This is a genomic window from Mesorhizobium sp. M0478, assembly GCF_040321305.1.
Taxonomy (GTDB): domain Bacteria; phylum Pseudomonadota; class Alphaproteobacteria; order Rhizobiales; family Rhizobiaceae; genus Mesorhizobium.
On sequence record NZ_JAMYRH010000012.1, the window covers coordinates 168,513 to 209,724 of the forward strand.

General features: G+C 59.1%; 40 protein-coding genes and 1 tRNA gene (1 of these 41 running past the window's edge). 20 read left to right on the forward strand and 21 right to left on the reverse strand.

What is annotated here, in order from left to right; translation table 11 throughout:
- The 5 genes from NKI64_RS25145 to NKI64_RS25165 all read right to left on the reverse strand — a co-directional run.
- Positions 1 to 97, reverse strand: partial view of a TerC family protein gene (locus NKI64_RS25145; RefSeq protein ID WP_023668959.1) — the 5' end (the start) only. Its footprint begins 563 nt before the window's first position; the window shows 97 of its 660 coding nt (coding positions 1-97); the start codon lies at positions 95 to 97; the stop codon falls past the left edge of the window.
- Positions 98 to 359: 262 nt separating this feature from the next.
- The gene (locus NKI64_RS25150) at positions 360 to 767 is read right to left on the reverse strand and encodes a DUF930 domain-containing protein (RefSeq protein WP_032889884.1); all 408 of its coding nucleotides are present in this window, start codon (positions 765 to 767) and stop codon (positions 360 to 362) included.
- Between the two features lie 119 nt (positions 768 to 886).
- Positions 887 to 1,813 (reverse strand): glycosyltransferase family 2 protein, encoded by a 927-nt coding sequence (locus NKI64_RS25155; protein WP_023691313.1) that lies wholly within the window; start codon positions 1,811 to 1,813, stop codon positions 887 to 889.
- Positions 1,814 to 3,034 (reverse strand): FAD-dependent oxidoreductase, encoded by a 1,221-nt coding sequence (locus tag NKI64_RS25160; RefSeq protein WP_352670679.1) that lies wholly within the window; start codon positions 3,032 to 3,034, stop codon positions 1,814 to 1,816.
- Positions 3,035 to 3,077: 43 nt separating this feature from the next.
- A complete protein-coding gene (locus NKI64_RS25165; RefSeq protein ID WP_023832183.1) occupies positions 3,078 to 3,467 on the reverse strand; it encodes a sugar 3,4-ketoisomerase in 390 nt (129 codons plus the stop codon).
- A 431-nt stretch (positions 3,468 to 3,898) separates the two neighbouring features.
- On the opposite strand from NKI64_RS25165, the gene NKI64_RS25170 reads away from it, so the two are divergent.
- The gene (locus NKI64_RS25170; protein WP_352670681.1) at positions 3,899 to 4,621 is read left to right on the forward strand and encodes a hypothetical protein; all 723 of its coding nucleotides are present in this window, start codon (positions 3,899 to 3,901) and stop codon (positions 4,619 to 4,621) included.
- 347 nt (positions 4,622 to 4,968) lie between these two features.
- On the opposite strand, the gene NKI64_RS25175 is transcribed toward NKI64_RS25170, so the two are convergent.
- Complete coding sequence (locus NKI64_RS25175; RefSeq protein ID WP_352670684.1) at positions 4,969 to 5,160, reverse strand: DUF3606 domain-containing protein; 192 nt, start codon at positions 5,158 to 5,160, stop codon at positions 4,969 to 4,971.
- 186 nt (positions 5,161 to 5,346) lie between these two features.
- On the opposite strand from NKI64_RS25175, the gene NKI64_RS25180 reads away from it, so the two are divergent.
- Positions 5,347 to 5,508, forward strand: a complete 162-nt coding sequence (locus NKI64_RS25180) for a hypothetical protein (protein WP_023691300.1) — start codon at positions 5,347 to 5,349, stop codon at positions 5,506 to 5,508.
- Between the two features lie 147 nt (positions 5,509 to 5,655).
- Here the strand turns inward: NKI64_RS25180 and NKI64_RS25185 are convergent.
- From NKI64_RS25185 to NKI64_RS25195, 3 genes are all read right to left on the reverse strand, one after another.
- Positions 5,656 to 5,745, reverse strand: a tRNA-Ser gene (locus NKI64_RS25185).
- Positions 5,746 to 5,818: 73 nt separating this feature from the next.
- Positions 5,819 to 7,024 carry a tyrosine-type recombinase/integrase gene (locus tag NKI64_RS25190; protein WP_352670686.1) on the reverse strand — a complete coding sequence of 402 codons (1,206 nt, stop codon included), beginning with the start codon at positions 7,022 to 7,024 and terminating at the stop codon, positions 5,819 to 5,821.
- Positions 7,021 to 7,566 (reverse strand): hypothetical protein, encoded by a 546-nt coding sequence (locus tag NKI64_RS25195; protein WP_352670689.1) that lies wholly within the window; start codon positions 7,564 to 7,566, stop codon positions 7,021 to 7,023. The genes NKI64_RS25190 and NKI64_RS25195 overlap by 4 nt, the downstream gene beginning before the upstream one ends.
- Before the next feature lie 105 nt (positions 7,567 to 7,671).
- Here NKI64_RS25195 and NKI64_RS25200 point away from each other — a divergent pair, with 105 nt between their 5' ends.
- From NKI64_RS25200 to NKI64_RS25215, 4 genes are all read left to right on the forward strand, one after another.
- Positions 7,672 to 7,881: a hypothetical protein gene (locus NKI64_RS25200; protein WP_032996233.1), complete on the forward strand. Its 210-nt coding sequence runs from the start codon at positions 7,672 to 7,674 to the stop codon at positions 7,879 to 7,881.
- 337 nt (positions 7,882 to 8,218) lie between these two features.
- On the forward strand, positions 8,219 to 9,301 hold the full coding sequence (locus NKI64_RS25205) for an AAA family ATPase (RefSeq protein WP_023726562.1): 1,083 nt from the start codon (positions 8,219 to 8,221) through the stop codon (positions 9,299 to 9,301).
- 592 nt (positions 9,302 to 9,893) lie between these two features.
- The gene (locus tag NKI64_RS25210) at positions 9,894 to 10,103 is read left to right on the forward strand and encodes a hypothetical protein (protein WP_352670693.1); all 210 of its coding nucleotides are present in this window, start codon (positions 9,894 to 9,896) and stop codon (positions 10,101 to 10,103) included.
- A complete protein-coding gene (locus NKI64_RS25215) occupies positions 10,100 to 10,588 on the forward strand; it encodes a terminase small subunit (protein ID WP_352670696.1) in 489 nt (162 codons plus the stop codon). Before NKI64_RS25210 ends, NKI64_RS25215 begins: the two co-directional genes overlap by 4 nt.
- Positions 10,589 to 10,732: 144 nt before the next feature.
- Here NKI64_RS25215 and NKI64_RS25220 read toward each other — a convergent pair whose 3' ends face one another.
- The 4 genes from NKI64_RS25220 to NKI64_RS25235 all read right to left on the reverse strand — a co-directional run bounded on the left by NKI64_RS25220 (position 10,733) and on the right by NKI64_RS25235 (position 15,202).
- Positions 10,733 to 11,338 (reverse strand): hypothetical protein, encoded by a 606-nt coding sequence (locus NKI64_RS25220; RefSeq protein ID WP_352670699.1) that lies wholly within the window; start codon positions 11,336 to 11,338, stop codon positions 10,733 to 10,735.
- Positions 11,339 to 11,482: 144 nt separating this feature from the next.
- On the reverse strand, positions 11,483 to 11,998 hold the full coding sequence (locus NKI64_RS25225; RefSeq protein WP_352670702.1) for a hypothetical protein: 516 nt from the start codon (positions 11,996 to 11,998) through the stop codon (positions 11,483 to 11,485).
- Complete coding sequence (locus tag NKI64_RS25230) at positions 11,982 to 12,164, reverse strand: hypothetical protein (protein WP_352670705.1); 183 nt, start codon at positions 12,162 to 12,164, stop codon at positions 11,982 to 11,984. The genes NKI64_RS25225 and NKI64_RS25230 overlap by 17 nt, the downstream gene beginning before the upstream one ends.
- A gap of 902 nt (positions 12,165 to 13,066) precedes the next feature.
- On the reverse strand, positions 13,067 to 15,202 hold the full coding sequence (locus NKI64_RS25235) for an ATP-binding protein (RefSeq protein WP_352670708.1): 2,136 nt from the start codon (positions 15,200 to 15,202) through the stop codon (positions 13,067 to 13,069).
- Positions 15,203 to 15,414: 212 nt separating this feature from the next.
- On the opposite strand from NKI64_RS25235, the gene NKI64_RS25240 reads away from it, so the two are divergent.
- A complete protein-coding gene (locus NKI64_RS25240) occupies positions 15,415 to 15,981 on the forward strand; it encodes a recombinase family protein (protein WP_352670711.1) in 567 nt (188 codons plus the stop codon).
- Between the two features lie 43 nt (positions 15,982 to 16,024).
- On the opposite strand, the gene NKI64_RS25245 is transcribed toward NKI64_RS25240, so the two are convergent.
- A complete protein-coding gene (locus NKI64_RS25245) occupies positions 16,025 to 16,273 on the reverse strand; it encodes a helix-turn-helix domain-containing protein (RefSeq protein WP_352670715.1) in 249 nt (82 codons plus the stop codon).
- 24 nt (positions 16,274 to 16,297) lie between these two features.
- On the opposite strand from NKI64_RS25245, the gene NKI64_RS25250 reads away from it, so the two are divergent.
- From NKI64_RS25250 to NKI64_RS25280, 6 genes are all read left to right on the forward strand, one after another.
- Positions 16,298 to 16,633 carry a hypothetical protein gene (locus tag NKI64_RS25250; protein ID WP_352670718.1) on the forward strand — a complete coding sequence of 112 codons (336 nt, stop codon included), beginning with the start codon at positions 16,298 to 16,300 and terminating at the stop codon, positions 16,631 to 16,633.
- Positions 16,634 to 16,774: 141 nt separating this feature from the next.
- Entirely contained in the window at positions 16,775 to 17,224 is a 450-nt protein-coding gene (locus NKI64_RS25255) for a hypothetical protein (protein ID WP_352670721.1), read from the forward strand.
- A 1,738-nt stretch (positions 17,225 to 18,962) separates the two neighbouring features.
- Entirely contained in the window at positions 18,963 to 19,658 is a 696-nt protein-coding gene (locus NKI64_RS32190) for a methyltransferase domain-containing protein (RefSeq protein WP_502897689.1), read from the forward strand.
- A 251-nt stretch (positions 19,659 to 19,909) separates the two neighbouring features.
- Positions 19,910 to 20,119, forward strand: coding sequence for a hypothetical protein (locus NKI64_RS25270; protein ID WP_023713668.1), 210 nt, complete (start codon positions 19,910 to 19,912; stop codon positions 20,117 to 20,119).
- Between the two features lie 978 nt (positions 20,120 to 21,097).
- Positions 21,098 to 21,343: a hypothetical protein gene (locus tag NKI64_RS25275; protein WP_352670724.1), complete on the forward strand. Its 246-nt coding sequence runs from the start codon at positions 21,098 to 21,100 to the stop codon at positions 21,341 to 21,343.
- Between the two features lie 468 nt (positions 21,344 to 21,811).
- Positions 21,812 to 22,201 carry a M20/M25/M40 family metallo-hydrolase gene (locus tag NKI64_RS25280; RefSeq protein WP_352670727.1) on the forward strand — a complete coding sequence of 130 codons (390 nt, stop codon included), beginning with the start codon at positions 21,812 to 21,814 and terminating at the stop codon, positions 22,199 to 22,201.
- A 427-nt stretch (positions 22,202 to 22,628) separates the two neighbouring features.
- Here the strand turns inward: NKI64_RS25280 and NKI64_RS25285 are convergent, their stop codons facing one another.
- Together NKI64_RS25285 and NKI64_RS25290 are read right to left on the reverse strand one after the other, a co-directional pair.
- Positions 22,629 to 23,405 (reverse strand): OmpA family protein, encoded by a 777-nt coding sequence (locus NKI64_RS25285; RefSeq protein ID WP_352670730.1) that lies wholly within the window; start codon positions 23,403 to 23,405, stop codon positions 22,629 to 22,631.
- Positions 23,406 to 23,490: 85 nt separating this feature from the next.
- On the reverse strand, positions 23,491 to 26,793 hold the full coding sequence (locus NKI64_RS25290) for a DUF6212 domain-containing protein (protein WP_352670733.1): 3,303 nt from the start codon (positions 26,791 to 26,793) through the stop codon (positions 23,491 to 23,493).
- Between the two features lie 128 nt (positions 26,794 to 26,921).
- Here NKI64_RS25290 and NKI64_RS25295 point away from each other — a divergent pair, with 128 nt between their 5' ends.
- Positions 26,922 to 27,935: a glycosyltransferase family 2 protein gene (locus NKI64_RS25295; protein WP_027049390.1), complete on the forward strand. Its 1,014-nt coding sequence runs from the start codon at positions 26,922 to 26,924 to the stop codon at positions 27,933 to 27,935.
- Between the two features lie 36 nt (positions 27,936 to 27,971).
- On the opposite strand, the gene NKI64_RS25300 is transcribed toward NKI64_RS25295, so the two are convergent.
- Positions 27,972 to 28,211, reverse strand: a complete 240-nt coding sequence (locus tag NKI64_RS25300) for a hypothetical protein (RefSeq protein WP_023670631.1) — start codon at positions 28,209 to 28,211, stop codon at positions 27,972 to 27,974.
- Between the two features lie 201 nt (positions 28,212 to 28,412).
- Positions 28,413 to 30,596: a glycosyltransferase family 2 protein gene (locus NKI64_RS25305; RefSeq protein ID WP_502901398.1), complete on the reverse strand. Its 2,184-nt coding sequence runs from the start codon at positions 30,594 to 30,596 to the stop codon at positions 28,413 to 28,415.
- A 717-nt stretch (positions 30,597 to 31,313) separates the two neighbouring features.
- Between NKI64_RS25305 and NKI64_RS25310 the strand changes: the two genes are divergently transcribed.
- The 3 genes from NKI64_RS25310 (at position 31,314) to NKI64_RS25320 (ending at position 35,392) form a co-directional block, all read left to right on the forward strand.
- Positions 31,314 to 31,832 carry a hypothetical protein gene (locus NKI64_RS25310; RefSeq protein ID WP_023746383.1) on the forward strand — a complete coding sequence of 173 codons (519 nt, stop codon included), beginning with the start codon at positions 31,314 to 31,316 and terminating at the stop codon, positions 31,830 to 31,832.
- 274 nt (positions 31,833 to 32,106) lie between these two features.
- Entirely contained in the window at positions 32,107 to 34,593 is a 2,487-nt protein-coding gene (locus NKI64_RS25315; protein WP_352670740.1) for a sulfatase-like hydrolase/transferase, read from the forward strand.
- A 229-nt stretch (positions 34,594 to 34,822) separates the two neighbouring features.
- A complete protein-coding gene (locus NKI64_RS25320; RefSeq protein WP_023699168.1) occupies positions 34,823 to 35,392 on the forward strand; it encodes a DUF995 domain-containing protein in 570 nt (189 codons plus the stop codon).
- Between the two features lie 64 nt (positions 35,393 to 35,456).
- On the opposite strand, the gene galE is transcribed toward NKI64_RS25320, so the two are convergent.
- The 3 genes from galE to NKI64_RS25335 form a co-directional block, all read right to left on the reverse strand.
- Entirely contained in the window at positions 35,457 to 36,536 is a 1,080-nt protein-coding gene (gene galE, locus NKI64_RS25325) for a UDP-glucose 4-epimerase GalE (protein WP_023713087.1), read from the reverse strand.
- Positions 36,536 to 37,573: a UDP-glucuronic acid decarboxylase family protein gene (locus NKI64_RS25330; RefSeq protein WP_027049395.1), complete on the reverse strand. Its 1,038-nt coding sequence runs from the start codon at positions 37,571 to 37,573 to the stop codon at positions 36,536 to 36,538. Before NKI64_RS25330 ends, galE begins: the two co-directional genes overlap by 1 nt.
- Positions 37,574 to 38,342: 769 nt before the next feature.
- Positions 38,343 to 38,783, reverse strand: coding sequence for a hypothetical protein (locus tag NKI64_RS25335; protein ID WP_352670745.1), 441 nt, complete (start codon positions 38,781 to 38,783; stop codon positions 38,343 to 38,345).
- A gap of 241 nt (positions 38,784 to 39,024) precedes the next feature.
- Between NKI64_RS25335 and NKI64_RS25340 the strand changes: the two genes are divergently transcribed.
- From NKI64_RS25340 to NKI64_RS25350, 3 genes are read left to right on the forward strand one after another with little or no spacing between them, the layout of a single operon-like run.
- A complete protein-coding gene (locus NKI64_RS25340; protein ID WP_245260344.1) occupies positions 39,025 to 39,582 on the forward strand; it encodes a hypothetical protein in 558 nt (185 codons plus the stop codon).
- 17 nt (positions 39,583 to 39,599) lie between these two features.
- The gene (locus NKI64_RS25345; protein WP_352670748.1) at positions 39,600 to 40,010 is read left to right on the forward strand and encodes a phage holin family protein; all 411 of its coding nucleotides are present in this window, start codon (positions 39,600 to 39,602) and stop codon (positions 40,008 to 40,010) included.
- Positions 39,994 to 40,650: a hypothetical protein gene (locus tag NKI64_RS25350; protein WP_352670751.1), complete on the forward strand. Its 657-nt coding sequence runs from the start codon at positions 39,994 to 39,996 to the stop codon at positions 40,648 to 40,650. Before NKI64_RS25345 ends, NKI64_RS25350 begins: the two co-directional genes overlap by 17 nt.
- Positions 40,651 to 41,212 lie beyond the last annotated feature (562 nt).

Genomic DNA, 41,212 nt, shown 5'->3' on the forward strand with positions numbered 1-41,212 from the left:
CAAGGCCGATGACGATGGCATTGTCGCCGGCAAGCACCAGATCGATGGCGATGACCTGGAGGAGGGCCGTCATGCTTGCAGCGCTGAAAATGTCCATCGACCGGAGCCCCTTGCTGTATCGGCGTGTTCGTCGTCGGATATGCCGACGCCCTAACGTGTATGGTTCCCGCGCGTCAAGAGACTGCCGGCGCAATTCCAGGAAAAGTGCGTAGCGGTTTTCCGTCCGGAATCATGCAAAAACAAAGAGTTAGAGTGGGTCAGCTGCTCTGTAAAAAGCTGAACCGCTCTAACGGCCGACGCTGAAAGCCACGGGAATAGGGAAGGTCGTTCTGCCAGAGAGAATTCTGGTCGCAGCGAATTCAGTCGTAGAGATTGTACTTCGCCCAGTCGGCTTCCGGAATCTCGTCGCCGATGCGGTAACGGAACTGCAGGACCTCCATATGGTCAGGCGCCGTCTCGCATTTGAACTTCAGCCGGTACCACTGCCCCTTGCTGCGGAAGGCAGCGCCCGGGCTGCGGATGGCATCGGCCTTCATTTCCGGCGTCGCGAAGGCGTAGGCGACGACGCGGTCTGCCTTGTACTTGTGGTCGTCATGGCTGATGCGGTCGAGCACTTCGGCGTCGCATCTCTGCTCCAGCCGGGTCTCCGGGTCGAGTTTCAGCAGGCCGGCGCGCAGGGCGGCGTCCATCGCGTGGGCGGGCCAGGCCAGCGTCACCGAGGCCAGCGCCGCAAGGAATAGTTTTTTCATGGGCGGGAGAACGACCATAACTCGCGTGAAAAATCAACCGGAGTGCCATTTTGGGGCAGCCGGATATGCGCGGAAATCGCCGTTGGCCGGGCAGGGTGTTTTGACGCAGCCGCTTTGATACGTCGCCGGCGCCATTCTTATTTGTCCGGGCTGCCATGCACCGATTGCCTGTTTCGCCGTCTTTGCGCTTCTCGCGATCGCGGCACCCACCGCCACGGCCGCAAGGCGATATAGACAGCGAGGAAGGCTCTTTGTGCAAGGCCGGCCTCGCTGTGCCAGACCTCCCTTATCCCCGCCGCCCGCAAGGCCCTTCGTTGGGTGCTGTTGCGGTCCCAGCGCCGGCTGATGCTGCCCGCCCGGTAGTATTTGTGGCAGAGCACTTGCGGCACGCGGACAAAGCCGCCGAGCAGCGACAGATGCAGAAGCCAGGTCCAGTCGGCGCTGAATTCGCCTTGGCTGTTGGGCTTGATCCCGCCGCTACGGTGGAACGCCCAGGCCCTGAATATCCCACGATTGGGAACCCACCATCCATGCGGCTGGCGCGCCATCGCCCGGCCACGCGCAAAACCGTCCTGCAAGCCCTCCAGCAGGTCGAACTTCCACGTGGCACTTTCGCCGCTGACTTCGATCACTTCGACGTCGCTGAACGACAGTACGGCCGCGGGATTGGCATCGAGCGCCCGCACCAGCGCCTCGATATAGGTTGGATCGATGACGTCGTCATGGAAGGCAAAGAACATCAATTCGCCGCTGGCATTGGCCATCAGATCGTTGGAGTTCTTCAGCCATCCCAGGTTTTTGTCCCGGCGGAGGATACGGACATCGTCGCGGCCGCCGGCGAAGGCTGAAACGATCTCGAATGTCGCGTCGGTCGAATTGTCCTCCCCGACCAGGATCTCGATATTGTCCCAGGTCTGCGCGGCGAGGCTGTCCAGCGTACGCGAAATGAATGCCGCCGAATTGTAGCATGGCACCAGCGCCGTGACCTTCGGCCGCCAGCCGGATCGAAGCTGGACTTGTTTCTGCGCTACCTGCTTCGCGCCGCCCTGTTCTGTCTCACCCATTCACTCGATCCCGCAGATTTGCCGCGCCAGCCTGTCGGCAAGCCACGGCGCCGTCGAATATTTACCTGTGTCGACCGAGATGTAGTTGCCCAGGCGGTTGACCCCGAATTGGTCGCGGCGATGGATTGTGGCTTTCGGGTCGCTGAGCGAACCACGCCCTTGCGCAAACACGAAGCCGCCGCGTACCTCAAGCTCCTCGGCATCGTCGAACATGCTGGAAACACTGGGCACCAACCGGGCGAGCGTGGCGCGAACGTCGCCGATGAACCGCTGTCGTGCGTCGGCATCGAGCGCTTGCGGCGTTTCGATCGACAATTCGCCACTCTCCGCAAGCAACCCGCTCGGGTACCAGGAGAGATAGAAGTTGCGCCCGTCATAGTTTTTTATGTCGCCGAACGGGCCAAGGGCGACGACCGCGCATGGCACATTGACAGGCTGCCTGGTGCGGCCGAACAGGCAAAGCCTGTAGCGGTGCGACCATCCGGGAACCGGCTCGATGCCGGCCGTGCGGTCGACAGCCAGCCGCCCCTCCCAAAGGCAATTGACGACGATGTCGAACGCCTCACTTTTCTTGCCTGCGACCGCCACGCGCCATTTCCCGTCAATTCCGTCCACCGGCTGTGCCGACAGGACTTTGGACGCCATCCGCAAGCTGATATTGGGTTCACCCCGAAGCGCCGCGCAAAGCCGGTCGGCAACCCATCGCGTGTTGACGGATCGCTCCGGCACCTGGAAGCCGCCGACGATCTGGTCCGAGTTGGTGACATCGGCCAATTCAGTTCTGGAAAGCCGTTTCGACCGCGCCGCCGATACGTCGGCAAGGTAGCTCGTGGCGTCAGCGTGGCTGCGCACCAATACATCCACACGTTCAAAGATCGCCCCCAGCGCCTCGGCAGCGACGATCGAGTTGCGATGGATCAGATAAAGGTCTTCCGAAAGGGTCATGTGCGCTTCCAGATTGCTTCCGATCAGCTCGGAAACAAGCCTGCCGAAACACAGCCCTCCCGAAAGCAGATGCCGGGCGGTCAGCAGCGAGGGATCGTTCCCGTAGAGATAGCCGAGATGAATCTTGCCCTCGTTCCAACGGCTGGCGCAGGCCATCGGCTCGCTCTCCTTGTCGAAGAGGGACACCGCGTAGCCTCTGCGGGCCATCATGAGAGCGAGGCTGGCGCCCATGATGCCGGCGCCGAGAATAGCCATTCTGCCGCGAGGCGCTGTCATGTCCTGGCGCGCATCGCGGCCTCTCCTTTCCCGATGAGTGTCATCAGGGGTTCGATACGTAGTTTTCAGGGTCGTATTCGGTATCGCAGAAAACCAGCAAAGACGGGTTCTCGCCTTCATAGGTCTGCAGCGCCCACACCGGGGCATCGACCAGCACCGCGCGGTTCGATGCGGTGAGCGTCAGCCGTTCGATCTGTTCCTGATAGCGAAATTCGATGCCGATCTGGCCCGACAGCTGCATCATCAATTGCCGGCCCGAGCCGTGTGCATGTCCGCCCCGCGACGTGCCGCGCGGCGCGGTGACGACGAACGCCCGCACGGCTTGGAAATTGTAACCGCTGAACTCGATAGCGGTCAGCATTCCCCTGGGATCGCAATGTAACGAAGTGGGGATCTCGGTGACCTTGCCGCCAAAGAACGTTCGATGCTGCATAACGTAAGCCCGCCAGATGCCGGTCGAAATTTACCTCAGACTAGCGCTTATATCAAAAGACAGAGAATACAACCACTTAGGCGGTGTTTTGGGACACAGCAGCGGATCGATGTCGAGCTCGGCCTCAGGCCGATACGGTGCCGACTACCGAAGGTCGCCGCGCCGTCACGACTTCTGAGTCGCGGCCGAAACCACGGCTTAAGACCTTGGTCCGAGCGGTCTAGGACCTTTGAGTTCGGAAGGCCGGCCGGTCCCAACGAGGGTGATCTACTTCAGCAATTTCAAAGAGTTATGCTGGTTGGCGTTTCGCCGGCCGGCCGCTTCGTTCTCGCAATGAAAGCACAGCTATATCCAAGTTTACCCTTTGTGTTAGCGATTCCTCATGTTGCCCGCTATAGCGGTTAGTGGCGGTGGCAATCTCGGAGGTAGTTATGACATCCCGAAAGACCCTTTTTGCTGCATTTGCGGTGTTCTCGCTTCTGGTGTCGCCGGCCCTGGCTGCTGCTGGTGGCAACGGCCATGGTAACGGCCATGGCAACGGTAACGGTAACGGTAACGGCAATGGCAATAGCGGAGGAAACGGTAATGCTGGCGGCAATGGCGGAGGCGGCGGTTCGCTCGGCAAGTCGGCATCCGCCAAGGGCCAGGTCGCCAAGGCCGCTACCGGTTCAGTGTCTAAGGAAAAGAATATCCATGCCAAGCTGGGCCGATTGAACTCACTGCAGCGCAACGCCAACGCCTTTATGCACTCCAAGGGCAAGAACTTCGCTGGCGTGCAGGCTTTTGTGACACAGTCGGCAATAGCCAAGAACGCTCAATCGGCGCTCGATGCCGCTAATCAGGCGGTTGCCGACGCCAAAGCGGCGCTCGACGCGCTGAATGCGAAAGCGGCTGACCCGAATACCCCGCCCGAAGATGTCCCGACGCAGGCCGACCTCGATGCAGCACAGGCAGCGCTCGATGACGCCACCCAGGATGCGGCCGCTGCTCAGACCGCCGCCACAGCTGCCGCTGCCAACGTCCCATCGATCGATGCAGCCCTTGCCCAAATGGCCAACAAGCCCGTTGACCCTGAGGTGACAGATTGGGCCAATAGCGTACTTGCCGACAAGATCGACCAAGTAGCCGCCAAGCTGGCGCCGGCCGCGCCTTAAGGCCCCATGCGGCGGCAGCGATCCAATCGACGATAAGCCGTCGGGTCCGCCCGGCGGCTGCACCTTTCTCGCCTATCTGCAGCGTTGGTCCCAATGCAGGTCCGAGATTCTGGTCATGGCTATTTTGCGAAATCTCCAGCCGGGCCGCCGTCCTCAAGGCTGAATTCATGCGTGCTTCGCGCATCTTCATCGACCACACGAAACCAATGCTCCTGAAGCGCTCTAGGCGACACCCTTTGGCCCGTGACCTTCTCTACCGCAGATAACGGATCATCGGCGCTCGTGGCCTGAGTTGAGACACACTCCTCTCCATGCCACTCTTCCACCTGGTACTCTGGCATGCCGGCCTACCTACCGCTCCCCAGAGCCTTCGCTTCCCGCTCCAGCGTCTCGCGTCGGTTGCCGTGCTTCGCGATCAATCCCTTGACCTGCTGCGGGGTGATGCCGGCCTTGGTGGCGAAATACTCGACTTCATAATCCTCATCGGCAGAGACGCGGTCCCGATCGCGGAAGTCCGTCTTCGTTTTGTCGTCGGCCATTTGCTTTGCTCCTGGTTGAATGATCAACCGCAACGTGCAGCCGCAGCCTTTTGTTGCAGCGGAGCCCGGATTTCCGAAACGGTCACATGGGAAAACGGCCCTCAGTCGCAGGAGGTGCTGGTGTTGCTGTAACTTTGAACGGAACGGTTCTTCTCCTTGACGGTTGTGACGTGAAGGAGATGCCTCATGTTTGAAAGTGTGATGTGGTTGATCGTCGTTGCTGGTGGGCCACTGTTGCTGGCCCTATTGATGGCATACGTTCTTATGACCCGACGCCACCGTGGTCCTGCAGAACGCATGGAAAGCGACCGCGCGACCAAACGGCTCTACCGCCAGGACGAACGTTGATCCTGAGGCTGGCGCAACGTTTGCGCTCACGCTTGCCCGCTGCCTCGCGGTGGCAGGCTTCTTCGTTTTAGGAAGATAGGAATAACTTAGGAAAGATTTGGCCCTCTTTGAAAATACAGAGGCAATTCAGCACGGTAGCCAAATATCTGGCGGAGGGAGTGGGATTCGAACCCACGGTGGGCTTGCACCCACGCCGGTTTTCAAGACCGGTGCCTTAAACCGCTCGGCCATCCCTCCAACTAATTGCAATCATTGTGTTTTTTGGTGTTTCCCAACTGGTCAAATCAGCCGTTTGCAACGCACTTTGCAACTATTTGCCTTTTCGCTCGCTGCTTATAGCCGCCTGCAATGCCACGTCAACTTGCTCCGCTGCGTCGGCCTGCATTCCTGGCATGACATGCGAGTAAAGGTCCAGCGTGATGCCAATGTTTGAATGGCCCAAGCGCTCGCTTGCTATTTTTGGGTGAATGCCGGCCGACAGCATCTGCGTCGCGTGGGTATGCCGAAGGTCATGGAACCGGATGCGGGGCAGGGAGGTCTTGCCCAGAACGCGCACCCACTCATGCGTCAACGAGCGAGGCTGCAGCGGCTCCCCGTCGACTTGGGCGACAACAAAGCTGTTGGCGTCCGGACGAGTGCCCAGGCGGAACTGTTCTTCGGCCTGCTTCGCGCGGTGCGCCTTCAGTTCGGCGACAGTGCTGGCAGAGAGAGCAACGGTCCTGGCGCGGCCGCTCTTCGGCTCTTTGTACCGCACGCCGTCAGCGGTCTGCTCAGCGCTCTCTTCGATCGACATCTGTCGGCGATTGTCTGCAAGCTCTAGGTGGCGCCAACGAAGTGCAAGGATCTCACCGCGGCGAAGGCCGCACGTCACCGCCAGCAGGATTGGAATGAAAATGCGCGTCGGCCGGAGCGTTTCCAGCAAAGTTGCGGTCTGGCCGACGTCGTAAGCGAGCATCTTCTGCCGTTCGACCTTCGGGGGTGTGGTCGCAAGAGCTGGATTGCGAGACAGCCTCTCCCATGTCACTGCTTGGCCCAGCGCCTTAACCAGCACCCGGCGGTAGTGGTGGACCGTACGAGGCGCCAACGGCGGAAGTGGCTCGCGCTCGCCGCCGCCTCTCTTTGCCCGGTGGTCCACACGCGGCGCGGTCAATGCTGTGGTAAAAGCCGCGTCGATCCGATCGGTTTTCAGCTTGGACAGGACCACGTTGCCGATCAGCGGTGCAAGCCCCTTCCGGCATATTTCGGTGTATCGCTCATGCGTCTTTGGTGCCACCGACGGCTTGATGAACCCCAGCCACTCGTCCAGAAATTCGGCAACCGTCTGTTTGGTCGACTCGACATAGAGCCCTTGATCTAGGACGGTGACGAGCCGCGAGCACTCCTTTTGCGCCTCGCGCTTGGTACCCTTGAAGCTGTGCCACTTCCTTTTCTTCTTGCCGGTCTTGGCATCAATCTCGCCGACGTCGAGGACAATAGCCCAATGGCCCGGACTGCGCTCGCGGATGTGGCCCTTCATTGATCGTCTTCCTTCCCGCGGTGCTTATTTGCCTCGTAAATATCCAAGTTCTGCCGGATGAGCTTCGCCCAAGAATCAGCCTTAGCCGCTAAGAACCCTAGTTCTGCGGTGCCGAAGCTCTCATCGGCTTTCATCGCCATGGCCGGTGTCATCACCAAATTGAGTTGGACCTGCAGCGAGCCCAAGTGTTCCATCGTCTCGATCGAGAGCTTGAGCATCTGTCTGATAAAGCTATCAGTCCGCGCCTCATTTCCTTCATCACCCTTTGAGAGTGCTTCAGCGGCAGCGATCATCTTCGTATTAAAATCGTCGTAAAGACTCATAAAGGCGCCGGCGATTCCATTCGCGTTCTCATCGAAGACTAGCCCGATCTGGACCAGGCGGCGAACCGCGTCCGATTTCGACCGGATGCGGTTGGCCCAAGCCCATTCATCGATCTGCTTCAGCTCCGCTGGAGAGATGAACATGTTGAACCGCTCACTTTTTGGATCGGCCCAAGGGGGTCTTGGCGGCGTGGGCTTCATGTCGTCGCGTTCCATCATGTCACCTTTCATACTTCCTACGTAGGTTACGCATAATTCAGTTGCGAGCAAGTTAATTCTGCCCTACCGTGTCATACGTAGGCTACTCATATCCATAGGTGATTGATGACGCTCGAAGACGCTTTGAACCGCCCGACGCTTTCCGTCCCAATTGCTGGCGCGGTCTTCTATGGGCTGAGCCGCAACGGTTCATACGAAGCCGCCAAGCGCGGCGACATTCCCACAATCAGGATAGGCAAGAAAATTATGGTGCCTGTCGCACCTATCGCAATCAAACTTGGGTTGCAGCCGACTGCGGGAAAGCCTTCCGCATGACCAAGCTCACCGGCGTGTATCACGAGCACGCCGCCGCGATTGCGCTACTCATGCTTGCCCCGCGCTCGGAACGCGACTCTGCAGGTGGCTTACATCGACATGGCTGCTCTTGACCGGAACCGGCCGCGGTCGAACCAAGCCGTGCGGTGGCTGATTGACCGACGCCAGGGCGCTGCGGTGCGGTTGCTGAAGCGCCGTTTCAAGCTGTCGACGTTTAACTGCGGATGGCGCGCGCGGCGTGAAGGCGGCGTTGTCCACGTACCGGCTCGTGCCGGCCCCGATGGGTTCATTAGGCCCTCCTCCTTGAGACTTGCCGAAAGGGCAACAGAGACACAGCATGGAAAAGGCAAATGCGCAGCGCATAGGAGTGCTCCGGCGACAGTTGCTCGAAGTCGAGTGCCATAGGGAGATCATACCCGCAGTCCTTCCAGTAGGCGTTGGCTTCATCTTTGGCCCCAGCACTGCAGGCAAGACAGGCATTGCAGTTCGGACCAGTGTAGCTGTTGCAGCTGGTCTCCAATGGGGCGGCCTGCAGGTAAAAAAAGGAGCCGTCCTGTACGTGACAGGGGAAGCGCGTCGAAGCGTCATCCAGCGCCTGTGCGCTACTATAGAATACCTCGGACTGGTAGCTGATCATGTGCCGATTGCGGTGATGGCCTGCCCCAAAAAGGGTCTTGTAGATGGCGAAACGCGCTTGGTCATTCGAACGGCAGCGGCAGAGCTCGTCAGAGCAACTGGGATGCAGATGTCGCTCATCATCTTCGACACACTGTCCACCTGCTTTGGCGATGCCAAGGAGGACGATGCGGCTGCGGCTAGTAAGGCCGTAACGAACATGGCCTGTCTGCACGAAGAGTTCGACTGCGCGGTCATGGGGGTTCACCATCCAGGCAAGAAAGGCAACCGGGAAATGCGTGGAAGCGGGGTGTTCTTCAACAACGTTGACTTCGTCCTGAGTGTCGACCGAAAGGGCGCTACGTCCATTCTCAGAGTCGAGAAATTCAAAGACGGTCCGGCCGGCGCGCGCTTCGCCTTCGACATCGCGTCCAGTAACCTAATTGTCGCTGATGGCGAGATCTCCGTGCAGGTGGTTCACCAGATCAACTCATGGACCAATGCCGAAAATGCGACCGTGGAAGAGGCGACAGAGAAGCAAACCTTCACTGACGTAGCTGTGGCGCTCAATTTGTTACGCGGAATCGTCGTTGCAGGCACCGCCAGTCTTAGGGCTTGGCAAAATGCTTGCTATGCGCACTGGTGTAACAAGCGAACGGATCCAGCTCGCAGGAAAGCCTTCAGCACTGCCAAGAAAAAACTTCAGGAAGCTGGTGACGTCACCATTGACGGCGACATTGTGAGCGTGAGCGTGAGCAAAAACGGTGCTCACAACGCTGCTCACACATCCGAGCCAACACTGTGAGCGTGAGCGTGAGCAATACCCCCATAGGGGTGTGCACTCACGCACTCACAAGCTGAGCGAAGCTCTTATTCAGAGCCAAATATGGATCGAACTACACAGGAACGGCAATGGGTGGGGGTGTCGCGGTTGGAAGGCCGAAGGGCCTTCCTCGGGGTGCAGGGGGTGAAGCCCCCGCTAAGCGTCGTACGGCCGCCGCTCACCTCACAAGCTAGCGCCCGCATTGGCCTGTAGTACATGGGCGCAAAGTCCGCAGGCCCTTCTGCGATCCTTCTGCCGGAATGAAGGGCTCTTCGATCTCTGCCATGGTCAGCAGTAGACTTCAGAAGGCGCCGCAGGCCAGCTATTCGTTCCGTTAGGCTGTGGCCGCCGGCCTGTTGCGGCATCTGTGACATAGCCTTCATGTCGGCGCGCGATTCATTCGGCCTCCAACTTCTTTCCCGCTGAATCAACGGGGTGCTTGTCGACGCCGATCGGCAACTACTGCCGCGCCGTGACCTTCACCATCCTATTCATGGGCCCCGGCTCTCTGCTCCAATTCAGAATTTGTGGGGAAGAATGTGTGTACGTGGTTTGGTTTGGAGATCGAGAACCTATGAGCAGCCAGGAAGGCAGGGTCGAATCCACCAAGCTTCGCATTATCCAAAAGGCCGAGCGCGCCTGGGAGACCGTCGCGCAATGTTGCAAATCGTCTTTGGCCACACTGCGGCGCGTGGAAGTGGGTTGCCTGATTGAGCGGGAGGAGATCGCGCAACGCGGTCTTCCGAATAGAGAAGTGGCTGATTTGGGTGAGGCCACGCAATGAGCGCACCGCTTAAAAATCCGCGTCACGAAGCATTCGTACGAGGCTACGTGGACGGGCTGCCCGCCTATAAGGCATACCTCGAAGCCGGCTACAAATGCACCGTCCGGGCAGCTGCCGTGGAGTCCTCAAAACTCCTGACAAAGCCTGACATCCAGAATCGGCGGCGGTATCTGCTCGAGGGTCTCGCGGAAAGTCTCATGGTCAGCAAGGAATCACTTTGCGCAGAGCTCGAACAAGCCCGTGCCTTGGCACATGAGCATGGCCAGTCGGCGGCGGCCACGGCCGCCAGTATAGCCAAAGCCCGTCTGCTCGGGATCGAAGCTCCGAAGGAGGTCAACGTCAATCTCACTGCGACGGTCAACCAGATGACAGACTCGGAGCTTCATTTCGAGATCGCTGCCATGATCAATGAAATAAGGGCAGCGAAGGGGATGCCACCGCGCCCACTGCCCGGCCAGGCGAACGAAGACGAGACGAAGCACTGACGGAGAAGCGCCCATGACGCTGTCCGCGGTCTTTCAGATTGCTGCTTCTGACGAATTAGGGGCGCATCCAATGCGGCATTCAGCCTGACTACCGCGGATTAGACGGGACCTTCGACACCACAAAGGATTGGCCGATGCGGGCCATTACCGCTGAACCAGCATCCGAATTGGATCGTTGATTGAAGTCGTCGGCCAGCCAAAGCCGAAGCGCCCGACGTAGTACCTGTCATGCAGGAATTCCAAGTCCTGTTCCCATTGCCGGATCGCTTCCTCGAGCCGATCCTCGTCGCTCCTCTTCGCGTTCCGCGCAAACGCAGCCAAGGACTCGGCCATCTTACGGAGCCGCTGGCCACTCCCGGGACTTCCCCATGCTCGCATGTACTCGGCATCGAAGACGCGCGGCAATTTCCCTTCGAACACGCGTGCAAGGATCGACTGCCGTAGGACAGCCGGAAGGCCGGCGGTCTTCCCCACCCGGTACTCAAGGTAGGAAAGCATGCCCTCGGATCGGAATGCCGGCACCGTCAAAGTTCCGGAATGCCCCCGCACCTCCGTAGACGGCCAGGCGAATTCTTCTTCCTTCTTCCTGTCGAGCGCGTCCCAGGCCGTCTCGACTGCCTCTAATACCTTTCGCGCGCGCTCAAGCTCCGCCGTCCCGGAGGGGGCGGATAGAACCTTCACCGCGTTCGACCAGAGAACTATCAGCCTTTCCGGAGCGAGGGTCGGTATTGTTTGCAGAAGTCTGTTCACGTCTCGAGCGTTCACTGCGGGGGGCTGCCTTTCGGTATTGGATGCCTTGTCCGGAAGCCTGTACTTCTTCGGGATTTCGTCCCGCTCGAAGGGCCTGCTGTCCTGAAGCCGGGCATGGCCTCGCGGCAGGATAGAGATCGCACGTCATTCGCGTTGGATGTAGCCCAGCGCCTTGTGCTGCTCGATGCAGAGACCTAAGCGTCCCTCGAAGCTGTGTTCCGACGCATGCCTCGCCGTCGCAGATACCGGAAGAGCGAGCGCCTTGGACACTGCGGATCGAACCGCGGCATGACGCGTCGCGCCTGCGTCAACGGCAGCGAGCACGGCGCGCATCACATGCCCTATGCCTGGCAACTGAGATGACGGCCCTGGCTTCGCATTAGGTCTCTGGGTGACAGGCCTGCGCACGATTCTGAAAGCGTAGGCGTCAGGCAGCGTCTCGACGTTGGTCAGCTTTCCGGCCTGCCTCATGCGTTCTACGAACGCGCCGATCTCGTCGATGGTGACTGCCGCGTTGTTACCGTCCGCGTTCTTTGCAATGATCCGGCCAGCAGGGATGGTGACCGTTCGCTGCCCGTCGTTGTTGGCGGCGATGTAGTCCATGAGGGCGGTGGCGACGCGCACCCGTCTCCTGGCGGCCGGGCTAAGCGGGACGGCCATCTTGGATTTCTGTGCCTTCTGAATTCTCGTCGAGTTTGTCGCCGCTCGAGCGCGTGCTCGATGCGCTGCTGCCTTCTTGTGTTTTGACTTCGCCATCCTGCCCCCACAGCACCCAGAATGCACACATGGCGAAGTGGATCAATGGCGATGCTTCACCGGCGGTCAAGGCGGAAACGCAGGCCGATCCCGCTGCTCCCTCAGGCGACAGGCAGCGAAGAATTTACCTTTTGATTGTCTACCGGGACTTCGCCACGGCTCCGATGCTCGATCTCGTCGAAGGGCCCGCGTTCGCCGCCGCAGCTATTCGACCGTGCGCATACCCGTGCGTGTCCCGGAATCAGACCTTGGCAAAATTGCCTGTGAGGGAGAGTGCTTCACACCTTCCGAGGTGATTCGTGCTCGCTCGATACGTGTTTTGTATTTCTGGGACTAGTGTCGTTGAGTTACGGCTTCTTTCGGGCAAGAGTTTAATCGAACGACACCTGCAATCCTCGATTAGTAGATGAGTGGCCTAGGCCCCGATGCCCCGTCTGACCCCGCAGCAAAGGATTGCACTGGCTCGAAAGCTCGAGATCCGCGCACTGCGACGGGCGAAGGACTGACCCCGGAGAAAAGTATAGAGCTTCGCCGCGCGGCCAAGAATCTGCTCTCGTTGGACGCTATGGAGGAGCGCAGGAACCAATCCAGGTCCTCGGCTGAGGGACTCGCACGCATGTTCGATCAAGCTGCAGAGCAACGCTGGTCGGAGAACCTGCGAGAGGAGCTCGGGCATCGCCACATGATCCACTTGGCCGACGTTTTTGAGGGCTGGGCAATTGACCGGCGCATGACGCTTGAATGGACAGCCAAGTTGACTGGGTGGCAGAGTCTCTGCGGCGGTTGGCAGATGAAGTCGGGCCGACCTAGGATCCGCCAAGACCAGCCGGAAGACTGTCTCTTGTCGGATTTATTGGTCGTAACCTGACTGGACGAGTAGAGTAACCGGTTCAAGATGTTGAACCTTGGCTTTCGCGTGCCGTGGCTGCTTTGCGCCTGTAAGTGGTCGAGCGGAGATCCTCCGGGCGTGATTCAAGCTGCCTCGGGCTTCCTTTTCTCACGGGCCTTCGCTGAGCGCCTCTTCGCTGCTGCCGAAGGACTGCCCAGCCCAAGCTGATCGAAGAACGCTCTATTCCTGACCTCCGCATCCCGCAGCATCTTGGCATAGGACATCACGCGTATTCGCGCCTTATGCGGTATCGACCAACCGTAGTAGCCCTCACCGTCGGGTGTAGGATTTTGGGCGATAGAGCGCTCCAACGATCTTCGAGTCGAAGCAGTGAGATCGCAAACAATAATGCAGTCGAACGGCGTCTGGTTATCGATATCGGACACCACAGCCCCGTCAACGTCGCGGACCGTCTTTCCTCTCAAGAGGTCTACATAATTCAAGACCTGATTGACTGGATCTTGGCTCATCCGCTCGTCACCCGGCCTTTTGAACTCTACAATTGCTATTGGGTCGCTAGTACCTTCCCTTCGAAAGCCGAGTGGGTTGAAGAACACGAGATCAGGTTCCTTTGTGGATGTCGAATCCGTTGTCAGTGACTTGATGGTCTTGTCTGACGCGAAGAACTCATAGGCACCGAGAGAGTCGTCAAGCATCCAGAGATTGTGGTCAGCGTACTCGCCGGTCCGATACATTTCGCCCATTGGGCAAATCAGCTCATGGATGACTCGCTCGTAGTGATAGCTCTCTTCCTGATCGTCGTCGTATTTGAGGAGCAGGTTGGCTAACTGCAATAATTGATGACGTTTGACCACAAGCTCAGCCAACCGATGCTTCTCCTGGTTGGAAATTTCCCTGAGCGTTTCCTCGGCCTGTTCTCGTACTTCTGGCTCCAAGTTGGCTAGTTGGTCCAAATGAGCTATGCGTTTGCGCAGGTCTTTCTCGTCGCGATAAAGCAATACGAAAAGGTTCTGTGCGATCTGCTCGTCATCCATACTGGGAGCGATGGACGTTACGTATTCATCGATATTAGTGATCTGGGAAGCCAGTTGGGGGTGTTCCTTGAGGATATTCGCAACGGTGCTCTTCTGACCGGTTCTGAGACGTGCAATGTGCTCGGACAGGAAAGCCTCGGTCGCTAGAAGAACCTCGTTTTCCAAGATCTCCTTTTGATCAGCGGTCAACTTGAAGCCAAGTCGCTCCTGATCGACTCGTTCGTCGAGAAAGGTGGAGCTTACTACGGCCACATATGCCTTGCCGTTCTCCAACTCTTTGAGTGCGTACTTTCTCTCAATCGACACTGGGTCACCGACTAGACGTCCGTGAGCCGTTAGCAGATAGGCGTTCCGCAATCCCGCAGAAATAGACGGTTCGACAAAAAGGTGATCGACAACCAGCTCAACATCGCCGTCGCCAAAGTCCACCATCTTAGTCGTCCGCACAGGCGGCGCGACATGATCACGAATGTAGTTGTTCAGGCTCGACACGTCTCCTCTGTAAGTGATGTTGATTGATGGAAGTGTTCCGGAGATGAACTGTGGAAAGAAGTGGAGCGCTAAGTCTTTCAGATATGAGCTTGGCCTGACCCGTCCCTTCTGATCGGCGCGGAGGTCCGAAAGTGTTATCGTCGTGCCGATCGGACGGTCCGGGGCAGTGAACTCTTTCTTGTCCTGGATTGAGTTTGCTTCCGCTGGTGCAAAGCGAAAAGATATCAACCGTTTCACGCCGGCGTCATCGTAGACGCTTTCGACGCGAATGGTCTCGAACAGTTTGATCCAGATGAAGCGACCCACTCCTTTGCCACCCCTAGAGTACTTGAAGCGGCTGTCGCTGGTTTCGAAGGACTCAAGGTTCGCGGGATTGAAGCCCACGCCATTATCGCTCACGGAAATTGAAGAAACATCGCCAGCATCGTCCACCTTGATGTCAACATCGACGCGGCCCCTTTCGGCGGCCAACTTTTCCGTATGACGATCGTTGATCGCGTGGATCGAGTTGCTGACAGCTTCGTACACCGAATAGAGAACGGCAGTCTTGCCGTCTGGGAGGCGCATATTGTTGATGCGTCCGAGGACATCGAATTTCATCGGATAGGGCTCCAGTCTCAGGGATGAAATAGGTGCACGAAGGGGCTCGAAGTCAACAGAGACTCGCTCTGCATCGTCACGACTAGGGTCCTTGGCGGAGCCGGCCGCCATGCCCTTCTTGCGATAGGCCATAGCCAATCATCCCGCCGATTGTTCATCGGTACGGCAGCTCAGGCGCACGGCTGTGTCGATCCCGCGATCATTGACATGCTAGAACACGTCCACATGGGCAGGGTCTACCGGACGCCCTGCAACAAGCCCTAGCGCCGTCCAATAAGGTTCCTATTGACTTTTGGACGGCTCTGACTCAAAAGCTTAGAGGCTATTGGACACGGGAGAGTTGGATGCAGGTCGGCTACGCACGAACTTCAACAGAAGAGCAGGTCGCGGGACTCGAGGCCCAGATACGTGATCTCAAAGCCGCCGGTTGCGAGGAAGTCTTTTCGGAGCAGGTCTCAGCCCTGGGGGATCGGCAGGAGCTCGATCGTACGCTCAAGTTTCTGCGCAAGGGCGATACGTTGGTGATCACCAAGATCGATCGCTTGGCGCGTAATACTCGGACCCTGGGTGATATCGTCGATGGCCTGCATGGACGTGGTGTAGGTCTGAAGGTCTTACAGTTTGGCAGGGAGACGCTGGACACGACCGGAGCGTATGGCCGGCTGATGCTGAACATGTTCGCCGCTTTCGCCGAGTTCGAGCGGGGCCTGATGAAAGAGCGACAGAAGGAAGGCATCGCGAAAGCGAAGGCAGACAAGAAATACAAGGGGCGGAAGCCTACGGCGCGAGCAAAGGCCGGTGAAGCAGTCGTGCTGTACCAGCAACAGAAGTCCGTGTCAGAGATCGCCGCGTCCCTCGGCATCGGTCGGGGGTCAGTCTATCGAGCGCTTACGGCTGCTGGCCTTAGGTAGCTGACTGTTGGCCAGTGTGTCGCGGAACTTCCGGGGCCTACTCCTAATCCGTCCGCGGATCGACGGCCTCGATCTGGTGCAAGACCTCGTATGGATCAAACCCTACTACCTTCGCCAGATCGAGAAACTCGATGAGATCCACACGACGATCGGCGTTTTCTATGTTGGCAATGAAAGGTTGATGTCGATCGAGAGCTTTGGCGACAGCAGCTTGTGTCAAACCCGCCAGCTTTCGCTTCTCAGTCAGCAGCTCAGCAAGTCGCCGATGACGGTCCGAATGCAGGGTTTCCAAGATTGATTACCAAATGGGATCGTCATGAAATCTCTGATCATTGCTCCCGCCACCGCAATTCTCGCTGCAATCATCCCCGGGCCAGCATTGGCGGGGTGCGCCAATTACACGGACGGCTCGCTCGATACACCACCGCCCGAGGCAACAATCTGCTTCCGGCGGGTCTGTGAAAAAACCACCGTCGAGTTTGATTGCGCCAATATTCACGGGTCTCAGAAGGGTTATGCTAACGGGTGGCGGGTGTACGTTGACGCCGATCGCAAGCCTGCGGTCGTTCATGTGTTCCGGCCCGTGCTCGTCCCAAAACCCGACCTGGGCAAAATTACCTGTCAGGGAGACTGCTTCACACTTCCGCAATGATCCGTGCTCGTTGTGTATGTATTTCAGGACCAGTGTCCCTAGGTTACGGCTTCGTTCGCGCAAGCGTTCAAATCGAAAAATCCCGGCGATCCTAGATTAAAAGATGAGGGCTCAGGCCCGAACCGTGCGAAAGGTGTACCGATGCCCCGCCTGGCTCCGCAGCAAAGGATTGAACTGGCTCGGAAGCTTGAAATTCGCGCTGCGACCGGAAAAGGACTGACCTCGGAGAAAAAAATCGAGCTTCGCTGCGCAGCGCATAACCTGCTCGCATTGAACGCGATGGAACAGCGCGGGAACCAGTCGAAATCCTCAGCTTGTGAACTCGTAAGCATATTCAATCAAGCTGCAGAGCAACGCTGGTCGGAGGACCTGCGCGAGGAGCTCGGTTACCGTCATATGATGCGCTTGGCCGACGTGTTCGAAGGATGGGCATCCGACAGCCGCATGACGCCTGAATTGACAGCCAAGCTTACGGGATGGGCAGGGTCAATGCGCACTTTGGCGGAGGAAGTCGGGGCGACCTGGGATCCACTTAGACCCGCGGGTGCACTCTCCCTTGTCGGATTTATTGGTCGTAGCCTGATGGACTAACTGTGACCGTCGTACCTCCAGCACCCTCAATGCTTTGGTGGCAGAGGACCTTCCCGGTCCGGACACGGTGTTCGGCTGGAAGTTCGTCAAGGCGGTCGGCGTCGACGAGATTATCACCGGCCGCGTCGAGATCACGGAGGTGCGCCCCGACAGCCGATCTGCAAAATTGAGACCTTTGGTGGGCGACGAGGCCGGCGATGTCTGCCTTACCGGCGGCGCGACCGTGTTCACCGTAGCGCTGACTGACGTTCTGCGCCATCGCGGCGGGGGTCGCCGGCTGCCTGCTTGGCGGCGTGTTATACGACCGCTTCGGTCGCGGCCTGACCACAGCAGGAATGATGATCGTTTCCGGTTTTCTGTGCGCTGGCCATCGGCTTCGTCTTTGACGGGCCGCTCTGGCTGTTCGTCCTGGTCGCAATGGTCTGGGACATCTCAGTCGTCGGTGAGTCCGCGCAGTTCTCGGCGGCAGTAACGGAGCTTGGCGGCACGCGCTTTGTCGGCACGGCGTTGTCGTCCAACTCGGGCTCAGCTTTGCCCTTTCCGTGCTGGTTATCGGTTGATCCCGTCCCCCAAGGGCAGCAATGCGCCTCATGCCGGCCGTGGGTCAGCATTTTGCCGCGCCCTGAAGCGGACATGGCTGGCGACCACGCTGGATGTTGCGGTTGCGCCAGATTCGGACGTTGATCCAATCGGCATCTAAAGATCCGCCTCGCGCCACCAGCTCATCGTTGGCGTAATGCGCTATCCATCCAGATCCCGTGCGATTGTATTTGAGACTGTCTCGGAAGTCAGGCTTTCGAAAGTCGCCTTCGAAAAGGAAGATCGTGTAGATCAGTCCGTGCTATGTCGTTTGTCGACAGGAGTGGGCAAAGTGAGCGAGACTCGGAAACTTGCGGCGATCCTGGTCGCCGATGTGGTCGGATATAGCCGGCTGGCGGGGTCGGACGAAGATCGAACGCTGGCGCGGCTCCGAGCACTCCGGAGCGATCTCATCAATCCCACCATCGCCGTGCACAAGGGCCGAGTCGTGAACGCTTGTGTCGATCTTCGAGACGTCCCGCAAAACCCGCGGCCTGATCCGCAGCAGGTCAAACGCACCTACATTGTCCCGCATCGTAATTTCGTCACCAGCCGCGCCGGCGATAAACTCATAGACGGCATGGGGCAAACGATCAGGTTCGAAGTCTGCCAGGCAAAGAAGTTCTTTGCGAGATCAGAAGGCATTTGCCACCCGGCTGCGGTGTTCAAGACGTTATGCTGAGTTGTTACGCTGTTCAACCGGCCGCCGGTGCTCCACGGCATCTTGAGCTTCTTTCCAGAGTCGTGCTCGATCGGACTGACTACTAGTTGAGGCCATCCGTGCCTGACCAGAAGCCAGAAGGCCCCTGCCGGACAAAACGCGCTTTGTCGTCTGCCGTGCTGGTGGCCAAGCCGTCACACCCTCTCTGAAGGACTTCTCTCGTTTGAGGATGCGCCTAGACGGCACCCTTTCAGATATTTATGTTAGACATCTCTAAAGTAGGCATGAGCCGCTCGGCTTCAGATTGCGCAAGGCCTGCATTCAAGCCCTGATTTGTTGTGCTTTTTCATCCGGGGGGACGCCAGTATGACAAGCGAACGTCAGCACGAATACGAGTTGGGACATTCGGAAAGAGAACTGAGAAGGCTGGCGACGCAGGCGGCATTGGTTGACCCGATGACCCGGGATTACCTGCGGCGAGCTGGCCTTCGAGCGGGAATGCATGTCCTTGACGTGGGGAGCGGCGCTGGCGATGTCGCCTTTCTCGCGGCTGATATTGTCGGACCCACAGGTCTTGTTATCGGCTCTGACAGGTCGGCGGAGGCTCTTGACGCTGCTCGGGCGAGAGCCGCGCAACGTGGTTTGGAGAATGTAATCTTCCACCAGTGTGATCCTGCCACCTTCACTTTCGATATAGCGTTCGACGCAGTTGTTGGCCGATACGTCCTTATGTTCGCGCCCGATCCGGTCGAGATGTTGAGGGGGGTTGCGCGGCATCTTGGTCAAGGGGGCGTGATGGTATTCCACGAAGTCGACTGGACTGGCGCTGCCTCGTTTCCCTCCGTCCCAACGTACGACAACTGCTTTCGGTGCATTGTGGAGACATTTCGTCGTGTAGGGACCAACCCCAACATGGGCCTGCAGCTCCATGCGACCTTCGTAAAAGCCGGGCTGCCGGCCCCTAGCATGGCGGTAAGTGCTCTCGCCGGAGGTGGATCAGACAGTATGAGCGGCATTGATCTGATCTCCGATCTCGCAACGACCATGGCTCCGGTCATGGAGCAGATGGGCGTTATCGCAGCTTCAGAACTCGGTCCCGAAACGCTGCAAGATCGAATTCGCGCCGAGGCTTATGCAAGCGGAAGCGTGGTGGTCGGCCGATATGAGGTGGGCGCCTGGTCACGACGAATGTAGGCACCACGGTCATGCGCCGCGCTTCCCTCGTGCAGCCCGCTCGAGGCTATCCGACTCGAGGCAGCGCCGGCGCGAGACATGGTGGCCTGGCTGTGCTCGGACGCCATCAACTTCAATACCGGCGTGGTATTCGAAATGTCGGGTGGGCGGGCTCGCTACTGAGCGCCGACCATCTCGGTGCTTTCAGGCGGCCCGGCGCCACCGTGGACCAAATATTCCCTACCCCTAACGCGGACTTATATGATCCCCTCATGGCAACTCTGCGGTACGAGGTAAGGCGGGAACTAGATGGGACGTGGACGGTGTTCGACGTGTTCACCGGGCTGCCGGCTATTGTAGCGGGCCACCCATCTATCGACCTTCCCGACATGGAGTATGCCGAAGAGCTGGCAGCCATCCTGAATGCCAACGACCTGAAGCAGAGGCTATCTCATGGGAGGTTCCCCGGAGGGTTCGCCTGACTAAGGTGGCATGACAAGTTAGCCATTCAACCAGCCTCGGTACTGCCCATCCAGGATGGCTCGTCCGATTCTGAACAAGTATTTGTTATTGAACTGACGCGTAAATGGAAAAGTTCGTCCATCGCAGCGCTCGGTGTGGATGCCTCCCGCTGCCGACCGACGGCAATGGTCAGGCCCGCGCTTTCCTCGTGGGGTAGCGCGGGCCGCTTCAGCCTAGCCATGCTAGCTAGAACCCAGTTCCCGGTGGCGTTCCCTTCGTTCTTCAAGGAACAGCTAGGTGTGCTCGACCCATTCAAATTGGATGGTCAGCAAGTAGCCGCTGCCCGCAGCGGCCCAGCAGCCGTCTGCGGGGACTTTGCAGCGGGCGCGCTGGGCCTGACCGGTGGGGCGGTGTGGTATCCGCCGGCTGGCGAACATATGCGCCTCCTCCCAACGCCAGCGAAACATCCAAACGAACGAGGTGATCTAACCGCGATCTCGCCATCCAAGGCCGACACATAGGCCGATAGCAAAGGCCTATAATAGCTGAGAGAACGAAAATGGCCGACGCCATGGTTGGGGAACCCGGGTGGGTAGGCGCCGGCCACAAGCGGAACAGGCCCGCCGCGCCACACACATGGCTGATTTGTCATCACGTGGTTATGGTGTGATCGCGTAGGGCTAGACCAGCGGAACCTAGTAAACGCCGCTTAGTAAGCGATCCTCGACGCGATCGTTCATCGCCACGACGACTTGGGAAACTTGACGGTTGCAGCCCTCTGCGATGTAGGTCAAGTCATGTACATCGGCCTTCCGATCATGAGCAGGCATGCGCCCATCCTACCATATCGCGCTGCCGGTATCGCAAGGCGCCGGCAGCAAGGGGGAGGCGACCAGAGCCGATGTGAAGGGACTAGGCAGTTAATATTCGCTTGCGCTAATTTATATGTGCCGTAACGTCATGCTCAGCGTTTTTGGGGAGGAGCAACGGTGGGGAGTATGATGAGATTAGCTGTGTTTTGCGCGGCGATCGTGATCGCTGGGACTGGTGTCGCTGTTGCCAAGGAGAAGAAGGTGGTGGTGAGTCACGCCACGGACCTTTGCTCTACGAAGCACTCGGCCAAGAAGCAGGTGCTCGAGCTGGACTGCAGGCCGACCGGAACCGCCAAATTGCCGGCCGGTGGAACGCCGGAAAAGCCGCGCCTCGGATACGACACCGATCCGTGGCTGGTTAAAGGCCTTTAGACACCAGGCGACGGCAACACAGCGCGGCTAAGGGGAATGTGCGCTGGCGGTGAAGCCTTCTTTGTTCTCTCATCGGTGGAACATTGTCGCCTGGAAACGCTTCGGACGGTGCACTGACCCATCAGTGCAACGTTCCCTTCCTTGTTTGCACTGGCCGGCTGCCGAAAGGTGGCCGGCTTTTTTGTATATAACCGCGACCTGATGTTTGGGGCTTGTTGATTTGACAGCAGCGAGTGGCCGCTGCTGGCTTAGCGTCCAGGATTGGAATCTGTAAAGGCGAGATCACCAAGGCAGGGAGGACCAGACTAAATAACGGTTTCGTCTGTTAGCCGCGACGCCGGCGATAATTGAATTCAGAAGGGCGTCGGCCCGGCTGCCCAACATCAGGGTGCACAGACAGCCGGGCCAAGGCTGGAAAGAGGTTCCGCTCCCGCCCAACCGGGATCGATCAACGCCATACCGCAGTCTGTGGTCTTCGCCGTCGATATCAGGCATCCGCGGGTAGAGCGGCTCGATGCCATCGAAGCAGAACTGCGCCAGGTGTGCGCGGCGGAGGCAGAAGCTCAGCATTGCACGGTTACGATCAGTCGGTCGTTCGACATGCCGGGGGCGGCATTCTCTCCCGATATGGTCAAAACCGTCGAGGAGGCCGCCAATAGCCTAAAGCTGCCGCACAAACAGATGATCTCGGGTGCATTTCATGACGCGCTGTTCCTCGCCCGGGTGGCGCCTGCCGTGATGATCTTTGTGCCGTGCCGTGACGGGCTGAGCCACAACGAGGCGGAATATGTGGAGCCTGCCCACGCGGTTACCGGCGCGCGGGTTCTGCTTCAAGCGGCCACCGTCGCCGCCTCTTAGGCAGCGACGGTGGCACAGGCGTGCTGGCGTGAAGAGGCAACCCGTGGGACTTCCTGGTGCCCGCCCGTCATTTCGTGACGTCGGCGGGCTGCAACGGGTGGTCAAGGCCGCCGAGCTGCGGCGGATTGATCGCGGACGTACGATCGGCCCACATTCAACACCTGACCAGCAGAAAAGCCCACCAGATCCCTGGGCCGTCATTGACGCCGTGGATGATAGGCGGTGACGATCTCGTCGGCTTGTCGACATAGGCGATCTGCTGGGCCGCCTCGGCCACCCGGAGGAAATCCCCACGCCCGACATAGACCTTGCCGTGCCGATCGCGAGTAACTGGTCGAGGAGGGCCTTCCAGCCGTCCAGCGTCGGGTGTGGTGCGCCGTAGCCCACATCGTTGCGGGTCCGTCGCGGGTCAGCTAATCTGGCAAGCTTACATCAGGGATGCGGTCGCCAGACGATTGCGAACGCCGTTCGGCTTCTGGTCGCCAACGTACTCCACTTTCGTGTCTACCAGACGATCGCTTTCGATCCCGGCTGCGGTTAAGATATCCTCGACCGCCTTCAGGCGCTGCTTGGCCAGTTCCTTGTTTGTCTTTGCAGCGTCGGCGCCGGTGAATTCCGTAGCCGCGAGAGCCGTCAGTTCGACATTGCAACGTGAGTTGCGGATGCTGGCGGCGAACTTCTCGAGGTCGGCCTTGACCCTCGGTGAGATCACATAGGACTGGCTATAGAAAAACAGGTCGACCTGCACAGGGCTGCGCTTCTCATATTGCCGGCAAGATATGCCTTGCTTTGGCAGCGTGTACAGTATCGCGCTCCGCGCCGTATTGGTGTCGGCGGCGCCGTCGTCAACCCAATGCGAAAGCACCAGCACCATTTCGGGCTTGACGCCTTGCGCCTTGAGAAAATCGCCGGTTGCATCGAGCCTGAGACCAGCGATGTCGTAGGCTTTTTTGTAGTTGCCTTCCTTGCTCGCCGTTGCGTAAAGGCGGTAGCCGCAATCGTGCCCAGCATCCTTGACGAAAGCCGCAAGGGCCTTCGCGGATCCCTCGGATATCTTGCCGTCACCTTTTTTGAAGAGGACGCGATGTGCATTCCACTGCGTGCATTTAGACCCCACGTCGCGTTCCTGGCCGGCCGCGCCGAAAGACATTGCGCATCCGGTAATGACAATAAATGCCAGAACAAGGCCCAGCGATTTCTTCATTGTCTTGGCGCCTCCACGCGGACTTAATCTACTACCGCACTTAAACGTCGACAAGGCGCGACCGCGTCCCGACAACCCGCGCCCCTCAGTCCCACACCAGCAACAGCTTGCGCCAGAAAGCATTGGACGGCATCGGCTTCGAGCCGGATGGCAGCCGGATTGCCAGGTAGATCGTCAGCCACTTGCGATCGACCTCCCGGGTCGAAACTTTCAGGTCATGCAGTTCGAACGGTCTCGAGACGCGCGTCCATCCCGAGAATGACAGCGCGCCGACAGGTGCATCGTGTTTCCACACAAGTTTTTCTTCTTGCCTGCCGAGCGCCATGGCGAACTCGAATGGGGATGCTTCATCGTGGGCGATCTCCACTGTCGCGATGACACTTCTGGCAAAGGCCGGGAACGCCGAATTGAGGGCGGCAACAACCGGACCGTGCGTGTTCGGCCGCAGGAATATACCGCCATTGTCGCCCGCGATGAGCAGCGTCGGCAGCTCGGAGGGATAATCCGTCACAAGCGCCGCACGCTTCAGATCATCATTGGTCATTCGGCGCGTGCGTTGGCGCTGTTGGGGTGCGTTGAGGCGCGGGCGCCAGGCATCGTTCGAAACGACATGGCGGATATGGACGCTGGAAAAGCCGCCGAGGACGCGCGCCTCCGGGCGGCTGCCGCCGCATTTGACTGCCAACAACAAATCGCGTCGGCCGGTTGCCGGCGAACTGACCATCGCCCCTATCTCACGCGCCTCGTGCCGTCGGCTGACATCAGCCCAACCGCTCCCGCTGCCAACCTCAAGCAGCCGGGCGAGATTGCTGAAGGTCTGGTTTTCTGCGTCTACGATCGCGAGCTGAAACTGCGCAGAGCCCGTCAGTTCCTCGTCGAGGTAAACCCAACACGTCGCGCCTACGGTGCCCGGCGGGCAGACTCCCTTCAGCAAAGCCATGGTGACATTGCTGCCCCTTGCTTCGAGGAACAACTGGTCTGGAGACTGTTCGACATAGCTCAGCAGGTCCGGATCGGCATCCGGATACGAACCGACATGAGCCAGGCGCATGGGCTCGGCGGAAAGATACTGCTCGCGGTACAGCGAGGAATTCAACTCGGGCACCGTCTCTCCGGTCGCAGCGTTGAGTATTTCAACCACACCCACAGCAAAGTCGCTTCGCCCTGCACGGGCGAGAAGCGAAATTGCGGTATCCGCCCTGCCTTCGCGTGCCGCGATCTCGGCCAGCAACTGCATGGCGTCCGCGGTATTGGCGGGACCTGTACTCAACCTGAGATACCGCTCGTCGTTAACCCGCAGCTCCAGATTCCAGAGATTGAGCTCCTTCTCATGATTGTCGGTGTTCGAGCTGATGGCCAGTTGCACGAACATTTCCGTTTTCGCGAATCGATGCTTTCGAAAGACAGCGATGATCGGCTTGCGATTCCTCAGCCACTCGGCATTTCGATTCATGCCCGTCGGTGCCGACCGGTACCAATAGAGCGGCTCCGGGACAGGGACGATCTCCAGGCCTGCCAGATCCGCGCGAAGGAAAAACTCCCAGTCGCTTGCGGAAAACCCCCGCTCTTCGTTGAGGTAACCTATCTTGTCGAACACCTCACGCCGGAACATCGCATTGGCATCGCCATACGGATTGTTGAGCATGGCGATGTCCGTCGGCCCGCCGACCGGGAAGTAGAGCACATAGCCGCTCCTGGTGTCCGGCGGCACGAAGGGCTCGTTGAGCCACTTGGCGAAGGTCGTGCAGATATCGGCGCCGGAATTTTGCATGCCGGCGACGAACGTACTGACGGCGTTTGGGAACAGCACGTTGTCGTCGTCCAGGAACAGGATCAGCGAACCCCTGGCGGCGCGGATACCGGTGTTGCGCGCCTTGCCGAGGAAGCCGTTCTTCTGCTGGATGATCCGCCATCCTCGCTGCTCGAACTCCGGTTCGAGTTCCGCCAACAGGTTGATTGCATCGGGATCGGTGCTGCCGTCATCGACGACAATCAATTCGATGTTGGGGTAGTCCTGGCGTCGAACCGAGGCAATCGCCTGCGGCAACAGGTGCACCCGGTTGTAGTGCGCAGTGATGATCGAAACGAGCGGCCGTTGGCTCCGCCTGCGACTGGAGACCTTGCCGGGTTCGCGGGAGAATTTCGCGTGCAGCCCGCTCCAGGCTTTCTCGAGCGCTTCCCGCTTTTGCAGGGGCTTTGCCGGACGAAACGATCGGCTTTCCAGCACAGACGCAATTTTGGCCGCGATGGCGGAGGCCGACGCATCCATCAGGACGGCATCGGCCGACTTCGGATGGAGCACGTCACGAATGCTGCCGACATCTGTCGCAATGAACGGGATCTCTTCGTTAAGGCACGTCATCACTTCCAGCGGCAGCTGAGCCGCTGAGTGCGTCATCGCCACCAGAGCATGACTCTGCCGCAGGTATCTATAGATGTCAGGCTCATCTCGAATGGGCAGGAGCTTCAATTTGAACGGCCATTGCCGCGCACGCCGAACGATCATGCCACCCGAATGCTCGCCCAGGACATGACCAAACGCGCCGACTACCGTCACTGTCAGATCGGTGACGCCGCTGTCGGCCAGACGATCGAGCGCATCGCAGAACAGCGTCAGCCCATCGCGCGCCTCTGTGCCTGAAAAATGAATCACTTCGGCGGTTGGCCGATCCCGCGGCCTGTAGTGATCGACAGCGAAGTTGGAACGCCACTCCTCCGGCTCGAGGGGCGCAGCAATGTGATGGCTGGTGGGCAGCTTCCATCCCGCCTTGGCCATCCAGTCGAGCAGCGACTGGCCAGCGATGACAAGATGGTCGCACGTCTCGGCCGACCTCTTTTCCATGTGCGCGATGGTCATCTGCTCCTTGCGTTCGACCGCCCGTGAATTGGCTTCCAGCTTCCACACAAGGGGCTCATGTGCGAGCACGATGATCGTAGGAGGATCGGGAAAGACACCTGTGCGCTTCGCAAGGGTGGAGAAATGCGCCAGTCCGCCTTCAAGCGCAAAATAGACAACGTCGAATGCATTCTGCTTGAGGTAGTGGTAGACGGCCAATGAGTTCTTGTCGCAGGACTCCGTGCCGCGCAGCAACTCGGGCGAGGGCGGCAACAATTCGAGCCGCACCAGGAAATTGTCGAAGCACCATTTGCCCAGCCTGACTATTTCCTGATCATCGGGCTGGCTGCCGAGCGGGCTCGGCGCCCAAAGCAGCGTCACGGTATCGCCGGTTCCGGCCAGATGCTGCGCCAGCGCGTAGGTTACCGACCCGTGATCGCCAGTCGCCGTCGAGCCGAACTCAACCTCCGAAACGACACACACATTGCGAGGCTTCTGGCTTGCCTGTCGCTTGCCCGTGGGCATGGCGCCTGCCTTGGAACCAATGCTCAATGACCCCCCCTTGTCAGCCCGCTTCGTTCGAAACAGTCTTGCCAACAGTTGGATAACACTTTGATAATCGTTTCGCGGGACTCTCAGCAGCGTACCTGCCTTTCGCGTAAACTGGTTGATTACCTCGGATGGTTGAACTTCGATCCCCAAAACATCTCGCGCGACTGGACGACCGGCCCATTGACGTGACCGATGGCGAGATCTTGTGCTTTGTCGGACTGCGCAACGAAGCCCAATTGCTGCGGCAACTTCTCGACCACTACCGCGGCTTGGGCGTCGATCGGTTCTTCTTCCTGGACAATGGCTCCACGGATGGGACCCGCGAATTGATCCTGGAGCAGCCGGACAGCCACTGCTTCCACACGGAAGGATCGCATTTCGCTGAAAACATCGATCCGCCGCGATGGATCAACACGCTCATGAATGTGTTCGGCACCGGCCATTGGTGCCTTTCGATCGACGCCGACGAACTTCTCGTCTATCCCGATTTTGAGCGGGCAAATCTCCAGCAGCTTTGCAGCTACCTCGATTCGACCGGCGTCGATGCTGTCATAGGCTCCATGATCGACATGTACGCCGATGGCCCGTTGGCCGAATACAGCTATGATGGCAAGATCCCGCTTGTTGAAGCTTCACCCTACTTCGACCCGGAGCCGGGATGGCTGCGCCCGCGCGACGGTATGTACCCACCCGAGCAGATGTTCGGTGGCGTGAGGGAACGGGTCTTCTGGCACGGCCGGTTCAAGCAAACTTTTCCCCCGTGCCTGACAAAGGTGCCGATCGTGAAATGGGGGCGCGGCACGCGTTATCACGTCGCACAGCACACGATCAGCAAGGTCCGATTCAGCGAACTGCGCGTCGCATTGCTGCACTTCAAATTCGTCTGGGGATTCCGCCAGAAATCAGCGTCGTCTCTGAGTGAAAATGCGCAGCTCAAGGAAAAGACGCTTGAGGAGCGCGCTGCCTACATGGAGGCCTTGGAGCGCAATCCGAAACTCGCGCTTCGGAACCAAAGCTCCGTCTGCTATCGGGGTGACGGCGCGCAACTCGTCGAACTCGGCTGGATGAAGACCTCGGAGCCCTTCGCCGGTTTCGTTTCGACCCTGGCCATGCAACACCAGCGCAGCGACTACGCCACCTGATGTGCTCGAACTACTGAGGGAAAATCCGGCTGATGCTTATCCGCCGTAGCGGCCGCCGCCTTCACCGTGGCCTTTGCCCTCTTCACCGCCCGCAAACTGGCCCAAACTGTTGAGAGCAAGCGCCTTGCAGGCTGTCGGAGCGTTCGGGTACCGGTGCAGATAATCCTCAAGTGCCTCGATGGTGCCGGTTTTAAGGGCCTGCTCGCAGGCAAGCTCGGCTTCCTTGACGCCAACTTCGGTCTTCGCCTGCGCCGCGTCAGAAAAAGCGACGCTCAACCCCAGCAGACTAAGTCCACCCAACAGTAGAGAATGAATCCTACGCATAACGCACCCCACCTACTCAACCCACTGAAACATTAGCGTCTGTTAACGTTTTGTCAACCATTCTTGGAAGGTTCCACCAACGTGGTTAACGCGCACGACCGATGAACGGGCCTGGCTTGCGCTCGGATCTCCCTTGCCTGGTTGGATCGACGTTTAGTCGCTGAACAGTGTCAGCGTGCGGAAGAACGCATTCGTGGGAAAACCGTTGGACGTTGCGGTGAAACGAACGGCGAGAACGATTGAAAGCAGCATCTTCCTTCGTGTGCGAAGCGTTGCCACCAAGTGATGACGCACAAATCTGTCTTCGATGCTCATCCAGCCTGAGAAGGCGATCGTTTGCTTGCCGATGTCCTGTTGCCAATCTATGGGCTGGTCGGGTCGAGCAAGGGCGAGAGCAAAATCCATCGCCGGCGCATCGGCATGAGCGATTTCGACGGATGCTTCAACCTTCCGGAAGAAGGCTGGAAAATGATGATCAAGCGATGCAGCGACCGGGCCGTCCGCATGCGGACGCAAGAACACCCCGCCGTCGTCCGGTGCGACAAGCAGCAGCGGGAGAGCCGAGACGCGGGGTGTAAGCAACCGCGCACTCCGCAGCATGTCGTAGTCGAGAATGATAGAACCGCCGCCGACATCAGGACGGTCGGCGGCATTGTGGTCTGTGGCGGGGCGCCCAAGCAAAGTGGCAGCCGTATCGGGGCGGCCGATCGACCCAGCAATGCTGGCAAGCTTCTCTATGGCCGCATCGCTGTTCGGCTCGATGTCGCAAAGCTCCAGATATTTCCGATTGCCGGGGGTATATTTCAGGTTTTCGCGGGCACTTTCAATTTCAGACCGGTGCGCGTTCTGGGCAATGGCCAAATGATGCAGCAGGCGGGCGCCATCGGGCAGGCTCGACCTGAACGCCTCCAGGATGGGAAGCCGGTTGTCGTACCAGTTCGACGTCCGAAACATGCCATCCGGTTTCGAGCGATACCAGTATAGCGGCTTTGGAATCGTCCTGATCTTGAGACCGGCGAGAGAGGCTCGAGCAAAGAATTCCCAGTCGTGCATGGCGTAGCCCGGCTTTTCGATCAAGAACCCGATCCGCGAGAAGACAGACCGGCGCATCATCGCATTCGCGTCACCGTAGACGTTATGGATCAGGCCGAGCGCGTCGGGACCACCCAGAGGCAGGTACTGGATCAGCCCGTCGGCGCGATCTTCGGGCACGAAATCCTCGTAGAAGATCAGTTGGAACGCAGTGCAGATGTCGGCACCCGATGTAGCCATCGCACGCACGAAATGATCGACGGCCTCCGCAAACAGCGCGTTGTCGTCGTCGACGAACAGGATCAGCTCGCCATGCGAAGCGCGGATGCCGGCATTTCGCGCCGCACCGAGGTGCTTGTGCGGTCGGCGCAGAATCTTCCACCCGCGCTGACGGAAGGTCGGTTCCAGCGTATCCAGCAATCGCCTGACTTCATCCAGGTCGCTTCCGTCGTCGACCAGAACCAGTTCCAGGTGATCATAGGTTTGCGCTTCGATCGCAGCGATTGCCTGTTTAAGATAGAGCGGCCGGTTGCGATGAGCCATGACAATAGAGACCAGGGGTGACGACCCGGCACTTTTGTCGACGCGCCAGCGCCTAGTTGGCGTCGGCAAGTTGCGCGTATCCAGCCAGGACTGCCGACATTGGCTCAGGCTGTCGACAGGCAGTGGGCGAGGCGGGTCGTCGAGCGCCGCCGAAATGGCCTGCGCCAACGCGGCGGCGTCAGGATCGACCAGCCGCGGCTGCCTCGCCTGCGCACTCCAGCGCTCGGCGTTCGCGTCGACATTGGTCGCAACGAAAGGCAATCCCGCCTCGATGCATGCGGCAACGGTGCCGCCCGTCGATGCGGCGTGGGCGGGGATGACGGCAATCGCGCCGGCCCGCGCGACGTAGTCGAGCTTTGCGGCGGGGCTTGCGTGCGCCAACAGGTTGACCTTGAACGGCCACCGCTCGGCGCGTCTCAGCAGCAGTCCACCGCTGTGCTCGCCCATGATCTTTCCAAATGGACCGAATGCGGTGACCGTCAGCCCTTTTGGCGCCATTGGCGCTATGATGTCGAGCGCGTCGCAAAGCAGCGTCAGGCCATCGCGGAAGCGCCATCCGGCCAAGACGGCAAGTTCTCCGCCCGTCGACGATCGCACACCGGCTGGAGCGAGACGATGCTGCAGCGGCAACATCGGCGTCACGATCGCCTTCTTCACCTTCCAACCCTTCGACAACATCCAGTGTCGCAAGGCTGCGGACACACAGATCGTCCGGTTCGCCATCTCGGCGCAGTATTTCTCCATATAGGCGACGGCAATCACCTCGGCGCTGTCGAAGAACGCCTTGTCGGCTTCATGTTCCCATTCTTCCGGAGCGTGAGCGACGACCACGATCGGCGGCGCGGCAAAAGCCGCAGTCTCGACAGCTAGCAGCGTGTAGTAAGGCAGCCCGCCCTCAAGGGGCGCGTAGACCAAATCGTGGCCGGACCGTTCGAGATAATGCAGCACAGCGGCGGACCGGCTCTCGGGTGTCGTCAGCCAAGGAAGCAGCTGATCGGACTTGTCGAGAATGACCAGCCGCACCGATGCCGCCTCCAGCTCGCGGTGGCGCGCGGCCTCCTCCGTTGGAGCATCCCTGCCTGGAACCCATAGCAGGGTGACGTCGTCCCCCTCTTCGGCAAAAAGCCTGGCCAACTCGACCATGGCGCCATCTTCGCCGCCATGGTCGATTGCATTCGTCACGACGCAGACGCGGCGAGGCTTGCCTTCCTTTGACCTCCTCCGCTCCTTGCCACCAACGGCCATCCGACTTCCTCTGATCCAAATCCGCCGATTGCGCTACGCAGCACAGTCATCTGCAATGATGCCTGCGACAGGTTTACTTTTCAGTGATCATGCTTCTGCGTCATTGGTAAACCAAATCGTCAATCAGGTTCTAAAACGACTGCATAATCGATCGACTGATTCAAATTTAGCGACACGGAATATTCAATTTTTACGCCTCCCAGCTAGTCATTGACGGCATAGCAGGAGGCGCAAATGAAAACGACAATGAAGTTTCTCGGTGCGCTCGGTTTGATCGGCGCACTGGTCTCGGCAAGCTCCGCAGGAGAATTGCTGCGTCCGCGCATCAGCCTTGGCACGGCCAACGTCAAGACCATCAGTGGCGATCGCGGCGGCTATGTGATCGACTATGCCATTCGTGCGCTAAAAATGCGTCGCAGTGGCACTTTTGTGCGGTTCAACGGTTCGTGCGACTCGGCCTGCACGCTTTATCTGTCGATGCCCAAGAGCAAGGTGTGCATTACGCAGAGCGCGTCGTTCGGCTTTCACCTGCCGTATGGCGTTTCTGCGCGCGGCAATCAGGTGGCCGCGAATTTCATGATGAAAAACTACCCTGGCTGGGTTCGCGGCTGGATCGCCAAGCGTGGGGGGCTAAAGAGCTCCATCGCGACCATGACATACGCGGATGCGAGCCGCTTTCTGCCGACGTGTCCTTCCCAACAGCAGGGCATGACCGTCGCGAGCCTGAGCCCAACGCGTCTGCGCGGCGGCTGATTGCCTGCGCAGTACTGAAACGTCATGACGGCGGGCGGTCGACGGCGCCCGCCGTTCGTCAATTCATATGGCGGGTGCCCAGTTGATGGAACAGCTCACCTGGGCACAACGCCTCGCCGATTATCGCGTGGATAACCAGTTCTCAAGAGACGTGGTTAACGCAAGCTCCATTTCATTGACTCTTTTTTAGCGCAAGCCGATTCTGCGGGTGGGGGTTTGAAGGCTGTCGGCCATTGTTTGGGGCCGAAGCGCAAACTGGCGGCGGGTAGTTTGTATGAGCATCGGCGGCAGTAGGGGGTCGGCGAGCCGACCTGAGAGCGGCCTTACGCAGTCGAAGGCGGGGACCGCTTCGGCGAAGAATGTGCGCTTCCGGCGCAGGAGCCTGCGGGTCATCTGCACGGGCCTGTTGTCGTGGCTGCTTTTGGGTGTCTACCGCGGCGCAATCATTGATCCGCAAACCACGGTTTTAGGCCTTTTGGCGGCCGTCCCCAAGGGATTGGCATCGAGCTACTATGACCTGATTGTCGTTACGTCCCTGACTGTGACGACTTTGATCCTGCTGTTCCTGGCAAAGGCGAGCCGTCTCGGCTCAGCAATCGTCGTCTTGCTCTTCTATGTTGCTATCGTGGTCTCTCTGGGCTGGGGATTTGCCAACATCAATCTCGTCAAAATGCTGGGCGAACCGTTCACGTTCCAGTGGCTGGTCTATGGCGACTTCCTGCAGAATGCCGATGCCAGGAACGCGATGGGCGACGCGCTCAACATCAAGGACTTCGCTACCCTTTCCGGGTCCGTCATCCTGGTGCTCATTCTTGGCTATGCCGCGGCCAGTTTGTGCCAGCGGCTGAGCGCCGCTGGCTACGGGGCCTTCCTGGGCGTGCTCGTTGTGTGTGTCGGCGCTGCCATCGCCGGTAGTGGACACCACGTACGTGCGGAAGCGCTGCCGGCGGCCGAGATCGACAATCCGATCCTGTATTTTGTTAAATCGGCCCTGCTCAATCCAACGCCGGTCGTGCTGACGATGAATGCCAGCACCAATGACCCGGATGTCGCCAGCGTCGGCGAGCGACCGCCGGAAACGTCGACCTTCAAGGCGCCGACGCCGAACCCAATCAAGAACGTGCTGATTTTCATGATGGAGTCGGTGCCATCCAAATACATCGAGACGTTTGGCGGCAAGTATCCGGTCACGCCGAATATGAAGAGGTATGCAAAGGACTCGATACGATTCGACAACATATATGCGCACGCACCGTCCACGCATTACTCGATATTTTCTCTGCTCACCTCGATGTACAACGACATTTCATATTATGGCATGACGGCAAGGTATCCCTATCTGCCGCTGGACTCGATCTCCAACACCTTGTCCAAGAACAATTTCCGCACAGGGTTTTTCTGGAGCGCGGATTCCCGATTCCAACGGGTCGATGAGTTTTTCCTCAACAAGGGACTGGATGTGGTCCAGGACTACCGGGGGCAGAAATGCGGCACCCCGACCTTCAAGCTCAGCTCCGAGCAGTGGAAAAACATGGACTACAACAGTGACCTTTGCACGGCGCAGTCGATCATCGATTGGATGAACAAGGACGAGGCAAAACCTTTCTTCGGCATCATGTTCACGGCGATGACCCATTACCCCTACATCACCGACAGCCCGATGTTTTCGAAGATGGCGCCTTCCTCCGATGGCAACACGCTGGTCCACTACTCGGACGACCAGAAATTCAATGCCTATCTCAACGCCCTGAAGGTCGGCGATACGGCCCTTGGCGAGATCCTTGAATCGCTCAAGCAGTCTGGCAAGCTCGATTCGACGCTGGTGGTCATATTGGGCGATCACGGCGAAGCGTTCGGGGAGCATGGCGACTACATTCATGCCAGCGCGATTTACGAGGAAAACATCCACATCCCGCTCATCATGATCAACAAGCATCTCTTTCATGATGAAGTTGCTCACCCGGTCGGCGGCATCGTCGATATCGCCCCGACGATCTTCGACATACTCGGACTTGCGCTGCCCAAGCAGTGGCAGGGGCGCACTTTGTTCAGCGAGCAACGGCCAAACAAGACCTTCTTCTTCAATCCCTGGGCCGGTTTCCTGTTCGGCTATCGCGAGAACGATCGAAAGGTCATCTTCAACGCGACCACCGGCAAGGTGGAGGAATACGACCTCAAGGCCGATTCCGATGAGCGAACCAACCTCTTCACTGATACCGGCGATCGAAACGCGCTGCTGCAGCCCATCGCCGGATGGGTGCAATCGCAGAGAGAGCGCGTGGCCGACCTGGTGGCCGCCGCGGCGAAAGAGACAGGACGTTGCGCCATCACCAGTCTGGAGGTCGACGCTGCCGGCATTAATCTCCGGGGCGCGCCTCGGTTCGACGTCGTGGTCGACGGAAAGACCACTGCCGAGATCGACGTCCCGGGCAAGGAAAGCGTCGCTTCGACGCCGGAAGCCGCCATGGCGGAGCTGATGCAGGCGTCAACCCTGGCCAAGCCGTTCCACATCGATCTCAGCAGCGTGCCTAACCCGAAGACGATCGAGCTTCGCTACAGCAACGACCTGTGGGGCGGAGACGGCAAGGCAGGTGATCGCAATCTGTTCATCAAGAGCGTCAAGGTGAACGGTCAGTTGGTGCCAAACACCAGGCTGCGTGTCGACGAGCAATCGCACGGCTACACCGACGACAACGGGACCGCCATGTACAGCAACGGCTCGCTATGGGTTAGCGGCCCGTTCGTCGAGGGATGTCTATAGCGTGCCGCGTGGCAGACCGTCGTCCTCGATTTGCAGCCCGTGCGCGCCGCGACAGACACTGACCGTCCTACCGGTTGACATCTTCGAGGGGTACTCACTAGCATGCGAAACACTGACGGTTGCAGCGTGGAGCCACTTGTCAGCGCAGGACGGACCGGGCCCGTTCTTGCGGTATGCTCGGCTGGTCGACGCCCGCTTGGGAAGCGAACATTGAATGCGACCGCTCAGCATGACGAACAGGACCGGATTGCCATTTGAGTCAGCGAGCCGGGCGAGGCGCCATCGACTTGCCATCTCGCTTGCGCCCGTCCTGGCCATTTGGTGCCAGATGGCGCTTTGCGGAGCCGCGCACGCAGCTGGTCCCAAAGACAGCGGCCCTGCAGATGCCGTTGCCGTTCCCACGGCTTTCCAACTTCAGCTTGTTTATGCTGACCGCACGTGGATATGGGATAACGGAGCGGCCTATTTCGGACAGAAGGATCGACCGGTCCGGGCCTGGACCTCCGAGCAAGACACGGCTTCTGTCGGCGAAGGCAGATGGCATCTGAGCAACGATGGCAAGATGTGCATGGATCTCGTCTGGCGGTCCAAGACCTACGCCGCAGCGCCGATCCGCACGTGTTTCAGCCACCGCTTCCGGAGTGGGACCCTCGAACAGCGCAAGGATCCGGACGGTGTCTGGTACAGTTTCCGGCACTCTCCGGGAGACCCTTCCGACGAGCAACGAAAGTTCGAGGAAGGCGATACAAAGGGCGCGCAGTTCGACAAGATCCGTACCTCGATCGATTCCAAAAGTTGAGGCTCGCCGAGAAGCTCACCCACCTCAATGAGCCCACGTCCCCGACAACGACAAACAGGGACGACTACCAGCTTTGCGAGCTGGTGATGTCCTCCAATGCATTTGGCATTCCTGGCGCAGTTGACCGGCGGCGCCTCGCCGTCGGCATCGGAATTGTGAACGCGGTGGCCTCCAGCCCGAAGAACGGGGCGGCTGTCCTGACGATGGTATCGATGTCGGAAAGTTCCGGCACGAAGCCCAGGTGTTCGCGCGCTTTGATCGGGTCCGCATAGAGCTCCGCCGGGTCTCCCGGGCGCCCGGGCCGGAAGACAACCGGAACCGATTTTGACGTCATCCGGGTGACCGCCTGGAGAATCTCCTTGATCGAAACCCCGCGCCCGGTGCCGAGATTGACCGACAGGTTTTCGCCACCCGCCTCCAGATGCATGAAAGCCCTCAGATGCGCGCGGGCCAGATCGCTGACATGGATGTAATCGCGCACGCAGGTGCCATCCGACGTGTCGTAGTCTGTGCCGAAAACCTCGATCTCGTCGATGGTGCCTGATGCGGCCATGAGCACGCGCGGGATCAGGTGCGTTTCAGGCGAGTGCCACTCACCGAGCTCGCCGTCGGGATCGGCGCCGCAGGCGTTGAAATAACGCAGGATCGCATATTTCATTCCGTAGGCGCTGGCATAGTCGCTGATGATCTGCTCGCCCATCAGCTTGGTTCGCCCATAGGGGCTGATTGGATTTTGCGCCGACGTCTCTCGAATGGGCAGTGTTTCGGGCACGCCGTACGTCGCGCAGCTGCTTGAAAAGATAATGTTTTCGATAGAACTCGAGCGTGCCGCATCAAGCACCGCGATGGTACCCGACACATTGGTCGAATAATACTCTGCGGGCTCGTGAACAGACTCGCCCACATAAGCGAGCGCAGCAAAGTGGATGATCGCTTGCGGCTGGTAGGTGCTGATCGCCTGCTGTAGCGCCTCCCGGTCCCGGATATCGCCGACAACAAGCGGCCCCCAGGCAACGGATCTCTCATTGCCACGGCTCAGATTGTCAAAAACGACGGGCAGGTAGCCGGCAGCTGACAACAGCTTGCAGGTGTGGCTGCCGATGTAACCGGCCCCACCCGTCACCAGGATTGCCGGGCGGCTCATTACATCGCAGCTTCTTTGACGCGCCGGTTCGGGTAGAGAAGGGCGTCAAAATACGCCGTGGTATGCGCGAGCCCCTGGCTCAGGCTGATCTTTGGCTCCCAGCCAAGATTTTCCCGGGCAAATGAGATGTCCGGCCGACGCTGCTTGGGATCGTCGACCGGCAGCGGCCGATGCACGATCTTCGAACGTGAGTTGGTGTATTCGAGCACCTGTGTCGCCAGTTCCAGAATGGTGAATTCGGCAGGGTTGCCGAGATTGACCGGGTGCTGCGGTGCGCTCGGTGCGTTCATCAACTGGATAAAACCTTCGATGAGGTCGTCCGCGTAGCAGAATGAACGGGTCTGCCGGCCGCTGCCGTAGACGGTCAGGTCGTCACCGCGCAAAGCCTGGACGATGAAGTTCGACACGACGCGGCCATCGTCTGGTTGCATGCGGCGGCCATAGGTGTTGAAGATCCGTGCGACGCGGACATCGAGGCTATACGTTCTCGAATAATCGAAGAACAGCGTCTCGGCCGAACGCTTGCCCTCATCATAGCAGGATCGCGGACCGTGCGGGTTGACGTTGCCGAAGTAGCCTTCCGGCTGCGGATGTACCAGGGGGTCGCCGTAGACTTCGGACGTCGAAGCCTGAAATATCTTCGCATTGTTCCGCCGCGCGAGTTCGAGCAGGTTCAGCGAACCAAGCACGCTTGTCTTGAACGTATGGATCGGATTTGCCTGGTAATGCGGCGGGGACGCCGGACAGGCGAGATTGTAGATTTCATCGACCTGGAGATCCAAGGGCAGTGGGTCGACGATGTCGTGCTCGATGCACGTAAATCGCGGATCGCGCACGAGGGCGTTGAGATTGTATCTTTTGCCGGTGTGGAAATTGTCCAACACGACAACGTCGTAACCATCCCGCAAAAGACGCTCGCACAGATGCGAACCCAGGAATCCTGCCCCACCGGCAACCAGCGCGCGACCCCGATTGGAATTCGCGCCCCTTCGGGTGTTCCCGGCCCCGAGTTTCAGAACATTGACAGTTCTACCCATACTCCACCCCTTCGCCCTTACGCACTGCGCACACTACTGCCGGCCATAGCGTTGCCGGGCGACGTTCCTGAGAACGTCACAAACCTTCCGCTCCCGCGGAATCGTCCACTCCTGTTGTCTGTCGATTGCTTTTTGAGTTGCTGGGCGGTGCTACGCGGCTATTAGCTGCCGTTCAGCATCCGATACGCCCGAAACCGCGGTCACGCGCCTGATGCCACCATCGCCCATTGCTCGCCCAAATTGCACATCCCAACGTTTCGAAAATATACCTGTGCAAAACATAGTCAACTAAATTAGCGAATCGTTAACCGTGTTCATTCGGGAGTGGTTAATCGCGGGGCGGCAGCGCAGCCGCATAAAGCCGAGAATTGGGCTATAAATTTGAATGGACCACAGTAATATAAAGACCATTTTTCTGATTTTTCGACAGCCGATCGGCGGAAATTTGGCCATCAAGACACTCTCACCTCCGCAAAAAATAGGCAGATCTAAGACTAATACTTGCTTTAGCAAAACTTATACTGACAGAAGTCTAGCATTTGAAAATATCGAAAATATTAGTACATGGGACCTTGTCAATAAAATCTTACAAGCTAATGCGGTTGGTTCCCAAAGCGTGCCGAACCCCCGCCAGGTCAGCCCTCAACTGCCCGACGAGATCTTGCGCGACGAGGCGGGCGTAATCGCAACCGATCGCCCGGGACGCCTATCTCTTTCACCGGCGGCCCGGGCTTGACGCACACAACCGCTCTCCGCAGCCGCAGCGCCTTCATTGGCAGATGCAGCATACCCCAATACCCGGTCCATTCTGAAGCGATCCGCGTATGGTTTGCGGATGTCGGAAGCAGAGATCCAGTCGAAGCCGCGCGAAAACGGTCGTCGTCCCTTCTGTCGAACGCCTTAGAAGCTGCGGTTGGGGCGTCGATCGCGCGGGACCGCTCGGCCCCGTCGCGCCGACGCCAGCCGGTCCCGTCGGCCCTGTTGATCCAGTCGGGCCGTCGCCACGCAGCAGCGCCAGGACGGCCGGAGAAAGACTGTCGACCGTTACCTTTGCGTTCGGCAGTGCCCCGTCGGCCCGCCGCACATCGGCCAGCGCGTCGATTGTTTCGTCGGCGCTGCGCACGAGCTCGGCCAAGTCGTTGTCGAGTTGCGTTCCGTAGGGCAGGTATTGGTAGCTGAAATCGATAGCGGGCTTCGTTGGATCGGGCATTTTGGTGCACCAAGAACGTCGCTTCCAAGATTGCATCGCGTGCTGGAGCAGTTCTCCGCACTCAGATTTCAGATGCTGGTTGGAAGTCCGTTGACGTTAGCCCGGCAAGATCCGAAGCGGTTGGTGCAGATGCCCGAGTTCTGCTCTGTTCCGGCAGCAGGCCAAATCGAAAATAGCATGTTAGAGCTACTAGTGAGACCTCGCGGCAGGAAAATTCGCTCTAGGCAGGAACAGGTTGCCATTGGCCGAGTTCACTTCACAACAACAGGAGTGGAAAACCGTGAACACATCAATCAGCAACGACCCCACTGGATCATCGAGCGACCTGAACTGGCTACACACTAACGATGCCGAGGTGGCCGACAGCAGCAAGGAAGCGCTCGGCAAACTAAAGTCGAGCGCTGCCGAAACCGCAGGGCATCTCAAAACCGCTGCCGCTTCGGTGACGACTGACGCGAAAAATTATGCCGGTTCGGTTGCGTCGGATGCTGCGGGCGCCTTCAAGGAAGCGGTGGAGTCGAACAAGACCGCCGGCGCCGACGCGATCGCCAACATTGCCCATTCCGTGAAGGAGGCGGCTGATGGAATCGAGAAGCAATCCCCGCAGGTTGCAGGCATGGTTCGGAGCGCGGCCGAAGGTGTCGAACGGATTTCGTCGGATATCAGGGACCGCAACGTGGGTGAACTGCTCGACTCGGTCACGAAATTCGCCCAGCGCCAACCGGCGGCCTTTTTCGGCGTAGGCATCCTGGCCGGCGTTGTGCTGACCCGGATCATGCGAAGCTCCGATCGGTCCTGACACGAAGAGCGTTCCAGATGGATGATGGTTCCAATCTCCGACCCTTGGGAAGCGTTTTCAGCGAAGGGTATAGCCATCTCGCTTCGCTGATGCGCCTCGATCTTCGTCTTCTCCAAGCCGAGATGAAGGTTAAGACGTCTACGATCGTCTCGTCAGGCGCGTGCGGCATCGCCGCACTGGTGCTCTTTGTCTTGGCTGCATTGGCCATGGTCCAGTTCCTGATCCTCGCTATGATCCACTTTGGTGTCGGTCCGATGGTAGCTTGCCTAATCGTCGCAGCGCTTCTGGGGGTAGGCGGCGTGCTGTTTCTCTATCTTGCGAAGCGAGCGCTCGCGGGATGGACCATCACACCTGTCGAAACCGTCAACCAGGTGCGCACTGACATCGCGGCATTGAAACAGGGGATGCGTTTTGGCTCAACCCAGTGAAGAGATGCGCGAGATCATGCTGCAAAGCCGCACAGAGCGGCAGGCTTTGTTTGAACCTGTCAGCGAGATAAGCCGGCGCCTGCAGCCCCGAAATCTGGTCGATGCGTCCACCCGGTACGCGAAGCAGAAGGTGGCGAAGGCGCTAGGCGGTGTGTCGGACGCCGTCAAGAATAATGGCGGCACTGCTGCCGCGGTCGCACTGGGTGCAGTTGCGGTGTTTGACGCCGGCAGGCGAAGCACGCATGGCCCGGCAGGCGCCGACGATATAGCTGTAGATAAGGTCGCCGGCGCCTCGCATGCCGACGCCTCGTCAATTCGTTATGAAGCCCATCCGCGCAAGGCGATCACAAACCTGTTTCGGGCCAAGGTGCTCGCTGGATCTGCGGGTGGCCTGCTGCTCGGCCACATAATCGGTAAGGCGTTTGAGCCCACAGCCAAGGAGCGCACCCTATTCGGCAAGGCTGGAGCTGAAGTTCAGGATGCGACGGATGCATTTATCGCCGAGCATGCACGCGGTGCGAAATTGGCCGCCGCGCAGGCCTTCGGGTTTGCCAGATATGCCGCTGCGTTCTTGGCCGTACTGGCCGCAGCTAGCGACTATCTCGTCCGCGCGGATGAGCACGAGCAGCGAAAGCACTGAGAGTGCGAAACTGAGCGTCAAAGGTATCCCCATGCATATCGTCGGAATCAACATTGGACAGGCGGCCGCGCCTTCCGGCCTGCCTCTTGTTAGAGTGGTGTTTGAGGGCCAGGGGGTGAATCTATCGCGGTCGAAATGGCGCGAGGCGACGTCGCCGACGGCGCGCTGGGGGCAATCGACGTGCAAAAGCCCTGCTTGTTCAGACCGCGACCTTCGAAATGCCTGTCGATAGAATTGGCGGTTTCAATAGGACACCGGAATCCGGCAATGTCCGCGGCCGGCAGAGCAATGTCTATACGTTCGAATATCGCGACGGCGACCAGGCTCGCCAGGTTCCGCCTGCCGTGATGCCAAGTTTTGAGGCTGCTCGCGCCGAGGCGATCCGTTGCGCGATCGACCTGCTCGTCCCTGCAACCCGGCGACGACGATTTGACTGGATGGCTGGTACGGATGCGCGATCAGGCAGGCAACGAGCTTTGCACGATCGACGTCGCCGAGGCCGAAGCCGCCCGGCAGGCCAACGACAACACGCCGCTTTAGGGACGACCGCTCACGTCTGTGT

Excerpts from the sequence above, each read along its gene's own strand:
- NKI64_RS25150 (WP_032889884.1), bottom strand. The coding sequence starts at position 767 with ATGGTCGTTCTCCCGCCCATGAAAAAACTATTCCTTGCGGCGCTGGCC.
- NKI64_RS25155 (WP_023691313.1), bottom strand. The coding sequence starts at position 1,813 with ATGGGTGAGACAGAACAGGGCGGCGCGAAGCAGGTAGCGCAGAAACAA.
- NKI64_RS25160 (WP_352670679.1), bottom strand. The coding sequence starts at position 3,034 with ATGACAGCGCCTCGCGGCAGAATGGCTATTCTCGGCGCCGGCATCATG.
- NKI64_RS25165 (WP_023832183.1), bottom strand. The coding sequence starts at position 3,467 with ATGCAGCATCGAACGTTCTTTGGCGGCAAGGTCACCGAGATCCCCACT.
- NKI64_RS25170 (WP_352670681.1), top strand. The coding sequence starts at position 3,899 with ATGACATCCCGAAAGACCCTTTTTGCTGCATTTGCGGTGTTCTCGCTT.
- NKI64_RS25175 (WP_352670684.1), bottom strand. The coding sequence starts at position 5,160 with ATGGCCGACGACAAAACGAAGACGGACTTCCGCGATCGGGACCGCGTC.
- NKI64_RS25180 (WP_023691300.1), top strand. The coding sequence starts at position 5,347 with ATGTTTGAAAGTGTGATGTGGTTGATCGTCGTTGCTGGTGGGCCACTG.
- NKI64_RS25190 (WP_352670686.1), bottom strand. The coding sequence starts at position 7,024 with ATGAAGGGCCACATCCGCGAGCGCAGTCCGGGCCATTGGGCTATTGTC.
- NKI64_RS25195 (WP_352670689.1), bottom strand. The coding sequence starts at position 7,566 with ATGATGGAACGCGACGACATGAAGCCCACGCCGCCAAGACCCCCTTGG.
- NKI64_RS25200 (WP_032996233.1), top strand. The coding sequence starts at position 7,672 with ATGACGCTCGAAGACGCTTTGAACCGCCCGACGCTTTCCGTCCCAATT.
- NKI64_RS25205 (WP_023726562.1), top strand. The coding sequence starts at position 8,219 with ATGGAAAAGGCAAATGCGCAGCGCATAGGAGTGCTCCGGCGACAGTTG.
- NKI64_RS25210 (WP_352670693.1), top strand. The coding sequence starts at position 9,894 with ATGAGCAGCCAGGAAGGCAGGGTCGAATCCACCAAGCTTCGCATTATC.
- NKI64_RS25215 (WP_352670696.1), top strand. The coding sequence starts at position 10,100 with ATGAGCGCACCGCTTAAAAATCCGCGTCACGAAGCATTCGTACGAGGC.
- NKI64_RS25225 (WP_352670702.1), bottom strand. The coding sequence starts at position 11,998 with ATGGCCGTCCCGCTTAGCCCGGCCGCCAGGAGACGGGTGCGCGTCGCC.
- NKI64_RS25235 (WP_352670708.1), bottom strand. The coding sequence starts at position 15,202 with ATGGCCTATCGCAAGAAGGGCATGGCGGCCGGCTCCGCCAAGGACCCT.
- NKI64_RS25240 (WP_352670711.1), top strand. The coding sequence starts at position 15,415 with ATGCAGGTCGGCTACGCACGAACTTCAACAGAAGAGCAGGTCGCGGGA.
- NKI64_RS25250 (WP_352670718.1), top strand. The coding sequence starts at position 16,298 with ATGAAATCTCTGATCATTGCTCCCGCCACCGCAATTCTCGCTGCAATC.
- NKI64_RS25255 (WP_352670721.1), top strand. The coding sequence starts at position 16,775 with ATGCCCCGCCTGGCTCCGCAGCAAAGGATTGAACTGGCTCGGAAGCTT.
- NKI64_RS32190 (WP_502897689.1), top strand. The coding sequence starts at position 18,963 with ATGCATGTCCTTGACGTGGGGAGCGGCGCTGGCGATGTCGCCTTTCTC.
- NKI64_RS25270 (WP_023713668.1), top strand. The coding sequence starts at position 19,910 with ATGGCAACTCTGCGGTACGAGGTAAGGCGGGAACTAGATGGGACGTGG.
- NKI64_RS25275 (WP_352670724.1), top strand. The coding sequence starts at position 21,098 with ATGATGAGATTAGCTGTGTTTTGCGCGGCGATCGTGATCGCTGGGACT.
- NKI64_RS25285 (WP_352670730.1), bottom strand. The coding sequence starts at position 23,405 with ATGAAGAAATCGCTGGGCCTTGTTCTGGCATTTATTGTCATTACCGGA.
- NKI64_RS25295 (WP_027049390.1), top strand. The coding sequence starts at position 26,922 with ATGGTTGAACTTCGATCCCCAAAACATCTCGCGCGACTGGACGACCGG.
- NKI64_RS25310 (WP_023746383.1), top strand. The coding sequence starts at position 31,314 with ATGAAAACGACAATGAAGTTTCTCGGTGCGCTCGGTTTGATCGGCGCA.
- NKI64_RS25315 (WP_352670740.1), top strand. The coding sequence starts at position 32,107 with ATGAGCATCGGCGGCAGTAGGGGGTCGGCGAGCCGACCTGAGAGCGGC.
- NKI64_RS25320 (WP_023699168.1), top strand. The coding sequence starts at position 34,823 with ATGACGAACAGGACCGGATTGCCATTTGAGTCAGCGAGCCGGGCGAGG.
- galE (WP_023713087.1), bottom strand. The coding sequence starts at position 36,536 with ATGAGCCGCCCGGCAATCCTGGTGACGGGTGGGGCCGGTTACATCGGC.
- NKI64_RS25330 (WP_027049395.1), bottom strand. The coding sequence starts at position 37,573 with ATGGGTAGAACTGTCAATGTTCTGAAACTCGGGGCCGGGAACACCCGA.
- NKI64_RS25335 (WP_352670745.1), bottom strand. The coding sequence starts at position 38,783 with ATGCCCGATCCAACGAAGCCCGCTATCGATTTCAGCTACCAATACCTG.
- NKI64_RS25345 (WP_352670748.1), top strand. The coding sequence starts at position 39,600 with ATGGATGATGGTTCCAATCTCCGACCCTTGGGAAGCGTTTTCAGCGAA.